We start from the raw sequence: 57,671 nt of genomic DNA, 5'->3' as shown, positions 1-57,671 counted from the left end.
TTGATGTCGGAAGGTTTGGAGTTGGTTGCCGGCTCTAAGATGCAATCCATCCTTAACCGACTCACTTCCAATAAGTTCATGGGCGTCCTGGTGGGCTTCTTAGTGACAGCGATCATCCAGTCTTCTTCAGCCACAACAGTTATGGTCGTCGGCTTTGTCAACGCCCAGATCATGAGCCTGGCTCAAGCCATCAACGTCATCATGGGTGCCAATATCGGAACTACGGTGACCGGGATTTTCATCGCCATGGACTTCACCCGGATCGCACCCTTTATCGCTTTTATGGGTTTCCTGATCTCCCTTCGCCACCATTCCAAATGGAATTATTGGTCCAAGGTGGTCTTGGGGCTTGGCCTTCTTTTTATGGGATTGGAAGCCATGTCGGCAGCCATGGTTCCCCTTCGTGAATCCGTCTTCTTTATCAATTTCCTGAAAACCCTGTCTTCACCCCTTTTGGCTATTGCCTTCGGTGCCATTTTTACGGCGATTATTCAGTCTTCTTCGGCATCCGTTGGTATCTTACAAACTCTGGCCAATCAGGGTCTGGTTCCCTTCCATATTTCTTATTATGTCGTTCTGGGGCAGAACATCGGGACTTGTATCACTTCTGTCCTGGCTTCTCTCAACGCCAATATCAACGCCAAACGAGCAGCCTTATCCCACGTTCTTTTTAACCTTTTGGGCACACTCATCTTCCTTCTCGTTTCCCTTCTCATGCCCATTCAGGAATGGATTATCGCTTTTGCTCCTTCAGCTCCGGCGGCAGAGATTGCCTTTCTCCACACTATCTTTAACATCTCTACGACCCTTATCCTCCTTCCTTTCTCTCGCTACTTTGCCCGGTTGGCTACCCTCCTGGTTCCCGGAGAAGCCAAGCGGTCCGAACCTCGACAGCTCCTCTACGTCAAGTCGGATACCTTTGGAGACAACCTGGTTTTGATTGCCAACATCCACCTGGAAATATCCCGGACCCTGAATATCTGTCGAGAAGCGGTTGGAGAGGCTATGGGTCTGGTTTTGGAGTATGACCAGGAGGGAGAAGAAGACTTGCGGAAGAAGGTGGAGACCATCCACTACCTGAACAGCAAGCTGAATGAGGTGACAGTCCGCCTGATCACCCGCCGGTTGAATAAACTCCAATCCCAGATGTTGACCAATGATTTGAAGATTTTGGCGGATATTGAGCGGATCGGGGACTATATTCTCAAGATCTGCAACCTGGCAGTGACCAATGAGGAGAGGCAAGTGGTCTTCTCGGAAAAGGCCCAAGATGAAATCAGAGTCATGGAAACCTATCTGGAACAGATTTATGAAGCCATTAAAGATTTTGATGAGAATGATGGAGACCTCACCAGTGCCATCCGCGTGGTTCAGGACTTTGATGGCATCCTTCAGGTTTTTGAAGATAACCATCTGGACCGGATCGGAGTGGGAGCCTGCGACGGCGAATCCGGCCTCCAATACAACTCCCTCATGACCTCAGTCTCTCGGATTGCCTTCCACTATGAAAGCATCGCCGAAGCCTTCCAGGATAACATCGACCTGGATGCATAAGAGGAGAACAGGCATAAAGAAAGACGGTATCGGTAATTCCTGATACCGTCTTTGTATTTTGGAAATTTTTCCTAAATGAGTTTGCCCGCCTTATTTTCCCGGGCATAGGCCTTGAGGCTTTCGAAATCGTCTCCGCCCTGGGCCATGATGGCAGTCTGAACGGCCCCTTCCACCAGGGGAAGGTCGGCCAGAAAGATCCGGTCTTGAATATCAGGATCGGCCATTTCCAGGGCCATCTGGGCATTCATCATGGAGGAGCCCATATCGAAGAGGACGAAGAGACCATCCGGCCCGGCTTGGCTGATGGCCTGGATGATCTTTTCACCGTCGGAGCCCAGATTTCCTTCGCTGTCTCCGCCAATGGCTTGGATGGGGACATCGGGGGCCATCTGTCCGGCCAGCTCTTTCACCCCCTGGGCCATGTTTTTGGAATGGGAGAGGATGAGGAATTCAACCATGGCTAGTCCTCATTTCCGCTCAGGCATTGGATGAGGAGGCAGGAGGAGCAGGCGCCGGGGTCGATGTGGCCGATGGACCGCTCGCCCAGGTAGTAGGCCCGGCCTTTCTTGGCCTGGTAGTCCTTGGTGGCTTCCATCTTTTCCTTGGCGAGTGCAGCTACTTCCTGGAGGGACTTGCCGTCCTGGAGGGCCTGGGAGACCGGCTCCAGGACGTCGACCATGGTCTTGTCGCCGACGCTGGCCCCGCCCCTTTGCTTGATTCCTTCCACTCCTTTTTGGAAGGCTTCATTGAAGTCCTCCCGGGTGATCTCTTCTTTTCCGCTAAAGACGGGGGCGAACCGCATGAAGAAGGTCCCATAGAGGGGGCCGGAGGCTCCACCGATAGTAGAGATGAAGTCCATGGCCACCTTGGAGAAGAGGGCCTTGAGGTCAGCGAAGTCCATATTCTGGACATCTTCGTTGGCTTTCTGCATCCCCCGGTTGAGGTTGAATCCGTGGTCTCCGTCACCAATGGCCGTATCCAGCTCCTGAAGGAGCTTTTTGTTTTCTTCGATGACCCGGGTCATTTTCCCGAAGGTCTTTTTCACTTCGACAATATTCACACTATACCTCCCGCCAGGCAATGGCATCCGCCGGAGCATCCAGGTATTTCTTGGAAGTCTCATCCAGCTTGATGACCGAAAGGGAGAAACCGGCCATATCAATGGAGGTCATGTAGTTGCCCACATAGGTCTTGTAGGTCGAAATCCCCTTGTCTTTGAGGTAGACGTGAGCATCATGGGCGATGACATAGAGTTCCTGGAGGGGGGTCCCACCCATGCCGTTGATCATGAGGGCGATTTCCGACTCGTCAGACAGGTCCAGCTCCGCCAGGATCTTGTCCATGAGTTCCTCCACAATACCCTTGACCGGCTTGAGGGCTTCCTTTCGAATTCCCGGCTCACCGTGGATCCCGATCCCGATTTCCATTTCATCGTCTTCCAGATGGAAGGATTCTTCTCCGGAAGAAGGAACCGTGCAGGCTTTAATGGCCATGCCCATGGACTTGATTTGGGGGATGAGCTTATCCGCATAGGCTTTGATTTCTTCCAAGGACTTGCCGTCTTCCGCCATGGCCCCTAAAATCTTTTCGACGAAAATCGTTCCGGCCACGCCCCGCCGTCCGGTGGTGAAGGAGGAGTTTTCCACCGCAACGTCATCGTTGACGACAACGGATTCCACCTTGATTTCTTCCATCCCTGCCATTTCTGCGGCCATATCGAAGTTCATGACATCGCCGGTGTAGTTCTTGACAATCATGAAGACACCCTTGCCGGAGTCCGTCGCCTTGATGCATTCCAGGACCTGGTCGGGTGTGGGGGAGGTGAACATCTGCCCGGGCACAGCTCCGTCCAGCATCCCTGAGCCGATGAAGCCGGCATGGGCAGGCTCATGGCCCGAGCCGCCACCGGAAATCACTGCCACCTTGTCCACCGGGGCATCCTTTCGAATCAGGACATTGGTGTCCTCAACCCGTTTGATCCGGTCCGGATGGGCCATGACCATACCTTCAATCATTTCTTCCACGACATTGTCCGCCACATTAATGAGCTTTTTCATCGGAACCTCCTTTTCATGGTTTCAGCATACATCCATCTATCTTGTATTATATCTTGCGGGTTCCTGTGGGGCAAGAAAAAGGAAATGGATTTCATATGGGGGCGTGGGGCCGGGCCCTGGCGGGAGATTATATTTGTCGCTAGCCAGGGCAAGCCGCCTGCGGCGGTGGCTCCCTCCTCCGGATCTGAACTCATGAGTTTGCTCGGCTCCCAAGCTCTGCGACCCTGACAATGTCCAGATCCGAGTATTTATCAGGGTTCCAGCCTCCTGATATTCTCAAGATTTTCTGAATTATCAGGGTTTTTCCCGCTGAAGGTTCCCAAGGAGGAGACAGTATCATGAGGTTCCCAGGGATTGGGCCGTTGAACACCACTTTCCCTGCTCCCGCCTATGTTAAAATAGGAAGGATGATAAGAGAGAAGGGCCATCTTCCTCCGGCGGCAGGGAGGTTCTTCTATTAATAAGGAGGGTGCCATGATTCAAGTTCACGAGGGGATTTTTCTTCAGGAAATCCCCTTGCCCGATAATCCATTAAAATTCATCAACAACTACTTGGTCCTCTCCAAGGGGGAGAGTCTGACGGTGGATACGGCCTTCAACCGGCCCATTTGCCGAGAAAGCATGGGGAAGATCCTTCAGGATAAGGCCATTGATCTCAGCCGTCATCGTCTTTTTCTTACCCACCTCCACTCGGACCATACGGGGCTGGCGGCCCTCTTTGCCGACAGGGGGACGGAGGTTCTTATGGGGAAGGCGGACGGGGACTATGTCAACCGATCGGTTGATCCACAAAGCGCCGTATGGAAGGCGGTAGTCGATGAGGCGATTTGCGAGGGTTTGGCCCGGGATCGGCTTGCCCTGGAGGATCACCCGGGCTATGCCTACCGGCCTGAACGGGGCTTTCCTTTCACGCCTGTAGAGCCGGGGGAGTTTATTTCGGTGGGTGACTACCATTTTGAGGTGGTGGGTCTGCCGGGCCATACACCCGGCCAACAAGGCTTATATGACCGGGGCCATAAAATCCTCTTTTGCGGGGACCATATTCTGGGGAAAATCACCCCCAACATCACCGGTTGGGGGCCGGGCTTTCCGGACCCCCTGGGGGTTTACTTTGACTCCCTCCGCCGGGTCTATCATATGGACATCGACCTCCTCCTCTCCAGCCACCGACATCTTGTCAAGGACCATAGGGAGAGGATCCGGACCCTCTTCCACCACCATGACATCCGTTTGAAAGAGGCCCTGGCTGCAGTTATCAAAGGGGGTCCCATCAGCTGTCGTGATGTTGTTCAGGCTATGCATTGGGACATCCGGTCCAAGTCCTGGGCGGATTTTCCCGCCTCCCAAAAGTGGTTTGCTGCGGGCGAGGCCCATGCCCATCTGGACCGTCTGGAGGCCATGGGGTTGGTTACCAAAGAAGAGGGGGAGGGTGGCATCTTCCTCTACCGGTCGAGTTTGGACCGGGTTCCCGGGGAGAGTTTAGCCCGGTTATGACCGTCCTATTCATGGTCAGCCTTATGTAGAATGAAAAAACTTATTTTCAGATAAAGGAGATTATCAATGGACGTTGAACTTGTACAGAAAATTCTGGTCCAGGCCATTACCCAGCTTGTCCTCTTCACCCTCATTCCTTTTCTTTGGTGGTTTTTTACCGAAAGAAAAGAAGGGAAAAGGAGCTTTTTTGATTGGATAGGATTGAAAAAGATCCGGCGTAAAGGAGCGGTCAAGCTTCTTATTTTGGGAACACTGGCATATAGTCTTGCTATGGTCCTGACCCTGTCCTTTGCCGGGGGCCAACTTCCCGGATGGCCCGACCTATATGGTTTGGGACTGGCAGGCTTGCCGGTTCTCCTGGTTTATGCTCTGGTGACCACAGGACTTACCGAAGAGCTTTTCTTTCGGGGCTTTTTGCTGAAGCGGTTTATTGACAAGGATGACTTTGATGTCGCCAATATTAGCCAAGCCATGCTTTTCGGTCTCTTCTCCGCTATCCTTTTCTTCGGGGCCATGAGCTTTTGGAAAGCCCTCCTTCTTTCTGTTCTTTATGCCGCCTTGGCCTATGGCCTGGGCTGGGTTAACGAAAAAAAAGGAGGGGGATCCCTCCTTCTGTCCTGGTTCATTCGTTCCCTGGCCGGCCTGATTGTCGGTTTAGGGATGATGAATGGAATGCTATCATAATGATATTCGACTCATTTGTTGGTGATCAGTTGGCCTTCCCTTCCAGGGAGGGCTTTCTTTTTTGTGCAGATTCCTTGTCGCCCCGGGTCGCTTTTTGATCGGGCTTCTTTTCTTCGTGGGGGATGGTTCCGGCCCGGTCGAGAGCAAGTTTAGCCAGGATGGGGCCGATGAGTTCGTAGACGATGGTGGCACCCAGGACAATGGTCCGAATCAGGCTCCCGGCTTGGGGGGTGAGGAAGAGGGATGCTCCGGCGACGGGAGTGACATTGGCATAGAGGGCCTGGGCCAGGGCGGAAAGGCCGATGGCCACGCCGGCCTGGGGAAGGAGGGTGAGACCCAGGTTCTCATAAACGCTGGGCGGGAAGCCGGTTGCCTTGCTGGACAGGGCGGCACCCAGGTATTTGCCGATGGCCCGGGCAACGATGTAGAAGACGCCCAAGAGGCCGACCGCAGGCAGGGCAGACAGGTCAAGGTCGGCACCCGAGAGAACAAAGAAGAGGAGGAAGATGGGGCCGGTAACCTGGTCGATGACGTTGGCAGGGCGGCGTTTTGCCCGGGTGAAGTTGGCCACGAAGAGGCCGCAGGACATGAGAAGGAGGAGGCTGGATAGGTGGAGATAGAGGGCCATGGCGGATCCGGCAAAAACCAGGGCCACGGTCAGGGTGAGGACTTCTCCCTTGTTCCGGGTCATCCGCTCCAATTGAGAGTAGACCAGGCCAATAAGGATGCCCAGGAGGATGGCCAGGAGGATCTGCCCAACAGGGAGGACAAACATGGTCAGGGGGCTGAGGGCCTGGCCGGAGAGGAGGGCGGCCGCCATGGAAGAGGAGATCCCGAAGGCGATGATGCAGACGGCATCATCCAAGGCAACGACAGGGATGAGGACATCCACCAGGTCTCCTTGGGCCTTGTATTGGCGGATGACCATGAGGGTGGCGGCGGGGGCGGTGGCACAGGAGATGGACCCCAGAAGGAGGGCAAAGCCCAGGCCGGTATGGAAGATGAAATAGGCACCCAGAGTAACCAAGAGAAAGGCACCCAGGGCCTGGATGATGGTGACAATGATGATCTTGGAACCCAGGTTCTTCAGTTTCCCCAGGTCCATCTCAAGGCCGATGGAAAAGGCGATGAAGGCCAGGGCAATATCGTTGATGATGGAGAGGCTCTGGACGCCTTCCTTGGGCAAAAGGCCCAGGACGGAGGGGCCGATCAGGAGGCCGGCAACCAGGTAGCCGGTCACGTCCGGGAATTTCAAGACCCCTAAAAAGCGTGCAAAAAATAGGCCGCACAGCCAAAGCAGGGCGACATAAAACAAAGTTTGCATCGAATCAATGCCTTCTTTCTAGTGTAGGACATAAAAATGACGGTTTAATAATAAGTAATGCCTTGTGAGCGAATGGGAGATCCGGTCCAAGATGAGGACAGGGCCTTATTTGGTCAGCCCCTCAAAGGAAGAAACAGGGAGGGTGAATAAGATACCGGTGTTTTCATGACTAATATCGCCGACGACCTCACGGACGCAGGCCTTGGCCACTTCCACCATTTCCTCTTTTAATACTAAGAGGATGGTTTTGTTATAGGGTCGGCCCTGGTTGAGCATGGACCGGAGGGATTTGAACCGGGACTCATCCGTTTCCTGAAGGAGGGTGGAGGCCAGACCTTCCGAATCAAGGATAGTTCCCCCGTGGATTCCTCTTTCCTGGAGTAAGGGAATCAGTGCATAAAAATGATCTTCATGGTTCAAGATAATAACTAATAATTCCATCTATTTCCCCTTTCAACGAGCGCACCTATTGTACTCCTATTTTTTTTACTTGTTAATAAGAAAAAAGGTAGGTTTTTACTAAACTCCAATAAATATGACAAAAAAGAAATAATTAAGCCGGCCGTCCTCTATGGCCCGGGATTTGGAGGAGGGTACTCTTCTTGGAATAAGCCTCGATCAAGCTGCCTTTCGTCCTCGGATCTTCCGGTAGCTGGTGATGACCTCCGCTCCGCCGACCAGAATAAAGGAGATGTAGAGGAGCCAGACCATGAGACCCAAGATTCCTGCCAGGGACCCGTAGTAGATGGGCAAGGAAGAAATGTTGTCCATGATGAAGGCATAGCCAATGGTGACGAGGAGGATGGCTACGCCGGTGAAGACTCCGCCCAGGGCAGATTCCTGCCAGCTGATGGCTCCTTTGGAGGCAAGGGGGGCGGTTTTATAGAAGAGGATGAGGATGATGATGAAGCCGGCCGGGGGGAGAAGGCGGGCCAGGAGGGACTCAAACACCCGGATGAAGGGGGTCAGGGCCTCTTCGACCATGAAGGTTTTCGCCAGGGATTCCAAGATTCCCCCGATATTCCGGGCATAGACCAGGAACAGGAGGAGGACGATCAGGGAGAAGATGAAGAGGACCGTATAGATGATGGCCAAAACCCGGCGAACGGGTCCATTGGACCGGAGGTCGAAGCCCAGGGACCGGTTGACGGAGAGGATGAGTTTGTTGATCCCATTGGATCCCAGCCAGAGGGCAGAAAAGATCCCCAGACCCAGGCTGGTGGTGGAGGTGGACTCGGCCAGGACTCGGATGACCTCCTGGAAGATTTGAGCCACCTGGTCAGGTAGTATTCTCCACACCCCATCCAAAGCCACCTGGGGGTTGTTGAGGAAAAGAGAAGCCAGTTGGAGAAAGATGAGGAGAAGGGGGATGAAGGCCATGAGGAGGGAATAAGCCAGGGAGCTTGCCCGGACGGAAATCCTCGACCGGCGGATGGTCTGCAAGAGATCCATATAGAAGGACTTGTCGGTAAGTATTTTGATCATGTTTCAACCTTTTCTTGATATCCGGAAGGTGGGGGGGGCGCCGGGGAAGCGGCCTTTTCTTATCCCCCTGATTGTATCAGATATGATAAGCCGATAAGATCCCATTTGTGGTTGACCGGTCGGGGTATAATAGAAATAAGTGATCGTTTTTATTAATAAAGTAAGGAGGGACCATGGGTAATCGTAATCATCGTATCATGGACCGGGATCCCCTATCGGGTGAAAAAGTGGACCGACGGATAGGGAGGAGTGACCGTCACTGGCAAACTCTCGAGGAGGAGTATCGCTTAGCGGCTGAGACTGAGAATCCCGGAGCTTGGTTGGAGGATCGAATTGCGGAAGCGGATCTCCTGGAGGAGTATCTCCGGATGTCTGCGGATCAGTTGATGAGGGAGGCTGACCGGGTACAGAGGGATTATTTGAATCCGGGCCATTCAGGCAGGATTTCCGATGCAGGGAGGTCTCGGAAGGGGGTACAGATTATGGCTCAGGCGGGCCATGCTGTCGAGGACTTCCTTTGGGAAGTTCACCGCCATCCTTCCTTCCGTGAACTGGTAGCGGACATTGAACCCCTGGAAAAAGAGGCTTTTGTATCTCCAACAGAGCGGTTTTCCCGGGTAGCCACCAACCTTCAGCTGGTCAAGCAGGCCGGAAAGCTCCAGGAGAAAAAGGCGGAGATCCGGGTCCTTCGTCGGCGGATGCGTTTGCATTCCATGGCCATCTTGGGGGCGGCCAGAACCGATGAACTGGCCAAGCAGATGGAAGGTCTGGTCACCAAGGCTGAAGATTTTACCCGTCCCTACCGGCAAGGGGAAGGACGGGTGAATAGGGCGAAAAATAGCCGGCGAAGGGGCATGACCGACCGCGAGAAGAGGATGCTGGCCCGGATGTTCCCTTCGCGTTACACTCTTGTCGCAAAACGGAAAATGGACCGGTCGAGGAGGGAGCGAAGAGAAGTGGAGGAGCTTTATGAGGGTTAGAAAGGCCGTGATCCCGGTTGCAGGTTTGGGTACCCGCTTCCTCCCCTTCACCAAGGCCACACCCAAGGAGATGCTCCCCATCGTTGACCGGCCGGCCCTCCAGCTCATCGTAGAGGAAGCTTCAGCAGCGGGGATTGAGGAAATTCTCTTTGTGACTAACCGGGGGAAGACGGCCATCGAAAACCACTTTGACCACAATGTGGAGCTGGAGATGGCCCTGGAAGCCAAGGGAAAGGCTGATGCCCTGGAAGAGGTCCGGTCCATCAACAAAATGGCCAACATCTTTTATGTCCGGCAGAACGAGACCAAGGGGCTGGGGCATGCTGTCCTCTGTGCCAAAGCCTTTGTCGGCAGGGAACCCTTCGCCGTCCTCCTTGGGGATGACGTGGTCTACAACCCCCAGGCCCCCTGCATCGGTCAGCTCATCCGGGCTTTTGAGAAGACGGGACATACCGTGGTAGGTTGCCAGAAAGTGGCCCATGAGGAAATCTCCAAGTACGGGTCTCTGGAAGGGAGCCCGGTCGAGGGAGATATGGTAGAGGGAAGTGCCATGGAAGGCCGGCTCTGGACTATGGACCGGGTGGTAGAAAAGCCTGCTCCGGAAGAGGCTCCTTCGGACATGGCGGTCTTGGGTCGCTATGTCCTGGAGGCGGAGATTTTCGACTACCTGGAAAAGACTTCGCCGGGCGTGGGTGGAGAAATCCAGCTCACGGATGCCATATGTGCTCTGGCCCAGGATGGACCGGCCTATGGCTATGACTTTGCCGGACGGCGGTATGATATTGGGGATAAGCAGGGTTTCCTGGAGGCCACCATCGAATACGCCCTCCGGGATGAGAAGCTGGCGGGACCTTTTGAAGCTTACCTTCGGGACAAGTTCGCTGATCCGACCGGTTTTATCGGAGAGAGGGGGAAGGATGACTAAAAAGCGACTCCTTCTCATTGCCACCGGGGGGACCATTGCCTCCGTTCAAACCGAGGAGGGCCTGACCCCCCAGATTCCGGCCCAGGATCTTCTTTCCTATGTGCCCAAAGTTCAGGATTTTGCAGAAGTGACCCCCCTCCAGCTCATCAACCTGGATTCCACCAATATCGAAACCAGGCATTGGTTGAAAATTGCTGCTTGCTTGGAGGACCATTATGAGGACTACGATGGCTTCGTCATCTGCCACGGAACCGACACCATGGCCTATACGGCGGCGGCCCTCTCCTACCTGGTCCAGAACTCCCCCAAGCCCATCGTCCTGACGGGGTCCCAGCAGCCCATCAACCTGGATTCCACAGATGCCCGGACCAACCTCTATGACAGCCTCCTCTTTGCTGCCCATCCCAAGGCCCACAATGTCAATTTGGTTTTTGACGGCAAGGTCATCTGCGGGACCCGGGCCCAGAAGGAGCGAACCAAGTCCTATGACGCCTTCGCTTCCATCAACTTCCCCTTCATCGCCTCCATCCAAAAGCCCCACATCCTTTTTTACATCGATGACAAGGACCGGGTGGACAAGGAGGTCGTCTTCCACCATGGTTTCCTGGAAGAGGTGGGTGTCCTCAAGCTCCTCCCCTCCATGAAGGCCCGGAGCCTGGTCCGCCTGGCCCAGGACTACCGGGCGGTCATCATCGAATCCTTCGGTGTAGGCGGTCTTCCGTCCTATGAGACCGGGGACTTCCGCCAGGCTGTGGCGGAGATCATCTCCCAGGGTAAGGTCGTGGTCATGACCACCCAGGTTCCTCTGGAAGGGTCCAACATGACCGTCTACGAAGTGGGGAAGGTGGCCAAGGAAACCTGGGGGCTCATGGAAGCCTACGACATGACCCTACCGGCTACCGCCTGCAAGCTCATGTGGATCCTGGCCAAGACCCAGGACCCCAAGGAGGTCCGACGGCTCTTTGAAGAAGAGATCAACCACGACCGGCTCTGGCCGGGTCAGGACATAGAATAAAAAACGGGAGGAAGATAGAGTGACCCCCTAAAGTTGGACCAAAAAATCCAACTTTAGGGGGTCAGTTCAGCTGCTTTCAAATATTAATCCTGTTCAACCATCTGATTAATGATATACTTCTTAATTTCTTTGAACATATCCTGTTCAACATCTCCCAAAACATCTAATTGATAAACATTCAACACCCTTCCAGGATAGGATTCTTGGTCAGGTCCCTCCGCCCTGAAATAAACGACATTTCCCTCCCTTACTTTACCAAGTCCTTGAAATCCTTCCTTGGATTCCAAATATAACAACATCCAACCCTCGTCAAGCTTTTGGGCAATGCTTATGTTGTCACGATCATTAGACTCAAAGACAACACCCGTACCGGAACATGAATTATGGACATTCAGATTAGGGATATCTTTTAGGTCATAGGTCTTTGAGGAAGGGTGGCTCAAAGTAGGGTCGCTCTGTGATGTCATAGAAAGGGTGATTGAAATGATGATCGAAGCGACTAAAATGGTTAGAATGATTTTATATTTCTTTCTCATGTTTAGCCCCCTTTAAAGCGATTACAATAAGAGGTCAGTACACTTCTATCAGATAAGCGAATGAAAAACAATATTTTCTTATCTAAAGAATATCACAGTGATTAAGTAGCAGCCAAGGGATATTGATCTTTTGAAAAGAAAAGTTTATAAAACATTCATTTTACTCTTTTGCCTGTTCTTTCCCCAATGATCAGTATAGGCATTGAAACCATGTAACATATTTCCTCCAGAATTTCCCCCTATGATAAGGAGGATTCAAGGCCGGGCCATGCGGGCCTGTGCCCGATTCAACCATGAATAAGTCATACTTTTGTCCCCTTACCGGGGTAGAAGGGAAAAATATGGAAGATTATACAACAAATGGGGATCAGCTGAACCAGGACCATCCCCGGTCTTTCGATGAGCGAGAAGCCCGGAAGCTCATCCGGGAGGAAATGCAGAGGAACTACCGGCCCAAAAACAATTGGTTCCGGGCCCTTCTCCTGGTCTTAGTGGGTGCCCTTTTTGGCGGAGGGGTCTCCACCGCACTCCTGGGCACCGGGGCTGTCACCTTGCCCTACATGGCCATGGAGGATAGCAAAGAAACAGAACACCAGGAAGTCAAGATTGAGCTCAACCAGGATTCCACCGTGGAAAATGTGGTGGCCAAGAAGGCCACCCCCTCCATCGTGGGCATCACCACCCTGAGCCAGGGGGCCAGCCAAAACCCCTTCTTTTATGGCTATCCCAAGTACACGGAATCGGTAGGCTCAGGTGTCATCGTATCCAAGGACGGCTACATTGTGACCAATTCCCACGTGGTGGACAATGGCAATGCCGAGAAGGTCAACGTCCTTTTTTCCAATGGAGAAGAAGCTCCGGCAAAGATTCTTTGGAATGATCCCACATTGGATTTAGCCGTCATCAAGGTGGAGAAGAAAGACCTCCAGCCCATCAGCTTCGGAAAGTCGGAAGAGATCAGTGTGGGGGATAAGGCCATAGCCATTGGCAACCCCTTAGGTCTGGACCTCCAATCCACCTTGACTTCGGGCTATATTTCCGGACTCAACCGGTCCATCACCCTCCAGGGAGGGAACACCATGGACGGCCTGATCCAAACGGATGCGGCCATCAACGCCGGAAACTCCGGAGGTGCCCTCCTGAATGCCAAGGGAGAGCTCATCGGTCTCAACACCGCCAAGCCCATGGCGGCCGACGGAATCGGCTTCGCCATCCCCATCTCCACCATCCGGACCATCGTGGACAAGATCGTCAAGGAAGGGTCCTATGAGCCCCTCTACCTGGGCATCACCGGGCTCAATGTGGAGATCGCCAAACAAATGGGAGCAGGCGAACTTCCTGTGGATAAGGGCGTCCTCATCCACGAAGTCATTGCCGGATCACCGGCGGGAAAGGCCGGCCTCCGCCCCGGAGACATCATCACCTCTATCGATGATCAGCCGGTGGAGTCCATGAACTCTCTCAAAACCCTCCTGCTCAATTACGAGGTGGGTAACCAGGCCAAGCTGGAGATTTACCGGGGAAAGAATTCACAAAAACTCGACCTTCGCTTTGAATCCTTTGTTCCTTCCAAGAGCAACTGATGAGGACGGGAAAATCAAATAGACAAAGAAAAGCCGGACCCTGGCAAAGGGGTCCGGCTTTTCTTACACCACATGGTAGCTAGAGGAGTGAAAATCCATATGTATGTAGGCTTTATGGCTAGTGTTAGCCGGGCTTGGATGTTAGCATCGACTAACTAAGTAAAGTATGGCAAAGTTTCAGGCCACTGTCAAGTTTTTTTTTGAAACTTTTTGACTTTTGTGTCTTTACAACTGAGATGGTTATTCGTATAGCAAACAAATCATTTTTTTACCATCATTTGATCAAGATCATAAATGTAATCAAATTTCTTGAGACTTTCATGCGTTATTGAGTGGGCTATATATACCAATGTCAGTTTTTCATTATTCAGCAAGGTTTTCTCAATCCTCAGTGAATTATCTTTGTCCAAGGAGCTTGTTCCTTCATCAACAAACAGAATTGATTTTCCATGGATCAAGGCCCTGGCAATAACAACTCGTTGTTTTTGTCCTTCAGAAATATTATTTCCATTTTCACCGACAATGGTATCTATCCCGTCCGGCATATGCTCTATATCCTCATTTAACGAACTCTCATATAACGAACTACTGATTTTCTCCTCATCATATTTATCATAGAGTGTAATATTATTCTTGATAGAATCATTAAAAAGAAATAAATTCTGATCAATATAGCTAATATCCTTATTTAGATGCGAACTGGGAATAGTTCTCAGATCGACTCCGTCGTATAGGATTTGCCCGTCATACTTATCAAACCAGCCTAACAATATTTTCAGTAGAGTGGATTTTCCGGATCCGGATCTTCCTAATATCAAGTGTTTTTTTCCTATATAAAATACAATATTTAAATTTCTAAAAATCACTTTTTCAGAGTAAGAAAAGGTCAGATTTTTAACCTCTATTCTCTCCCTTATGGCAAAGTCCTTAATTTCTTTCTTCTGATTTATAATTACATTCTCAGCATCTTCAAAATAGCTTTTACAGCTTGCTATTGAAAGTCGACTTCTATTTACTTCATTAAATCCATTCGAAACGCTTGAAATCAGATTGCTTCCCCCGACAAGTACAGCAAGGCTTAATCTTCCTTTTAGAACAAGCCATAGTATTAATAAGTCGGATAATAGTTGCATAAGTACATTCAAAAAAGCTAAAAACAGTGAAATCTTATCCTTTGTGATATTCAATTCATAATTTATCTGCTCTGTTGATTGTCCATAACGATTCCCAAGAGAGATAAAAAGGTTTTCTTTATTAAATGATTTGAACACGCCGAAAGCCAGTAAAATCTCCTTAAATTTAGATGTTGATTTTCCTAAGACGGTTGAGAAAGCCTCTCCCAAATGTTCAAGCTTATTTTGGAAGAATTTAGGAACAAAGAACATGATTACCAATGTTATCCCTGCTAGACTGATTAGGCTCCAATCCAGATATGCTAGAGCAATGAGCGACCACATAATTTGTCCCATTCGCCCAATTCCATTAAAAAAAGGTTCCCAGGCAAAAGTTTCAATTTGTTTGATATTCGTTGTTAAGCTTGAAAGGTAATTTCCTGTGTCGGTTGAATAAAATTCATAGAATCCTTTGTTGATTAAATTTGATAACATCTTATTTCTCACATGAGAATTTAGCTTAATAATTAATTTGCCCTGTGATTTACTTAGGATAAAATTTAAATAAAAATAAGAAGCCCAACATAAAATGGAAATGCAGGTATAGATGAAAAACATTTTTCCATCTAGTTTTATGGCATACTCGAAAGTTCTGATCATGAGGAGCTGCGTTATTGTTTGCATTCCCCAAACCAATAATTGAAGAAAACTTACTAGAAAGCTTTCTTTTTTATATTCACTTAGATATTGCAATATTATTTTCATTCTTAATTAATGATTATAACTATTGTTTACAAACACAAATATAATCATTTCCTCCGTCTATCACTATTTTTTTTCGCAAGACAAATTCATACACGCCAGCAAATCATCACATTGATAACATTCATCTTGGAGCATCGAGTTACACCATATTATAATATGATGATGGGAATTGAAAGTGAGATAAAAGGTAATGATTAATAATATCTGCTAGGCAAATGCCAATACTTGTAAAATACCTATGGTAAAATGACCCATGGAGGATACCATGAAAAAAGCCATATACCGCGCTTTCCGGCCCAAGACTTTCGACCAGGTTCTGGGCCAGGACCATATCACGCGCGTCCTGAAAAACCAAATCCGGTCCGGACAGCCGGGCCATGCCTACCTTTTTGCGGGAACCCGGGGAACCGGGAAAACTTCCTGTGCAAAAATCTTTGCCCGGGCGGTCAACTGTCTCCACCCCGTGGACGGGAACCCCTGCAACGAATGCGAAAATTGCAAGGCCATCTTGGAGGAAACCACCCTGGATGTGGTAGAGATGGATGCAGCATCCAACCGCCGGATCGATGACATCCGGGAGCTCAAGGAGCATGTGGTCTACCCGCCTTCCCAGCTCAAGTACAAGGTCTACATCATCGACGAAGCCCACATGATCACCCGGGAGGCTTTCAACGCCCTCCTGAAAATCATGGAAGAGCCCCCCGACCACCTCATCTTTATCCTGGCGACCACGGACCCGGACCAGGTCCCCGACACCATCCTTTCCCGCCTCCAACGCTATGAATTCAAGCGCCTGGACATCCCCTCCATTGAGAAGAACATCCGTCACATCGCCGGGGAACTGGACCTGACGGTCGAGGATTCCGCCCTCCACGCCATGGCTATTGCTGCTGACGGGGCCATGCGGGATGCCCTCTCCCTCATGGACCAGGTCCTGGCAGGTGGGGGGAAGACCATCGATGAAGAAACCGTCCAGGCCATCCTGGGGACCGTGGGCTACCAATCCATGTCCGAGATGGTTGGGGCCATCTTCCAAAACCGTCTTTCCCAAACCCTCTCCCTCTCCCAGGACCTCCTGGACCAGGGGAAGGACCCCCATACTTTTATCAAGGAACTGGTCGAATACTTCCGCCTCCTCCTCTTGGTCAAGGGCATGGACCAAAAGGATAAGCTCCCCTTGGATCCTGCCCAAGTCCGGGAGCTCCAGGACCTGGTGGATGAGGTGGAGATGGACCGGATCATCGATTCCCTCTCCCTCCTTTTAGAGACGGAAGAAGTCATCCGCCGGTCGGACTTTTCGGAAGCCGTCTTCCAGGCCGGCCTGGTCCGCCTGGTCAACTATGTGGACCGGAAGTCCCTGGCCTCCCGCCTGGCTGCCTTGGAGGAGAAGGCGGAGACCATCCAGCGTTGGGAGATCCCCCGGGCCCTGGTCCGGGAGGAGGTGGACAAGGCTATCCGGGCCATGAATTTGACGGCTTTAGCGGCAGGGGATAAGGACGGGACATCAAGTCCCAAGGATGAGCCTTCCGGGCCACCAATCCCGGCTCCCCAGGATCTTTCTGAGCCGGAGCCGACCAGCCCGGCTCCTCAGGAAGCTCCTGAGCCTGAGCCGGAGGAAGTTCGGACACCAGCCCCTCCCTCAAATTCCAAACCGGAGGCCGACCCCTCATCGGTTGAAGGAAACCCCCTGGCCTGGCTCAGGGACCATGAGGGCGAGATCTTGGACAATTTTTCCGCCCGGAATTCTGTCCCGGCCTACCTTTTTAAGAAATACGATGACCTGGTTGCCCTGGGCAAAGACCTCTACCTGGTCTACACCCATGAAACGCTGGGGCCCATCATGAAAAAAGAGTATGAGGGTCCAGTAGCCCAGGTTTTCCGAGAAATTCTGGGTCCCGACTATACCCTCCACATCAGCCTGGAAATGATGGAGGGGGTTCAGAAGGACCGTTCCGCCCGGGAGAAAAAAGGGTCCGCACCTAGCCCCCGGCCTCTTTCCCGGCCGGAGGAAAAAAAAGAGCCGGCAGACCCGGTTGGGCCGTCGACTCCCTTGGACAAGATCAAAGCGGTCTTTCCTGAAGACCTCCTTCGTATTGAATAGGTGGGTTATTTCTTAAAGAAAAGCTTCCGCAGGGGTCCTGCGGTATAGAAAGACCCAAAAGCCACGACCGGATGTCCGGTCGCCAAGGCTCGATCCAAGCCTTCTTCCATGGTGGAGAAAGCCTGGGCCGGGCCTCCTTTTTTTTGGATTTTCCGAGCCAGGTCCTCTCCGGACAAAGCCCGGGAGGGGTGGTTGGGTGTGATACAGGTGAAGGAAGCGCCCAAGGGGAGGACCAGGTCGATAACGTGGTCCACGTCCTTATCCTTGAGCATACCCATGAGGAAGTGGACTTTGGAAAGGGAGAGGTCCCGGAGGAGGTCAACCAGGCTGGCTACCCCCTGGGGATTGTGCCCTCCGTCAAGAAGGAAGAGGGGATCCTTGCTGAGGACCTCCATCCGGCAGGCCAGGCGGGCCATGGACAGCCCCCGGCGAATGGCTTCATCCGGAATGTCATAACCCATGGTTCGGAGGGTTTCGATGCCGGTTAGGACAAGGGCGGTATTGGTCAGCTGGTGGCGGCCCAGGAGAGGGAGGGTCAGGTCTTCTAAGCTTACCGTTTGCTCATTTTCGGTAGATTTCCAGTCAAAGACCTGGCCATCCAGGTTCATCTTCTGCAAAGCGACCCTCCCGGGATCCGCCACTCGGAAGGGGACTTGGACGGATCGGGCTCGTTCAGCCACGGCAGCCAACCCCTCTTCTTCAGAAGGATAGGCCAGGGCCGCCCCGGTTCCCTTTTTTATAATACCGGCTTTTTGGCCGGCAATTTCAGCCAGATTATTGCCCAGGACCCCCAGGTGGTCCAGGCCCAACCGGGTGATGAGGGCAAGTTGAGGGGGTGGGATGATGTTGGTGGAATCCTCCAATCCCCCCATGCCCACCTCGATGACAGCTAGGTCGCAGGCTTGTTCCGCAAAGTGGAGGAGGGCCAGGGCGGTCAGGGCTTCAAAGGAGGTCGGGGGATCTTCCATTTGGTCGGCAGCGGACTGAATTTTTTCCGTCTCCCGGGACAGGTCCCTGGAGGAGATGGGCTTCCCGTCCACCTGGATTTGGTCTTCGAAAGTGGTAACGGCGGGAGACCGGAAGAGGCCGGTCCGGTAGCCGGCCTGGGAGAGGATTTGGGCGGTCATGAGGGCGACCGACCCCTTACCGTTGGTTCCGGCTACATGGATGTAGGGGGTCCGGTCCTGGGGATTGCCCAAGCGGTCCATGAGGTCGCGGATCCGTTCCAAACCGGGCCGGATCCCCCGACTTTCAGCATTTTTATAGAAATTTATTGCCTGGTCAGTCTTCATGGTCCGCCTTCTTTTCCAGGACCTCCAGGCACTTGGCCATGGTTAGCTTATTGACCGGGTGGATGAAGTTGGGAGCAAGCTCTGCCAAAGGTTCCAAAACAAAAGCCCGGTTGACCAGGTCGGGGTGGGGGACAGCCAGGCGGTCCAGGCCCAGAATTTCCCGGTCATAAAAGAGGATGTCCACGTCCAGGGTTCGGGGACCCCAATGGACCTTTCGGACCCGTCCGGCCGCCTGCTCTAAAGACTGGCAAAGGTCCAGAAGGGGGTAGGGGGCCAGGGTGGTCTCGATTTCCACCACCGCATTGAGGAAGGGGTCCTGGTCGACCAGGCCATAGGGTGGGGTCTCTATATAGGAAGAAACCTGAATTAGGGAGACCTGGTCGGCTTCCTTGAGCCCCTGGATGGCCCCGTCCAGGTAGGCCTTCCGGTCGCCCATGTTAGATCCCAGGCCCAGGAAAACCCGGTGGCGGGCCCGGTGGATGGTGACGGAGAGGTCCTCCACCGGGAGGCCGACGGGGGCCCAGGGCTTGTGGATGGTCAGGTCCAGGGCCCGGACGCCGGGATAGGCATTCAGGATATGGGAGGCCAGGCCCTCAGCACAGGTTTCGATGAGGTCGAAGCGGTTTTCCCGCATGAACTGGTCTACGCTTAGGCAGACTTCCCCGTAGTTGGTGGTAGATCCGATGGCATCGTCCGTTCCGGCCGGACGGAGGTCCTGGAAGAGGTCCAGGGTCACCTGGAATTTCTGACCCAAGCGGGCTTCTTCATCATAGTAGCCATGGTGGGCGAAGACCGTGAGTTTTTCAATGTGGATCCTGTCCATTACCATTCCGCTTTCTCCCAAAAGGGGTCATTTTTATCCGGCCCGTTATAGGCACAAAGGGCCATGGCCATGTCCATAGCCCGCTTGTTCTCACGGACATCGTGGACGCGGAAGATGGAGGCACCTTCCAGGACCCCAATGACCGTGGTAGCGGCGGTGACCTCCACTCTTTGGTCGACGGGGAGTCCGGTGGCCCGGCCCAGTTCTCCCTTCCGGGAGGTGCCCAAAAGGAGGGGGTAGCCCAGCCCCTTAAGGTAGCCGAAGTGGCGGACCAGGGCCAGGTTCTGGTCGTAGGTTTTCTTGAAGCCGATCCCGGGGTCCAGGATGATCTTCTCCTTGGCGATGCCGGCCTTTTCGGCCAGGACCAGGGTTTCTTCCAGGTCCTTCCAGACCTTTTTGTAGTAGTCCCGGTAGGTCATGTCCTCGGAGATTTCCGGCTGGTTGTGCATGAGGCAGCAGGGGAGACCAGACTCAGCGATGACCGAGGCCAGTTCATCGTCATACTTGAGCCCCCATACGTCGTTGACCAGGTCAACCCCTTCCTTGACGGCTTCCCGGACCACGGGTCCTTTGTAGCTATCCAGGGAGATGGGAACATCGAAATTCTTTCGGATGGCCCGGATGACGGGGAGGACCCGATCGATCTCCTCCTGGTCGGAAATCTGGACGTGGCCGGGCCGGGTGGATTCCCCGCCCAGGTCCAGGATGTCCATCCCCTGGTCAATCATGTCTTCGATGTGAGCCATGGCCCGGTCCAAATCGTTCCACCTGCCCCCGTCGGAAAAAGAGTCGGGGGTGACGTTCAAGATGCCCATGATATAGGCTTTGTTTTCTAAATCAAATTCCCTATTTCCAATCTTCATCAAAGTCTCCTTTGTTTATATTTCTGCTCCCATGATTTCCAAGGGGCTAAAAATCAATGGTGGTGTTTTTCTTGTCCTCCGGCCACTTGCAGCTTTCTGCAGCAGGACAGGCAAAGCAGGCCCGGGATTTCTTATCCGCCTCGAAGAGGAGGCTGGCCAGGGGGCCTTCATCCTCCGGCCCCGGGCCATGGCCCCGGTGGCCCAGGATGGCCCTTTCCATGATCCGAATTTCCTCAGGTGTGTAGCCTGCTTGAGGAAGGATGGTCCGGGCGAGTTGGACAGATGCCCGGTCGTGGGAAACCCCCTGGTCGTATTCTCTTGCCCGGCCCAGGTCATGGAGGAGGGCCGTCCCGTAGACCAGGTCCTTGGCTAGACCTAGACCCTGCTCCAGGTTGAGGATCCAGGCGATCCGGGCCACATCCAGGAGGTGGGTCAAATTATGGCCACAGTAGATCCGGTCGTGCTCGGACTCCTCGATAGCAGCAAGCTCTCGAAGGAAGAGGGGGTGGTCCAGGATCCGGTGGACCCGGTCCATGGATCGATCAGGCCCTACCATGTTACCGGCCATGGATCATGGCCAGAACCCGGTCCACCAGAGGGCTACCCTCTTCGATGGCCCCCAGGCAGACATAGGTTTCGGTCACCGCTCCGGGCTTGGCTACGCCCCGCATAGTCATGCACATATGCTCAGCCTCCAAGACGACCAGGACTCCTTTTGCCTGAAGCCGGTCCATGATGGCTTCGGCAATTTCCTGGGTCAGCTTCTCCTGGATCTGGGGTCGGCGAGCATAGGCTTCCACGGTACGGGCCAGCTTAGATAGGCCGGCCACCTTCCCCTGGGGGAGGTAGGCAATGTGAGCCTTTCCATAGAAGGGAAGGAGGTGGTGTTCACACATGGAAAAGAAGGGAATGTCCTTTTCCACGACCAGACCTTCCGATTGGCTTTCAAATTGTACGGATAAAGCCTGGCGAACGGCTTCATCGCTTCCTCCAAAGATTTCCAGGCAGGCCCTTGCTACCCGGTCCGGCGTTCCCTGGAGACCCTCTCGGTCGGGGTCCTCTCCAATGCCTTCCAGGAAGAGACGGACAGCCGATTGAATTTTTTCTTGGTTCATCGTTTGTGCTCCTTTTTTTGCCAGCATGCGGCGAATTTTGGAGACCATCCCTAGTCTTCCGCAGGCAAGAACAATCAAAAAAAACGGGACCCGAGTCCCGCTTCCTCCAGCAACGGGATAATGGAAGGATACCGCAGGCTCAAAGCCCATTCGTTTCCCGAAACAAATCCCGATTCCGAGAACACTACGCATCCTGCCATTTTGCAAGATATTTACGTTTATTATACCCTTCCCGGGGGAAAGCACAAAAGAATTGAATAAAGAAAAGAACCGATCTATTGCTGAGGAATTGGGTCCGGTTGGTATTTTCAACGTATTTTCATATATAATGGGAAAGAAAATGTCGACTTTCAGACGGCCCCGGCGGGGGTCGGGAAGAGGACCTTGTCATTTCGGGCAAGGGACTGCTAATAAATGGAATAGAAGGAGATAGGAATGGCGAGAAGACGTGGAAATTTCGGTAGCCCCAACATGGGCAACGTGATGAAGAAGATGCAGCAGATCCAGAAGCAGATGGAAGAGACCCAGGAGAAGGTCAATGAGACGGTCATTGAGGCTTCTGCAGGCGGTGGCGTGGTGACCTGCTCCATGAACGGGAAGCGGGAGCTTCTTTCCCTCACCATTGACCCGGAAATTTTGGATCCCGAAGATGTAGACATGGTCCAGGACATGGTTCTGGTGGCGGTCAATGACTGCCTCAAGCAGGTGGAAGACCTTAACGAATCCGAAATGGGCCGGATCACCGGTGGCCTCAATATTCCGGGTCTATAATGGAAGTCTTTCCTGAATCCCTGGACCGGCTCATGGAGGAGTTCCGCAAGCTTCCCACCATTGGCAAGAAAACCGCCCAGCGTCTGGCCCTCCACCTGGTCAACCAGGATCCCCAGGTTCTGGAGGCCTTCGCCCGGGCCATCCTTGATGTCAAGGACAAGGTCCACCCCTGCAAAATTTGCGGAAATATTACCGAAGGGGAGATCTGCCCCATCTGTTCTTCCCCTAAGCGTCGGAGGGATCTGATCTGCGTGGTGGAGGATGTTCAAAACCTCATGGCCATCGAGCGGGGCGGAAACTACTTTGGTCTCTACCACGTCCTCCGTGCTCTTCTTTCTCCCATGGACGATCTAGGCCCGGGTCAGATCGGGGTCGAAGATCTCCTGGAAAGAATCCGCCAAGCCAAGGAAGATGGTCAGCCCATCAAGGAAGTGATCCTGGCCATTTCTCCCACCGTTGAAGGGGAGACCACCATGCTCTTCCTGGCCGACCTCCTCAAGCAGGAGGACATCCGGGTTACCCGGATCGCCTCTGGCATCCCGGTTGGCGGATCCCTGGAATACTACGATGAGCTCACCCTTTCCAAAGCCATGGAGGACCGGCGGGAGCTGGACTAGGGCTGTCGAAGGGCTGCCGGCAGCAGTTTCGGCGGCTGCCCGGCCCGGGCCGACCCAGGTGGCGGCTTGGAAGCTGGTCCGGTATGGCTCGGACAGATTTGGCGGTCGCCCCTTTTGTATAAAAAAAGACCGGAAGGACTTCCTTCCGGCCTGGTGAGTGGACCACACTGGAGTCGAACCAGCGACCTCCACGATGTCAACGTGGCGCTCTAACCAACTGAGCTAATGGTCCACAGAGATGAACTTCCAATAGTATACTAAACGGAAAAGGGATTTGCAAGTTTTTTGATGAGGAGGCGGTCTGTGGTGGTCAGTTGGATCTCAGACCCTGGTGCCATGAGCCCTGCGGCCCCCTAGTTCCCCGAAAATCCCAAACTAGGGGGAGTTAGTATTTCCCCTAGTCGTCCAAAAACCCTAAACTAGGGGGAGTCAGTATTCCCCCTAGTTGTCCAAAAACCCCAAACTAGGGGGAGTCAGTATTCCCCCTAGTCGTCCAAAAACCCCAAATTAGGGGGAGTCAGTATTCCCCCTAGTCATCCAAAAACCCCAAACTAGGGGAGTCAGCATTCCCCCTAGTCGTCCAAAAAATCCAAACTAGGGGGAGTTAGTATTCCGCCTAGTCGTCCAAAAACCCCAAACTAGGGGGAGTCGGCATTCCCCCTAGTTGCCCAAAAATCCCAAACTAGGGGGGCTGGCCACCACCAGTGGGCTACCACCAGTAGGACCGCCATCAGTGGGCCTCCGCCACCCCACAACACAAGTAACTCCAAAGGAGGATCGTTTGAATAAAAAAAGAAGATTTGCCCTTCTGATAGCGGGGCTCATGGCTCTGTCCGCTTGTCGGGGAAATGTGCCTGCCTTGCCCTCGTCGTCGGGGGAGGCACCGGCTCAGGCTGCCACCCAAGAATCCCGTGGATCTCAGGAAACTTCTTCAATCCGAGAGATCACGCCGGAGGAGATGGCGGCCAAGCCCCTCAGCCAGGGGGAATATGTCGAGGATGCGGAGGGAAAGAAGATTTACCAGGGTCAGGGAACCTTCTTCGATACTTTCGATACGGTGGTGACCCTGACTTATTTTGCACCGGATGAGGAGACCTTTCAGAAATATCTTACCTACACCCATGATGAATTTCTCCGCCTCCATAAGCTCTATGACAACTACCACGAATATGAGGGGCTGACTTCGGTCATGACGGTCAACCGCCTGGCCGGGAAGGGCCCGGTGGAGGTGGATCCCGATCTTTTTGATGTTTTGGCGTTTTCTTTGGATCACTATGAGGCTAGCCTGGGCAAGGTCAACATCGCTCTGGGTCCGGTCCTCTCCCTCTGGCATGAGGCCCGGGAGGCAGCCGGGGTCCATGAAGGAACAGGTTCTGCGAGCGGGGGTCAGGATCAGTCCGAGACCATTGAGAGCCATGGATCAGCTTCCGACAAAGAAGCCCGGCTTCCCGATCTGGCAGCCCTGGAGGAGGCCCACCGCCATACCGACCCGTCGAAACTTCGTCTGGATAAAAAAGCCCGGACCGTGGCCTTCGATGATCCCAAGATGGCCCTGGATTTAGGGGCCGTCGCTAAAGGCTATGCCACAGAAAAGGTGGCTAAGGGACTGGAAGCCATGGGGTTGAAGAATGGACTTCTCTCCGCCGGCGGAAATGTCCGCCTTTTCGGCAATCACCCTCAGGGAAGGCCGTGGAAAGTGGGCGTGGAAGATCCCAAGACGAACGATCGAGACCAGGCCCTGGCAGCGATGAAGATGGAGGCGGGCAGTTCCATGGTCACCTCCGGAGACTACCAGCGGTTTTTTATCGTGGATGGGAAACGCTATAACCATATCATCGACCCCAAGACCCTTTATCCGGGCACCCTCTACCCCTCTGTTTCCGTGGTGACCGGGGATAGTGGCTTGGCTGATTTTCTTTCCACGACTTTCTTCCTTTGCAACCGGGAAGAGGCGACTCAGGTTTTAGAGAATTATAAAAAAGAAGGAATCGACCTGGGTGTCATCTGGGTGGACTTCAACAACCGAGTAACTTCAACCGACAACCTGTCCGGTGCCTTGGAGGTCCGCAACTAGAATAGGTCTTCATCCGAATGCCCGGAGCCTGGTGACATTGCAACCGGCCCATTAGGGTAATCCCGAACTAACCATTCCGATCCCCCTGCCTGAAAAGGCAGGGGGATTTTTTCTTTTATAGGCAAAGGATTTTCCGCATTTCTTTACAGGGATTTAACAGAAAAGGTCACTTTGATTTAATGGGGAACCTCTATGCTAAACGTGTTATGAGCGAAAGATTGAAGTTAACATCTCAAAGATTGAGAGCAAACATTGCACATCAAGAAAGGAAATCATCCATGAAGAATGTAAAGAAAGTTCTAAGTCTCCTCCTTGCCCTCGCCATGGTCGTTACCCTGGCCGCCTGCGGCAACAAAGATGACGGGTCCAAAGAATCCTCTTCCCAAGCTCCGACAAGTTCGATGGAAAGCTCTGCTGCTGAATCTTCCTCCGAAACACCGAAAGAAGGTACGGCTTTAGAAGGAACCATCAACGTTGTCTCTCGTGAAGAAGGATCCGGTACTCGCGGTGCTTTCGTTGAAATCACCGGCGTAAAGACCGACAAAGGCGACATGACCAAACCCGATGCCGCCATCCAAAATGGAACCGACCAGGTCATCACCTACGTTGCTTCTGATGCAAAGTCTGTAGGTTACATCTCCCTGGGCTCTTTGAATGACACCGTTAAGGCTTTGAAGATCAATGATGTTGAAGCGACCGAAGAGAATGTCATCAACGACTCTTATGCTCTCAAGCGTCCCTTCAACATTGCCTACAAGGCTGAAGAAAAGGACAACGAAGTTGTTGCCGACTTCATGAAGTACATCATGTCCAAAGAGGGACAGGCTCTTGCCGGAGAATCCGGTGTAATTGCCGCTGATTCTTCAGCCGCTGCCTATGAAAAGGCCAAAGATCTCAAGGGTGAAATCCGGATCCAGGGCTCAACCTCTGTGACTCCTTACATGGAAAAGCTCATGGAAGCCTATAAGAAGGTTCAACCCGGTGTCACCTTCGACTTTACTTCTAACGGTTCCGGTGCCGGAATCCAGGCCGTCATCGACGGAAATGCCAATATCGGCATGGCCTCTCGTGAGATCAAGGACGAAGAAACCAAAGCCGGCGTTGAAGCCACCGTCATTGCCATCGATGGTATCGCCGTTATTGTCGCTCCTGACAATGCTTGCGAGAATTTGACCCTTGACCAGGTTCGCCAGATCTACACCGGCGAAATCACGGATTGGGCAAAATTAGGAAAATAAGACGCGATCTGAAAGGGAAGCTTGGGGTTGACCCGTAAGTTCGGGCCCTGAGCTTCTCTTTTTTTCGTATGAAATACAGACCGAAAGGAGGATTCATGACCAGCGAAAATGTCACCACAAAAGATAAAGTCATGAATGTGGTCTTTATTGCGGCCACGGCCGTATCAATCATTGCGGTTGGCCTGATTTGTTTCTTTGTTTTCTCCACAGCCATTCCGACGATCGCTAAAATCGGGATGTCGGACTTCGTCCTGGGTGACCTTTGGAAGCCGTCGGATGGCATTTTTGGAATTCTGCCCATGATCGCCGGATCGATCTATGTCACAATTGGGGCGACAATTCTGGGCGTTCCCATTGGAATTCTCGCCGCCATTTTTATGGTGTTTTACTGCCCCAAGGGGATCAAGCATTACTTCCAAGCAGGGATTAACCTCCTGGCCGGCATTCCTTCTGTTGTTTACGGTCTTTGGGCTTTAGAGGAAGTGGTTCCGCTCATCCGCAAGCTGGCGGGGGGCTACGGCCTCTCGATTGGTGCGGCCATGATTCTTTTGGGCATCATGATCCTTCCTACCGTCATTTCGTTATCTCAGTCGGCAATAGCTGCCGTACCTCATCATTTCTATGAAGGAGCCATCGGACTTGGGGCAACGAAGGAAAGAGCCATCTTTACGGTTGTCCTTCCTGCCGCCTCCTCCGGTGTCCTCTCCTCGGTCATTATGGGCATCGGTCGGGCCATCGGTGAAACCATGGCGGTGACGATGGTCATCGGCAATGCACCCATGTTTCCCAAGAATCTGTGGGGAATGGGCCGAACACTAACCACCAACATTACTACCGAGATGGCCTATGCCGGGGGGCTCCACCGTGAAGCTTTGATTGCTACCGGTGCCGTCCTTTTCGTCTTTATCCTTCTCATCAACCTTGCTTTCAACCTCACCAAAAGAAATGGGAAGGGAAAGGAGGATAAATAATGGAAGATCAGAAAGAACAAAAGACAAACTCTTTCGTCAATGCCGGCCAGAAGAAGGGGGGCCCTGCCTGGAATAAGATCGGGGCCAACATTACCAAGTTCCTGATTGGACTGGGCATCTTTATTTCCATCGGCATGCTTCTTTTAGTGATTATTCAAGTTTTGGTCAAAGGCATCCCCCACTTAAGGGGAGAGCTTTTCTCCTTAAACTGGACGACAGAAAACCAGTCCATGATGCCTTCCATTTGGAACACCCTTCTCCTGATTTTCATGACCTTAATCCTGACCATCCCTGTCGGTGTAGCAACGGCGATTTATACCGTGGAATACGCGAAACCGGGTTCCAAATTTGTCGCCATCTCCCGATTAATGACAGAGACCCTCCAGGGTATTCCCTCCATTATTTTCGGTCTCTTCGGTATGATTTTCTTCGTCAACTCTATCGGTTGGGGCAATGCCATTATCTCCGGATCCCTCACCATGTGGTTTATGACCCTTCCTCTGGTCATCCGGTCTACCGAAGAAGCCCTCATGGCCGTTCCCATGAGCCTGCGTGAGGCTTCTTACGGCCTTGGTGCAACCAAGCTGCGGACGACTTTTCAGGTTGTTCTTCCGGCAGCCGCCATGGGGATTTTCTCCGGGGTTATTTTGACCATCGGACGTATTGTCGGAGAAACAGCAGCCCTGATCTATACTGCCGGGTCCATGTCCCAGTACGCCAGTCCCATGATGAATGGACGAACCCTGGCCATCCATATGTACCTCCTCCAAACCGAGGGGATTCATAAAGACCAGGCCTATGCCACCGCCGTGATTCTTTTACTTGTGGTCCTGGCCATCAATGGTCTATCCACCTTTATTCAGAATTTTTACAGCAAGAAGGAGACGGGTAATGACGATTAAACTGAAACTAGAAGACTTCCATTGCTGGTACGGTGATTTTGAAGCCATCAAGGGAGTTTCCATGGACATTGAAGAGAAGGAAATCACCGCCTTCATCGGCCCTTCAGGCTGCGGGAAGTCCACCGTCCTCAAGTCCATCAACCGGATGAACGACCTGGTCCGGGGCTTCCGGATCGGAGGGACCATGACCCTGGACGGCAAGGACATCTACAAGGATGTGGATGTCTATGACCTCCGCCGGCGGGTGGGTATGGTTTTCCAGCAACCCAACCCTTTCCCCAAAACGATCTTCGATAACGTCGCCTATGGCCCTCGCACTCATGGAGTCCGGGATAAGGAAAAGCTGGAGGAAATTGTAGAAACTTCCCTGAAACAGGCAGCCATCTGGGATGAAGTCAAGGATAAACTCAATAAATCCGCAACGGCCCTGTCCGGAGGCCAGCAACAGCGTGTGTGTATCGCCCGCTGCCTGGCGGTTCAACCGGAGGTTATCCTCCTTGATGAGCCGACTTCCGCCTTGGATCCGATTTCTACGACCAAGATTGAGGACCTCCTCTTTGATCTCAAAAAACAATTTACCATTGTGATTGTCACCCACAATATGCAGCAAGCTGCACGGGTATCGGATAAGACCGCCTTCTTCTACCTGGGGGACCTCGTTGAGTGTCGGCCTACAGTAGACCTCTTCGAAAATCCTGAGCATGAACAGACAGAACGCTATGTTACCGGCCGGTTTGGTTGATATAAGGAGGCTATGATGAGAAACGAGTTTGAGCGACAGTTGAACCAACTCAACCAGGATTTGATGAACATGTCCAAGCTTTGTACAGAGGCTGTGGAGAAAGCCATTCATGCCCTGACGGATAGAGATTCCCAACCGGCAAAGCAAGTCATTGACAACGAAAAGCTCATCAATGACTATGAATCCAAGATCAACCAGGAGGCCATCCGTCTGGTCATGTGTCAGCAGCCGGTTGCCTCTGACCTCCGCTTCCTCTCCGCCGCCATCTATATGAATACGGATTTGGAACGAATCGGCGATCAGGCGGAAGACATTTCCCACCTGGTTCTCCAAATGCTGGACCAGGGCTATGAACAGCGGGAGCTGGGAACCTTAAATGAAATGGCCAAACAAGCCGTTATCATGATTGAGGATTCCGTAGCCGCCTTCATCAAGGGGGATTCGGCTTTAGCGAAAAAGACCTGCGAATCCGATGACATCATGGATGATCTCTTTATCCGGGTCCGAAAAGAAGTGATCGAAGAAATCAAGGAAGGATCCCTGGAAGCAGAGATTTTGACCGACATCATGATGGTGGCTAAGTATATGGAACGAATTGGAGACCATGCTACCAATATTGCGGAATCCATATACTTTTCTTTAACAGGAGAGAAAATTCACGCTGATTAGAGCCGGCTTCCTCTCCGATCCATCACACCTCCAAAATCAATCGATCGGAGGGGATAGTTTTTCCTGGAAACAGGACAGGCCTATCGGGTCTGTCCTGTTTTTCATAGGGAGAAGCTTCTTATGCGATCTTCCCGGACATCTGGATTTTTTATCAAAAAAGTATTCTCCGCCGGATAGGACGGAGGGAATGGGTATAATAAAATAAAGAAATGCTTTCAAACAGACCGGATCTTTGGTCGACTTGCTGATGGGAGGAGTTCCCGACAATGCCAATCATTTATCTTGTTGAGGATGACCAGAATATTCGTGATTTGATTTGTTATGCTTTGCGGGCCGATGGATTTCAGGCTAATGGATTTGAAGATGCGGAATCCCTATATCAGGCCATGGCCCAAAAACTTCCCGATCTTTTTATCCTGGATATTATGTTGGAGGAGGAATCGGGCTACGATATTCTTCAAAAGCTGAAAACCCATGCTTCCACCCGGAGACTTCCCGTCATGATGCTGACAGCAAAGACGGCGGAGTATGATAAGGTGAAGGGGCTGGATATGGGGGCGGATGACTATGTGACCAAGCCCTTCGGTGTTATGGAATTGCTTAGCCGGATCAAGGCTATACTCCGCCGCTACGGAGTTAGCGAGAAACACCAGGTCCTCCAATTGGGATCCTTGTGCCTGGATCCTGATAAGCGTACCGTTGAAGTTGACGGAAAAGCGGTTGAGTTGACCTTCAAGGAGTTCGAACTCCTTTATTACTTAATGGATAACCTGGAACTGGTTCTTTCCCGGGACCAGATCATGGAAGAAGTTTGGGGTTACGAGTATGCGGGGGAGACCAGGACGGTAGATGTCCACATCCGTTCCCTTCGCCATAAGTTAGGCGATGGAGCCCGTTATATTCACACTGTCCGCAATGTCGGTTATAAGATGGAAGCAGAATTATGAAAAAGAGACTTCGTATTCGGTTTTTGCTGGCCTCCCTGGCCCTGATTTTGATTTCTTTGCCCTTTGTATTTAATGCAGCCCTTCAGTCAGCCGCAACGCTGGAAAATGATATGGCAAAGTCTATTGCCAGCAGTTTTGAAGGAATGCCGAAGGATGCCTTAAATCAAGTGATTTCCCGATCGAAAGAGAAGGAAGAAGGTTCTCGGGTTGACATCCAACTCATTAACGAAGAAAGCCGGACGCAAAACCCCAGCTTTCATGACCACCAGGGCAATCGTTATGAAGTGAAATCTCATCCGATCAGTTACCGGGAGATTTTCTTTTCACTGGGGAAGTCCATCCTCGCCTTCCTTCTTTTTATGGCCCTTTTCTCTGTCCTCCTTGCACGTCGTCTTTATCGGGCTGCACTTCGCCCCTTCCGGTCCATGGCTTCCTACCTGGCCTCGCTGACTCGGGGAGACTATTCGGTGGAAGCTCCGCCGATTGAGGAGGAGGAGGCTCTGGCTGATCTTTTGGGAACACCTGAAGACCGTAGGGTATTTGCTGACCAGCTTCGGGAAATTCGTGAAAACGAAAATATGCGTCGGCAGTTTACAGCCAACATTTCCCATGAACTCAAGAGCCCTCTGACCTCTATCATCGGTTATGCCGAAATGATGGAGTCGGGAAAGGTTGATAAAGAGGATAGCCTGCGTTTCGCTTCGATCATCCGCAAGGAGGGTGACCGCCTCCTCACCATTATCGATCAGGTTATCCAGCTTTCTAAGTTTGATACGGGCATGGCCTATATGAACCATCTGGAAGAATTTAACCTGACGGAAATCATCGGTTATGAGTTGGCCAATCGAACCGATTATGCCTTGGAACATGGCGTTGACCTCAGTGCCCGAGTGCTTTCCATCGAGAATCCAGAGGATTCCCCGGTCGAGAATCTTGAAGAGCCTCCGGCAGTAGATGGCTTTAGGGATTCCCTTTGGACCAGCCTGGAGCCGGGAGCTGACCAACCGGCCATTTATATGACGGGGAACCGGAGGATGATCGAAGAAATTGTGGATAACCTCATTTCCAACGCCATTAAATATGCCGGAAAGGATCATGCCCAGGCGGAGGTGAAGCTTTCCGAGGACGAGAATTGGATCCACTTGACGGTGAAAGACAATGGGATCGGGATTTCCGAGGAGGATCAGGGGCACATTTTTGAGCGATTCTTTGTGGTCAATGCCGCTCGAACCAAGACCGACAAGGATGGAACGGGATTGGGTCTTTCCTTGGTCAAGCATTCCGTCGCCATTCACAAGGGCTGGATTAAATTGGAATCCACCCTGGGCAAGGGGTCTAGGTTTACCATTGGCCTGCCTAAGGATCCCAAAAACGGACGGACTAACTACACCAGGGATGAATTCTTTATAGAAACCGGAGCAAGGAATAAGAAAGGAGAAAACAATGAGAATGCGGGCACTTGAAACCATTCAAAAAGAGCGAATGATTATGGCGGTGAAGTCCGATAAGGAGCTGGACATCGCCCTTCGGTCAAAGCCCACGATCATCTTTCTTCTTTATGGGGACATCATGACCCTTCCTCAGGTTGTTCAACGCATCCAAGGTCGACGGAAGATGGCCATCGTCCACCTTGACCTCATCATGGGCCTGTCCAGTCATGAGATGACTGTGGACTACCTCCAACGGGTTATCCAGGCTGACGGGATTATCACCACCCACCCCAACCTGGCCGCTAAAGCCCATGAAAACCACTTTTTCTCCATTCTTCGCTATTTCCTCCTGGACTCCCTTTCCTTGAAGAATCTCCAGAGCCAGGTGGATAAGCACCGCCCCACGGTTCTCGAGGTCCTGCCCGGTATCATTCCCACGGTTATCCCTGAGATACAGGAAAAAGTGGATATTCCCATTATTGCCGGCGGCTTTATTCGAACCCAGGAACAAGGCTTGGCCGTTCTTGAGCATGGAGGGTTAGCCCTATCCTCTTCTTCTTCAGATCTTTGGGCCCAGGCTGACCGTTTCGTTCTTCCCCATGATCCTGCGAGCAAATAAGTCCCGGAGGGTATACATACATAGGAATCGCCGGTAGAAAAGAAAGTGAAAAAAGGAAAACCGAAAGAAAGACCCTTTTTTAGGGCCTTTTTCTTCATAAGGAGGAAGTATGGAAAAAGTTTATGACAATATTATCCTGGGAGCAGGACCGGCCGGACTTTCAGCGGCCATATACAGTGGACGGGCGAGGGTAGATACCCTGCTGATCCAGGAGGCCCAAGTCGGGGGCCAGGTCGCCGACACCAACGACATCCAAAACTATCCCGGACAGATGGTGGAAGGGGAGTCGGGCCCCGACCTGGTTGATCGGATGAGCCGGCAGGTGGACCGCTTTGGTGCCGACCGGGTGACCGATACGATTCAGTCCGTCGATTTGCAAGGGGAGATCAAAGTTCTTCATGGCCTTGAAGGGGATTACCGGGGAAAGAATGTCATCCTGGCAACCGGTTCCCACCCCCGGAGAATCGGCTGCAAAAATGAGGACAAGTTCATCGGCAAGGGTATTTCTTTTTGTGCCACCTGTGATGCCAACTTCTTTGAGGACTATGAGATCTATGTCGTGGGCGGAGGGGATGCTGCCGTTGAAGAGGCCATCTACCTGACTAAGTTCGCTAAAAAGGTGACCATCATCCACCGGCGAGACAAGCTCCGTGCAACGGAATCCATTCAAGAACGGGCCTTTTCCAACGACAAGCTGGATTTCATCTGGGATAGCGTCGTAGAAGAGGTGGAAGGGGATCCTATCTTGAATAAAATGGTTGTCCGAAATGTAAAAACGGATGAAAAAAAGGTCATTGAGGCCGATCCTGATGACGGACTCTTCGGACTTTTTGTTTTTATCGGCCACCTTCCCAACACGGACCTTTTCAAGGATCAGGTGAACCTGAGCGAGCAGGGGTATGTGGTTACGGATGAGAATATGCAGACCAATGTTCCCGGGGTCTATGCGGCCGGGGATGTTCGGGAAAAAGCCTTCCGTCAGGTGGTCACCGCCTGTGCGGATGGGGCCATCGCCGCCCTTATGGTCGAGAAATCCTTAACGGAATATTAAAAGGAATGGTCGTGAACCTTTGCATCAGGCCATTTGATCGGGGTCCGGGTAAAACCGGACTCTTTTTTTAGGAAAACATTTGACAAGCGTTTTTTCTACGAGTATACTAAACGTATAGTAACTACTATTTGAGAAGAGTGAGCGGTAGTGCTTGATAGGTTTTCGCTTGCTCGAATAGATTGTCATTGGGCAGGCTTGGCCGGCCCATTTTTTTATGAAGGCAAATGAGGACCGGCTTGGGCTTTCGGTTTTTTGCCAAAAATTCGCCGATCGCTGAAAACGTATCCAACCCGGACAAAAACCATGGAGGTATCAAATGAAAAAAGAAATCTATGACGTCATCCTCATTGGCGCCGGTGTCACGGGATCTTCCATTGCCTACCAACTCTCTAAGAAGAAAGGAAACTTTCTGGTCCTAGAGGAAAAGGGTGATGTATGCGAAGGGGCATCCAAAGCCAATTCCGGCATTGCTCATGGGGGCTATGATGCGGAACCCGGCTCGATGAAGGCAAAAATGAACATGGAAGGAATTGCCATGATGGAGGAGATGGCCAAGACCCTGGCCTTTCCCTACCACAAAATCGGAACCTTTGTCCTTTGCCACAGTGAAGAAGATCGGCCGGCACTTGAGGCACTCTATCAACGAGGCTTGGAGAACAAGACTCCGGGCATGCGAATTGTTGAGCGGGAGGAGCTCCTGGAGATGGAGCCAAATATTACCGATGAGATTGTAGCCGGTCTCTATTGCTCGGAGGCCGGAGTCATCGATCCCTTTGCGACCACCATCGCCTTTGCTGAACAGGCTAATGTGAATGGAGTTGACTTTAAGTTCTACCAAAGGGTCATCGGCATCGAAGAGGGCGAGGACGGAACTTGGTTGGTCCGGACCCAAAATGAAGTCTATGAGACCAGGGCAGTGGTCAATGCAGCCGGTCTCTATTCCGACCGGATCCACAATATGGCGTCCAAGGAAGATGACTATCAAATCCTTCCACGAAAGGGCGAATATATGCTCCTGGACCGGGATGCGGATGGGATCGTCAACCACGTCATCTTCAACCTGCCTACGGATAAGGGGAAAGGAATTCTCGTTTCGCCAACAATTGATGGCAATGTTTTGTTAGGACCAACATCTGAATTCGTTCCTTCAAAAGACCAGACTCAGACCACGCAGGAGCGTTTGGATTATGTGAAGGAGTCAGCGGAACACATGATCAAGGGCGTTCCTTATTCCCTGGTCATTACGTCATTTACGGGTGTTCGAGCCCATGAAAAAGGCGGGGATTTCATTCTTGAGGAGTTCAAGCCGGGCTTCTTCGACTGCGTGGGCGTGGAATCTCCGGGATTAACCTCATCTCCTGCCATAGGCGTGTATATGGCAAACTTAGTCCAGGAACGGCTACAGCTGCCGGAAAATGAAGACTTTATCGCAGAGCGAAAGGGTTTCACCAAAACCCGGGAAATGTCCCTCGAAGAACGCCAGGAATTGATCAAAAAAGATCCGGCTTATGGACGGATTATTTGTCGATGTGAATCCGTATCGGAAGGTGAAATCCTGGAAGCAATCCGTCATCCTCTGGGAGCCAAGTCCCTGGATGGGATTAAGCGTCGGGTACGGGCAACGGCAGGTCGCTGCCAGGCCGGTTTCTGCACCCCTCGCCTCATCGAGCTTCTTGCCCAGGAGTGGGGTGTCGGTTGGGATGAAATCAACAAAAAAGACCTGGATGCTTATCTATTAACCGGGCATGTGAAGTAAGGAGGACGACATGAAAGACTATGATTTAGTCGTGATCGGCGGAGGGCCGGCGGGACTGGCCGCAGCCTGCCAAGCCTATGATAGTGGAGTGACGTCCATCTTAATTGTAGAAAGAGACCAGGTTTTGGGCGGCATCCTTAACCAGTGCATACATAACGGTTTCGGCCTTCATATGTTCAAAGAGGAGCTGACCGGACCGGAATATGCCGAGCGTTATATTGAAATGGTCCGGGAAAGAGGGATTGACTATCTTTTGGATACCATGGTCATCGACCTGTCCATGGATAAGACTGTCACTCTCATGAGCCGGAAGGATGGCCTGACCCAGATCCATCCCAAGGCGGTCATCCTGGCCATGGGCTGCCGGGAACGTCCTCGGGGTGCCCTTAACACACCGGGTTCCCGTCCTTCCGGAGTGTTCACTGCCGGAACAGCCCAGCGTCTGATGAACATCGACAACTATATGCCCGGCCACAGGGTAGTCATCCTGGGTTCCGGTGATATTGGGCTCATCATGGCCCGCCGGATGATCCTGGAAGGGGCTGAAGTCGTCTGTGTTGCTGAGGTTATGCCTTTCTCCGGCGGACTTAAGCGAAACATTGTCCAGTGTTTGGATGACTACGATATTCCCCTCTATTTCAACACCACTATTACCAAGATCGTGGGCCAGGAACGGGTAACCGGGGTCTGGCTGGCAGAGGTGGATGACCATATGAAGGCGATTGAAGGAACCGAACGCTTCATTGAATGTGATACCGTCCTTCTCTCCGTTGGTCTGATTCCTGAAAATGAGCTGACCTGGAAGGCGGGGATCCGTCGTGATCCTCTGACCAAGGGTGCAGCGGTTAACGACCGGTGGATGTCTTCTGTTCCGGGTATTTTTGCTTGTGGCAACGTCCTCCATGTTCATGACCTGGTGGATAACGTTTCAGAAGAAGCCATGATCGCGGGTCGCAATGCGGCTTTATATATCAAAGATGAATTTACGGATCCGTCTGATGAGCCGGTTCCCGTAACCCCCGGTGATGGCGTGACTTATACTTTGCCCCAGCACATTAACCTATCGACCATGGCCGATGAGGTCAAGCTTTCTTTCCGGGTGCGGAAGACTTCCCACCTCTCTTCGGTTGTGGTGACTATGGATGGGGAAGAGGTCTCTCGCCAGAAGAAGCATGCCCTGGCTCCCGGACAGATGGAGCAGGTCACCATAAAGAAAGAGGACGCCTTCCGGATCAAGCCCTCTCAGATTAAGATTAGAGTGGAGGATTGACATGACTATTCATGAATTAACCTGCATCTCTTGCCCTCTCGGTTGCCAGATGAAAGTGGAAGTCGATGACCAGGGTCAAGTGGTCTCGGTTACGGGCAACACCTGTAAAAGAGGGGAAATTTATGCGAAAAAAGAAGTGACCAACCCCCAGCGTATGGTCTGCTCCACCGTCCACCTCATGGGAGGGACCATGCCCCTTGTCGCTGTAAAAACAAAAGAGCCTGTGAGCAAGGCGAAAATATTTGATGTCATGGACGAGGTTCGGCACCTCACGGTCGATGCCCCTGTCCATGTGGGAGATATCATCAAAGAGGACATTGGAGGGACCGGTGTAGCCCTGGTGGCTACTCAAGAGCGGCCAGCACGCCGGTGAAGAAGGAATGAGAACATCCAAGTGTTGAAAGCCGGTCTTTCAACCAACCACGCCTAGTGCAACAGAAAGGAAGATTTATGCCAAAGTATGTAATGGCCTTAGATGCCGGAACCACTTCGAATCGTTGTATCTTATTTGACCACGAAGGAAACATCAAATCCGTTGCTCAGAAGGAGTTTACTCAGTACTTCCCCCATCCCGGTTGGGTAGAACACGACCCCAAGGAAATTTGGTCCACCCAAATCGGTGTTGTCATGGAGGCTATGGCTAAAGTTAATGCCACCGCCAAAGACATCGCCGCCATCGGTATCACCAACCAACGTGAAACCACCATCGTGTGGGATAAAGAAACCGGTGAGCCCGTCTACAATGCTATCGTTTGGCAGTGCCGTCGTACTGCTGACTATGCCGCTGAACTCGTGGACAAAGGCTATACAGACACCTTTAAGCAGAAGACCGGTCTGGTCCTCGACCCCTACTTCTCCGGAACCAAGATCCACTGGATTCTTGAGAACGTCCCCGGTGCACGGGAGAGAGCAGAAAAGGGTGAGCTCCTCTTCGGCACCGTTGATACCTGGCTGATCTGGAAACTGAGTCAGGGGAAGGTCCATGTCACGGACTACTCCAACGCTTCCCGTACCCTGCTCTATAACATCCAGGACCTCTGCTGGGATGATGAAATCCTTGAAATCCTCGACATCCCCAAGTGCATGCTGCCTGAGGTCAAACCTTCCTCTTATGTTTATGGACAAGCCATCATTAATGGCGAAGAAATCCCCATTGCCGGTGCTGCCGGTGACCAGCAGGCCGCTCTCTTCGGCCAGACCTGCTTCGAACAAGGTGAAGCAAAGAATACTTATGGAACCGGTGCCTTCCTTCTCATGAATACCGGTGAGAAGCCTGTCTTTTCCAAGAACGGTCTGGTGACCACCATCGCCTGGGGCCTGGAAGAAGGAAAAGTCTCCTATGCCCTTGAAGGTTCTATCTTCGTCGCCGGCTCCTCCGTCCAGTGGCTCCGTGACGAACTCCGCATCGTCGATTCCGCCATCGACACGGAATACTATGCCACCCGCGTCAAGGACACCGATGGCGTCTATGTTGTTCCCGCCTTCACCGGCCTGGGTGCTCCCTATTGGGATCCCTATGCACGTGGTGCCATCGTCGGTATCACCCGTGGAACCAACCGCTACCACATCGTTCGTGCCACCCTGGAATCACAGGCCTTCCTGTCGAACGACGTTCTCCAGGCCATGTCCCAGGATTTGGGTGCCCCCCTCAAAACCCTCAAGGTTGACGGTGGTGCCTGTGCCAACAACTTCCTCATGCAGTTCCAGTCCGACATGAGCCAAGTTGAAGTTCAGCGTCCGAAAGTTCTTGAAACCACCGCACTCGGCGCTTCCTACCTGGCCGGTCTTGCCGTCGGTTTCTGGAAATCTAAAGAAGACATCATGAAGAACTGGACCATTGACCGGACCTTCGAACCCTCCATCTCCATTGAAGAACGCGATCAGCTCGATGCCAACTGGCAACAAGCCGTTAAACGCTCCCTCAACTGGGCAAAAGACGTAAAGTAATCTAAAAAGGGGCCCGCTCTTGCTTAGGCAAATCCTTCGGATTTGCCTAAGCAAGAGCGGGCCCCTTTTTATCTTGTGGGGTGGGATTTGACGAAACCCAGGACAAAAGAAACCCAGGCTCACTTTCGCTTAGGCAAATCCTTCGGATTTGCAATGCGCTCAAGCTGAGCCTGGGTTTCTTTTGCTTGTGTGGGGTCGGGGTGGGCGGCGGCTCTGGGACAGGGGGGTTCCTGGCCAGCAGTGAAATCAAGCCCCGCCCAGGGCATGGCTTCCCTGGCTAGTAGCGAAATCGGGCTCCAGCCAGGGCGTGGTTTCCCTGAGTCATAGCGGAATCGAGTGATGAGCCCTGATTATTTTGAGAATATTAAGAATATCAGGGTCCGGAGCCCTGTCAACTCGTAGGTTCTCAAAAATGTCAGGGTCGAAAAAAGCCCTGACAAAAAAGCTGATGGGCAAGAATATCAGGGTTTCAAACCCTGTCAAATTGGAGAACCTTGAGAATAGCAGGGTGAAAAAGGGCCCTGTTAATTTGGCAAATGGTAATATTATCAGGGTCTGAAACCCTGACAAATTGTTTAATCTCAAGAATATCAGGGCTCGGAGCAGCCCGGAGCCCTGACAATTCGCCAAATTGCAAGATAATCAGGGTTGAAGAGATTCTAGGCATTGAATCTTTGTGAACGATATAATGCCGGTGCATAGTTTCTTACCTAGTCAAAGCCCCCGGAAAGTAGACCTCATGGTCTGAATTTCGGGGGTTTTTGCCTGCCGGGGCCACACAGAAATTTATCCACAATCACACCTTGAAGGAAAACCTTTGGCTTGTTATAATAAACCTATGGCTATTCTGAGAATTGCTCTACCGATTTTCCGATGGGAAAAGTCGTGGGGAAACGGGGGAGACTATTTTATACCAGGAGGAAATAATGAAAAAATATGACAGCAAGAATATCCGCAACTTAGCCCTGGTTGGGCATAGTGGTTCCGGGAAGACAACCCTTTCGGAATCCTTGCTCTACTTATCCAAGGCCCTAGCCCGGCCGGGGAAGGTGGAAGACGGAAACACCGTCTCTGACTGGGATAAGGAAGAGATCGCTCGACAGATTTCCATTTCCCTGAGTGTTCTTCCGGTGGAATGGAAAGAGACGAAGATCAACCTCCTGGACGCTCCCGGATATTTTGACTTTGCCGGCCAGGTCCTGACCGCTCTCCGGGCTTCGGAATCGGCTCTTATGGTCATCGATGCGTCAGCCGGTATAGAAGTCGGTTCTGAAATCTACTGGAATTATATGGAGAAAATTGACCTTCCCCGGATCATCTTCCTGAATAAGATGGATAAACCCAATGTGGATTTCAACACACGGATTCATGAACTTCACCAGGAATTTGGAAAAAAGGTTTTACCCCTGACATTAACCTTAGGCATGGGTGAAGATTTTGAGGGCATCATCGACATTATGGAGATGAAAGCCTATAAATATGATAACTTCAAAGTTAAGGAAGTGGAGGTTCCTGAGATTCGGGTGGAAGAGGCAAAAGCGGCCTTCAATGAAATCGTTGAAGTGATTGCCATGACCGACGATGACCTCATGGAGAAGTATTTCGCCGGTGAGGAATTTACCGATGATGAGGTCCGTCGAGGCCTGTCAGCGGCAATCCTCAATGGATCAGCCGTCCCCCTGATTGCCGGTTCTGCAACCATGGGTGCCGGATTGGACCTCCTCCTGGATGCTGTCAAGAAGTATATGCCGGCCCCCAACTCCCCGGGCGTCAACCTGGGCTTCCGTCCTGAAGAAGGAGAACTTCCGGAAGTGGACAAGAACGGGCCTCTTAGTGCAGTCATCTTCAAGACGACGGTTGACCCCTACGTGGGAAAGATTTCCTACGTCAAAGTCGTATCCGGCAGCCTGAAAAAGGGCGATATTTATAACGCCTCCAAGGACAGCTCTGAACGGCCCTCCGGCCTCTTCTTCATGAGAGGAAAGACCCAGGAAGATACAGATGAGATTGTGGCCGGAGATATTGGTGCTTTCGCTAAGCTGGATAAAACTGAAACAGGGGATACCATCTCTGATAAGGATCATGTTGTTCGCTACAAGGGTCTGAAACTGCCTGCCTCAAACCTCACCTTCGCCATCCAGGCCGACTCCAAGAACGACGAGGATAAACTGACACCGTCCTTAAACAAGTTATCTGAGGAAGATGGCACCTTCCAGTTGGACCGCAATGCCGATACCAAGCAGCTCCTGATTCGGGGACTGGGTAATGTCCAGTTGGAGGCCATGATGAACAAGCTCAAGACCAACTATGGGGTCAATGTCCACCGGGTACCCCTGGTTATTCCTTATAAAGAAACCATTCGGAAGACGTCCGAAGTTCAAGGTCGCCATAAAAAACAATCCGGTGGTGCCGGACAGTTCGGAGATGTGTGGATCCGTTTTGAGCCCATTGATGAGGGCTTCGAGTTCGATGAGGAAGTCTTTGGCGGAGCCGTTCCCAAAAACTTCTTCCCCGCTGTCGAAAAAGGCCTGGAAGAATCCCTGGGATCCGGTCCCCTGGCCGGCTACCCCGTAACGGGAATCAAGGCCGTCCTCTATGACGGGTCCTACCACCCCGTCGACTCCAATGAAATGGCTTTTAAGACCGCCGCTCACATTGCCTTCAAAAAAGGCGTGACAGAGGCTAACCCTGTTCTTCTCGAACCGGTGATGACCCTCCAGGTCACTATCCCTGATGCCTACTTAGGGGATATTATGGGCGATATGAATAAGAGACGGGGGCGGATTCTCGGTATGGAACAGGATGAGGACGGCAACCAGATTGTCAACGCAGAAGCCCCCTTTGCTGAGTTAACCGAATATGCCATCGACCTCCGGTCTATGACCCAGGGTCGGGGATCCTTCACTATGGACTTCAACAGCTATGAAGAGGTTCCCCACGAGATAGCTGAAAAGATCATTGAGGAAGCGAATATCGAAGAATAATTGGAATCGAATCCCTGGAAGTGGTCAGGCCCCGGCCCGGGGCCCGGCTCGAAAGGGATTTTTCCCTGTCAAGAAAGGATGGAGGAAAAGATGAAAGAAAAGAACCACCGGATTGAGGAAGACTCCCTGGGGAAAATGGAGGTGGATGCAGACGCTTATTATGGGGTGAATGCCCTTCGTGCCCGGGAGAATTTTAGTATTACCGGTCTCTGCCCGGATCGAAATTTCACCCGATCCCTGGTGGAAGTGAAGAAGGCCTGTGCTCTGACTAACCACGAAGTGGGGCTCTTATCCAAGAAAAAGACTCAGGCCATCGTTAAAGCCTGTGACCGGATTTTAGATGGCGAGTTTTTGGACCAGTTCATTACCGATGCCATCCAAGGTGGTGCGGGAACTTCCTTCAATATGAATGCCAATGAGGTCATCGCCAACATTGCCATTGAAGAGTTGGGTGGGGAAAAGGGAGACTATTCCATACTCCATCCCAACGACCACGTCAATATGGGCCAGTCGACCAACGATGTCATCCCCACGGCCGGAAAGATGACCATGATTCGGTATTTTGTAGACCTGGGCGAGGAAGTGGAGGCTCTGGTGGACTCCCTGGACCAGAAGGCCCATGAGTTCGACAAATACGTCAAGATCGGTCGGACCCAGCTGGAAGATGCCGTTCCCATCCGCCTGGGCCAGGAATTCTCCGCCTACGCCTCCGTCATGCGGAGGGACGTCAAGCGGATTCAGCAAGGGATTGTCAAGCTTTCCTCCGTCAACCTGGGAGGGACAGCCACCGGAACCGGCCTCAACGCCGACCAGCGCTATGTCAAGATGGTGGTCCCCTGCCTGTCCAGGGTGTCCGGCCTTGACCTGGTCCAGGCTGAGGACCTCATCGACGGGACCCAGAACCTGGACGCCTTCCTCTATGCTTCCTCCATCCTGAAAATCTTAGCTACCTCGCTCTCCAAGATCTCCAACGACTTCCGCCTCATGGGGTCAGGCCCCATCACGGGCCTTGGAGAAATCCAGCTCCCACCCCGCCAGGCCGGGTCCTCCATCATGCCGGGCAAGGTCAACCCCGTCATCCCCGAGGTGGTCAACCAGGTCTGCTTCAACGTGGTTGGCAACGACATGACCGTGACCATGGCCGTCGAAGCCGGCCAGTTGGAGCTCAATGCCTTCGAGCCCGTCATCTTCCACAACCTCTTTGAAAATTTCCGGTCCCTGATCGGGGGCGTCCACACCCTCCGAATCAACTGCGTGGACGGAATCAGCTCGGATAAGAAGCGGTTGGACAAGATCGTTGAGGCCTCCATCGCCTCCGTCACCGCCATCGCCCCCCACATCGGCTACGTCAAGGCCTCCCAGATTGCCAAAAAGGCCCTCCAATCCCACAAGACCGTCCGGGACCTTGTCCTGGAAGACAAGCTCATGGACCCCGACGTTTTGGATGCCATCCTGGACCCCTACCGGATGACCATGCCCGGCGTCATCGAAGAGGACCGGATCAAGAAGGAGGAAGACCTTGACTGAATTCCGCCGAGAACATGATTCCATGGGGGAGGTCATGGTCCCCGCCGACAAGTATTGGGGAGCCCAAACCGAGCGGTCCCTGGAAAACTTCCCCCAAAATACCGACCGGATGCCCATGGACCAGATCCGGGCCATCGCCCTGGTGAAGAAGGCCGCTGCCATAGTCAACGACCGGGCGGGCCGGCTCCCCCAAGGGGCCATGGAGGCCATCTGCCGAGCGGCCGATGAGGTCATGGAAGGGAAGCTGGACGACCACTTCCCCTTGACCGTCTGGCAGACCGGGTCCGGGACCCAGACCAACATGAACGTCAATGAAGTCCTGGCCCACCGGGGGAATGAGATCCTGGGACAGGACCTCCTCCATCCCAACGACCACATCAACAAGTCCCAGTCCTCCAACGACGTCTTTCCCACCGCCATCCACATCGCCCTCTACCGAAAGGGGAGGGAGGTCCTCCTCCCGGCCCTGGACCGGCTCATCAACGCCCTGGACCAAAAGGCCCGGGCCTATGAGGACCTGGTTAAGTGCGGCCGGACCCACCTCCAGGATGCCACCCCGGTCACCCTGGGTCAGGAACTATCGGCCTATGTGGCCTCCCTCCGGGGCAACCGGGAGGCTTTGGATGGGGCCCTGGACGGCCTCCTTCCCCTTCCCATCGGAGGAACCGCTGTCGGGACCGGGCTCAATGCTTTTGAGGGCTTTGATCGGGCAATGGTTGAGGTCATCAAGGACCTGACCGGCCTGGACTTCACCGTCATGGACAACAAGTTCCACGGGCTCTCTTCCAAAACCGAAGTCACCCGCCTCTCTTCGGCCATGAAAAACCTGGCCATGGACCTCTACAAGATGGCCAATGACCTCCGCTTCCTTTCATCGGGACCCCGTTGCGGGATCGGAGAGTTGAGGATCCCGGCCAATGAGCCCGGGTCCTCCATCATGCCGGGCAAGGTCAACCCCACCCAGGTGGAATCTCTGACCATGATCGCCATCCAGGTTCTGGCCGGTGATTTGGCCATTTCCTTCGGCCAGAGTCAGGGACAATGCCAGCTCAACGCCTATATGCCCCTCATCATCTACAACGGCCTCCATTCCATTGACCTCCTGGCTAAGGGGATGACGGGCTTCCGGACCAAGCTGGTGGAGGGGCTGGAGGCCAATACCGATAAGATCCGGGATAACATGGAGGCCTCTCTGATGTTGGTGACCGCCCTCTCGCCCTCCCTGGGCTATGAAAAAGCGGCGGAAATCGCCCACCATGCCTATGCCAGGAACCTGACCCTAAAAGCAGCGGCCAGGGAAGTAGGCGGCCTCAGCGAGGAAGAATTTGACCGGGCCGTGGACCCCAAGAAGATGGTTTGATTGCCGGATACCATTCTCCCGGAATGATAGGGGCTGACCGGCCCCGGATAGAAAGGAAATCTCATGAACGATGTCTTTGAACAAGCCCTTGCCCTCCATAAGGAGCTCAAGGGGAAATTGAACGTGGAACTCAAGGCTCCCCTGGAAAGCAAGGAGGACCTCTCCCTGGTCTACTCTCCCGGTGTTGCCGAACCCTGTCGGGCCATCGCGGATGACAAGGAAGCTGTCTATGACTACACCTGGAAGGGGAATTCCGTTGCTGTTATCTCCGATGGATCCGCCGTTCTGGGTCTGGGCAACATCGGTCCCGAGGCCGCCCTCCCGGTCATGGAAGGCAAGTGCTGCCTCTTCAAACGTTTCGGCGATGTCAACGCTATCCCCCTGGTCCTGGACACCCAGGACACCGAGGAAATCATCAAAACCGTCAAACTCCTGGCCCCCGGCCTTGGCGGGATCAACCTGGAGGACATCTCCTCCCCTCGCTGCATCGAAATTGAGACTCGACTGAAAAAGGAACTGGATATCCCCGTCTTCCATGACGACCAGCATGGGACCACCATCGTGGTTATCGCCGGCCTCATCAACGCCCTCACCCTGGTGGGGAAGAAGTGGGAGGACCTGACCGTGGTCATGTCCGGCCTGGGTGCTGCCGGCTCCTCCATTCTCCGCATGCTTAACAAGCTGGGCGTGGCCAACATCTACGGCTTCCGGTCCACCGGTATCCTCAACCGCAAGGACAAGGATTCCTACACCAACCCCTTATATAAGGAGCTGGCCGAAGAAACCAACAAGGATGCCGAAGACCTGACCCTGGAAGAGGCCATGGCCAAGGCCGATGTCTTCATCGGCGTCTCCGTCCCCAATAAGATTACGGCCGACATGGTCCGGTCCATGAAGAAGGACCCCATCATCTTCGCCCTGGCCAACCCCGATCCCGAAATCGACTACGATGTCGCCAAGGAAGCCGGAGCCCGGGTCATGGGAACCGGCCGGTCGGACTACCCCAACCAGGTCAACAACGTCCTGGCCTTCCCCGGCCTCTTCAAGGGTGCCCTCTCCGTCCACTCCTCCGCTATTTCCGAAGAAATGAAGCTGGCTGCTGCCCAGGCCATCGCCGACATCATTCCGGATGAGGAAATCAGGGAAGATTACGTCATCCCCTCACCCTTCGACCCCAAGGTCCCCGATGCCGTCGCCAAGGCCGTCGCCCAAGTCGCCATCGATCAGGGCCTGGCCCGGAAGACCAACTAGGATCACCTCCACTGTTTGAAAAAAGGGAGAAGTGCAAATTCTTGCACTTCTCCCTTTTTTTGTGCCGGGGCGGGGTCATGAGGTTTTCCAGAGTAGCACCGCCCTGACCGATAGTGGGATCCGGGGCTTCCCAGGGAAGGGCAAGCCGCTTGCAGCGGTGGTTCATGGTGCAGGCTCTGGACCCTGATATTCGCTGGCCTGTAAAATTGTCAGGGTACCGGGCCCTGATATTCCTAAAATTTTATGGATTATCAGGGTTTCCGCCCCTGATATTTTCACAATCTGACAAAAAAGCAGGGCCTTTTTTCACCCTGTTTTTCTTATAATTCAGCAAATTGACAGGGTTTTATGCCCTGATTTTCTTGCCATTTGGCCAATTATCAGGTTTTTTTCGCCCCTGATTCTCTTTTGATTTAGCAAATTGTCAGGGCTCCGGACCCTGATATTCCTGAAATTCTCCGGATTATCAGGGCTTTCGACTCCGGCTGGATCCCAATTCCGCACTCAGCCATTTCCCGGGGCGGTGCCCCCGGCCTCCGCTGCCCACCATCCCTACAACTGTTTGACGGGGATGTGGTTCCGCTCAAAGAGGGTCAGGGCATAGTCATCGATCCGGTAGCCCTCATGATAGTAGACCGCCACGATCCCGGCCTGGATGAGGGCCTTGGTGCAGTTGAGGCAGGGGAAGTGGGTGACATAGCAGGTGGTTCCCTTGACGGTGATGCCTTCTTTAGCACAGTAAAGGAGGGCGTTCATCTCGGCGTGGATGGTGGCGATGCAGTGGCCATCTCGCATGGTATGGCCCACCTGGTCACAGTGGGGGTTGCCCGATAGGGCTCCGTTATAGCCGGTGGACACGATACGGTGGTCCGGATTGACCAGGACGCAGCCCACATAGGCCCGGTCGCAGGTCCCTCTCTGAGCCACCCCCTGGGCCAGCTCCATAAAATATTCATCCCAAGATTTTCTTGCCATCTCATTACCTCCCTTTTTCTCCCATATTGTCTCAATGGATCCCGAATGGTTCCAAATTGACCCATTTCTTCCCACAGGATGCCTCCGATCCACTAGAATAGAAGAAGGATCTGCTTTATTTTACCAGAAAGAGGGAGGGGAGGACCGCCATGTTTCCCTACAACGACCAACAATGGGAAGCCATCCGGACGACGGAGGGGCCTGTATTAATCATCGCCGGGCCGGGTACGGGAAAGACCCGGACGATGGTGGGACGGGTCCGGTACATTTTGGAACAAGGCCTGGCCCGGCCGGAAGAAATCATGGTGACCACCTTCACCCGAAAGGCCAAGGCGGAAGTCCTGACCCGGCTGGGCCGGGAGGAAGGGGATCCGGGCGAACAAGCCGGTTCTGCCGGGAGTCTGGCCTCCCTGGCCGGCCAGGTCAATGTAGGCAACTTCCACCAGATCGGCCAGTCCATCATCGAAGAAAACATCGACAAGACGGCCTACCTCCCCGGCTTCCGGCGGGTGGGTGAGGTCGCTATCGCCTACCTGGTCGACCGGTCCTGGCCCGCCCTGACGGGCCTAAGTCCGGAAAGAGAGATGGTCCGGGAGGACCTGGCCGCTGCCATGGCCCTCCTCTTTCCCCGCCACAACCCCCGGGACCCCCGAACCCTGACCTACCGGAAGAAGGATTACCTCCGGCTTATGGACCGGGTTCGTGAGGGCTTCGCCGACCTGACCGTCGACTGTCCCGAGACCCGGGCCGCCCGCCTCCTCCTGGACCGCTTCCGGGCCATGCTCCGCCACTACAATATCATGGACCACTCCGAAGTCCTCTACCAGACCATGGAGCTTTTGGAAGACCCCGAGGTCCTGGCTCATGTCCAGACCCGGGCCAAATACCTCATGGTGGATGAGTACCAGGATACCAACCCCGTCCAGGAGGCCATCCTCTCCCGGCTGGCCCGGGAGACCGGCAAGCTCTGCGTGGTGGGGGATGACGACCAGTCCCTCTACCGCTTCCGGGGGGCGACCGTAAAAACCCTTCTGGCCTCCCCCCGCCGCTATCCCGGGAGCCGGACCCTCTATCTGACCACCAACTACCGGTCCGGCCGGCGGATTATGGCCACCGCCGGAGCCTTCATTGACCGGCCCTTTGGGACCGACCGGGACCGGGCTATCCGGGATAACCGCTTCCCCAAGGCCATTACCGTCCCCCCGGAAAGGCCGGAGGGAGGCGTCTACAAATGGATCGAGGAGGATCCCGACAGATGGGCCCAAAAGCTGGTCCACCTGGTCAAGGAAGCCCACGGCAAGGGCCTGGCCTATCGGGATATGGCCATCCTCTCCCACTCCGTTAACCCCGGCTACAACCCCTCCATCCGCCGGATCCTCCGGGCCATGGAGGCGGAGGGGATCCCCTGCCAATCCTCCAAGACGGAGAGCCTGGCCGGGGTAAGCCTCGTCCGCCATCTGGCCGCCTGCCTCCTGGTTACCCTCCTGACCGAAGGGGGAAAGTCAGCCGGGGGACGGGCCGCCGACCTCATGGCCCAAAATCCCGCCAGGACCCTTGTCGAAAGTCTTCCCCGGAAAGGAAGGGAGGAGAGGGAAGAGATCTTCCGGGCTTGGGACAGCTTTTGGAAAGAAGGGAAGAAGGTCCGGTTGGGGGAGGTCGCCCTGTCTTTCCTGGGCCTTCCGCCTTTCGAAGGGGCTCTGGCTAAAGCCCTGGATGGCCGAGATGAGGACCGGGACCCCGCCCTGGCCCTGGCCGCTTTTATGGCCTACCTGGATGAGATGTCCGGCTTGGTCCAAAGGCCGGAGATCAGCCAGGGGACCCGAGGCAAGGCCACCCTCCTTTTCCTGGACCACTGGATCAAGCTCCAGCAAGGCCACCTGGACTATATCGACCCCGACCAAAGGGAGGTGGAGGATGCCGTCCGGGTCATGACCATCCACCAGTCCAAGGGCCTGGAATTTTCCCTGGTCATCCTGGAGGAAGGGCGAGAGAAGTACACTTTCCGGAGACCTTCCCAGGGGGAGGACCTCCTTCCGGCCAATCCCCTCCTGGGCCACCAGCCGGCCCCTGACCTGGCCCAGGACTTGGATACCGTCCGCCAATACTATACCGCCATGACCCGGGCCAAGGACCTCCTGGTCCTAACGGCCGGCCCGGACGAAAGTCAGGGACCCCGAGGCCCCAGGGCCCTTTGGCCCCCCTTCCTCCGCCTCAACATGAGCCTGGCCACCCTGGAGATGGAGGAGGCCCTGGCCCACATCACCCCCTCCGAAGATAGAGGCGAGGGGGTCCAGGAAAGCTATGCCTACACCTCCGACCTGGCCCTCTACCGGACCTGCCCCCGGTCCTACTTCTTCTTCCGGATCCTGGGCTTTCCGCCCCGGAAGAGCCGGGCTATGGCGGAGGGGACCTTCCTCCACCGGGCCCTGGAGGCCGTCAACCGGAAAGGAGGCCGGGTTTCAGATGAGGACCTGGACAAGATTCTGGCTTCTGTGGCCGGGGGTCTGGCTGCCGGGGGAGAAGGCATCAACCCGGAAAGCCTCGACCAAGCCAGGGACCGGATCCTGGCTTACATGAGCCGAGAAAAGGACCGGGTATTGCCCCGGCTTCTTTGGGCCGAAAAAGACCTGGCCCTCTCCATGGGAAACTACCGCCTCTTCGGGAGCCTGGACTTGGTTCTGGACGATGGGACCCTGATCGACTTCAAGGCCCACATTCCTGAAAAATCCGACCTTCTCGAGACCTATATCCACCAGCTGGCCGTCTACCGGATCCTCCTGGATGCCCATTGGCCGGGTCCGGCTGCTAAGGGAAAGGGGCAGAACTTCCTCTATGACCTGTCGGCGGCCCGGGAAAAAGAAAGCCTCCGGGCCTTCCCCTTGGATGAGGAAGACCTGGAGGCTTGGAAAGGGACCATGGACCGGCTGGTGGCGGAAATTCAGGCGGGTGACTTCGGGGCTATGGCCCGGGATAGGGAAGCCTGCCGGACCTGCTCCATGGCCCCCTTCTGCTACAAGATGAGGACCATAGGGGAGTGGACACCTACTTGTCCGGAGTAACCCGCTTGTACTTCTGGTAGGTGAAAGTATATTCCCCGTCGGACATGGGTTCGGACTCATCCGTCAGGACCCATTCGGGATCCTCGCGGAGGTTGGGGATCCAGACATCCGCCTTGTCAAAGGCATGGTGGATCATGGAAATATCCGCCTCATCGGCCAGGTCCCAAAGGGCCTCGACCAGCTGGCCTCCGCCGGCCAAAAAGACTTTTTTTGTCCCGTTGGGGTTGAGTTCCTGGATGGCCTTCATGAGCCCCTCCCGGTCGTGGACCAAGGTCATCCCCTTCTGGGGCGGGAGGTCCTGGCGGGACATGACGATATTGTCCCGGTTGGGGAGGGGGCGGCCTCCCGGGAAGGTTTCCAGGGTCTTCCGGCCACAGACGATGATGTTCCCGGTCGTGACCTCCTTAAAACGCTTTTGGTCCCGGCTGATGTGATGGACCATGTCATTTTGGTAGCCGATGGCGAAGTTCTCATCCACGATAAAGATCAAGATCATAATTCCTCCTCCCCCTTTCTTCATGGGGCAATCATGGTAAAATGGTGGAAACAAAAATCATACACGGTGGTATACCCATTTTACGCATCCGGTCGCTTTTGAACAAGTTGGGAGGGTGTTTTCATGACAAAGACCAAGGCGGTGTTTGAAACCGTTCAAGACCAAATCCTGGGGGACCTTCTTTCGGGAGTCTACCAAGCCGGGGACCCGGTCCCCGACCGGGAGAGCCTGCGGATGGCCTTCCGGACCAATACCGAAACCATCGACCGGGCCATCCAGGGCCTGGAGGCCCGTGGATTGATCCGCCGGGAGGGAGAGGGCCTGGCCTTCACCCGGGACCGGGACCGCATTGCCCTGGCCCGTGAGGACCTGGTCCAAGGCCACTTCCAAGACTTCCTCGACCGGGCCCGAAAGCTGGGCATGGACGATGGGGAGATCCGGCGGTTTGTTCTGAATAAAGGAGGATTCCATGACCAAGCTAGAGGATAGGATCCGGGAGGAACTGGAGAAGACGGAGAAAAAAGAGAAGTCTTCCCCAAAAAAGAGGAAAAAGAAAAAAGACAAGGCCAAGGCGGTGGAAATGCAGGTGATTCCCGAAGTGGAGATTCCGGAGACGCCGGGCGAGATCGATGAGGAGCCGGAAGAGGTCGTGGAGACGCCTGATGAGCCGATGGAGAATGCCACGCCGGAAGAAACGCCTGCTCCTTTTGTCTATAAGCCCCGCCTGGTGGTCAAGAACCTGACCAAGTCCCTGGCCAACCAGGTCATTCTGGATGATCTCTCTTTCGACCTGGCAGAAGGCCGGGTCCTGGGCCTCATGGGCCCCAACGGGGCGGGAAAATCTACCCTCCTCCGGATCCTGGCGGGTCTCTTCCACCCGACCAAGGGGACAGTGACGGTCAATGGGGAGCCGGTGGGCCTGAAAACCAAGGGGATGGTCTCCTACTTCCCCGAAGGAGGCCTGGTCGGCTTTGGGGAGTCGGTATCCTCGGCCCGGTCCTTCTTTGTCAAGTTCTTCCCGGACTTCGACAAGGACCGGTTCGACTACTTAGTTGACCGCTTCAAGATTCCCGAAAAGCGGGTGGGCCACCTCTCCATCGGCTACCGGGTCCGCTTGTCCATGGCCCTCTGTTTGAGCCGGGAGGCCGACCTCTACCTCCTGGATGAGCCCTTGGGCAACCTGGACCCCCTGGTCCGGGACGACATCATCGACCTCCTGGTGGAGTCCGTGGGCGGCCAGGCCTCGTTTATTATCACCAGCCAGAGGGTCCGGGACATCGAATCCATTTTCGATGAGGTCATTTTCTTGGACAAGGGGAAGATCGTCAAGCAGGGACCGGCGGAGGTCCTCCGGATGGAGGAGGGCTTGTCCATGGACGACCTGTATAAAAAGATCTACCGCTAGGAGGACCTATGTGGCGTGTATTTACCCAACAGAGACGGCATAAATGGGGAAGACGGTGGGGCCTTTTTGCCATGGCTCTGGCTCTTTTTTGGACAATCGACCGGGTCCAATTCGCCTTCCTTCCCTTGGGCCTGGTCCTTCTCCTGGAGGCTTGGGAGGCTTTGGGGGAATACTTTGGGCCGGAAGCCGGACCGGCCCTCCACCTTGTCCCCCTTTCCCGGGCAAAGGAATTTGGAGGCCGATTCCTCTCCGTTCTTTTTACCGCTTTTCTCGCCTTGACCCTGGTAGCAGGGGGAGGGAAGATGGCCCGGGCCTTAGGCAGGGGAGAAACAGCCGCTTCCCTCTTTTCTGATGAGGTCTTGTCTTTCTCCCTGGTTATAGCCATCCTCGTTCAAGTTGCTTTTGTTCTCGCCCTCCTCTTTTTCCTCCAAACCCTGGGTCGTCTGGCCATGGGACCATGGAAGAAGAGGAACCCTTCCCTGCAACTCTTGCTTGACTATGTGATCCTTGTCCCCTTGATTGGCGGGTTGGCTCTGGGTGCGGATATTCTGGTTCCCCGTCTGCCGGTAGTATTCTCTCCGGCTTCCTTTTCCCTTCAGATGTGGGAGCCGGAAGCCTGGACTTCCGTCAGCCGCTTTCTATGGACCTATGCCTGTCGGGGATCCGATACAGTGGGTCTTTTTGAAGGAGAAGAGGGACTTTGGGCTCTTCCTTTAGCCCTGGTCATCTTAGCTACGGTTTTGCTCTTCACTGCCAGTGCTGTCTTGGCGGAAGATCGGATTGACGATTAGGAGGTTATTATGATGAAACGCATACGACATGAAATTCGGGATTTTTTTCCGGTCATGGCTGTCTTCTATTTCATTTTTCTCCTTTCCCATCTGGCCGGTCTTGCCTTTATTTCTCTGAAAGGAAGGTCTGTGGAAACGAGTGAGCTCTACCTCCTCCTTTCCTACCTCATCCAGGTCGCTCTCCTGGTTGCCCTGGGCATCCTGATTTCCTATAACTTTTCCAAAGAGCTGACCAGCCGGGAGGGGATTAAAACTTTCCTGACCCCCATGCCCGGTTGGAAGATTATTTTGTCTAAATACCTGGCCCTCCTCTTCCTTTGTCTGGTTTTTTATCTATTAACCCGGGCATCCTCAATATTTATCCAGGATATGTCTTTCAGGCCCCTTTATGAAAAAATTCGGACGGCTATGTTGGATCGGGGACTGTTCTTGGGCCTGGTTTGGGGCTGGTTTGAGATGGATGGCCTTGCCCTTCTTTATTTTGTCCTTTGGTGGACTATGGTTTATTTTTTCGGGGCCTTCACCTGGACGAGGCTCTACTACGGTTATCGAAGGAAGGCCTGGGCCCTGTCTCTCTCTTTCTCTCAACCCCTGGTCTTTTTTCTGGGAATCTTCTGTCTGGACTGGGCCATCTATGGGGCCAACCGCCTCCTCCCCCTCTATATCGATAAGAGGAGTATGGACCTTCATCTGGCAGAGAAAACGTCTGATAAAATCCTGGCTGTCGAGCGAATCTACCACAACGGAGTGGGTTTTTTGAAAGAATCCGGAGGGAAAATCGGTGAGAAGGCCGGTTACTCTCTTTCTTCATATGTTTTCGTTCTGGTCCTTGCCCTGGTTTTTTTCACCCTTGCCCAACGCTATTGGGAAAAACTGGACCGGTAGATCAGCAAGAAAAAGGCTGTACCGAACGATGGACTCGTTCGGTACAGCCTTTTTTTATTTACCGACCCCGAAATTTCATCCGAAGCTCAGGCCATTAATATTCGTTAAGCTTTTGAACCAGGACATCCGGGTCGATCCCGTGGGTCATGGCCCCTTGTTCGATGGATTCCATCATGGAGGCCGGGCAACCGATACAACCTAAACCCACCATCATGAGGAGCTCGATGGTCCGGGGCTTCCGTTGGATGACTTCGGAAATCAGCATATCCTTGGTGATGACAAGTTCATCTTTTTTGCCCTCATCCCTTCCATGGTCTGTATTGACATCCTGGCCTTGCAGGTTTTCTTTATTAAACATACTACCTCCTTGCTTTCCATCTCTGGATTTTATCACCAATGTGGTCTATATAATACCCAAAAGGGCTACCTTTATCTTTGATTTGAGTCAATAAAAGAAGACAGGTCTTTCAGTAAAATCCTATAGAGGTGTATACTAGGTGAGAATGTAAACCAATCAAGTGAAGGAGGCAATATGACATTCAAGAAACAAAAAGTGTATGAAGTGATCTCCGACCGGGAGAGGGAGTTACTGGAAGACTATTCCCGGGACTATATGGACTTTCTTTCCACGGCCAAGACTGAGCGGATGGCTGTGGACATCATCGTTGAGGAGGCGGAGAAAGCCGGTTTCCGTGACCTCTCCATGGCCATGGAGGAGGGGATCAAGCCGGGTGACAAGGTCTACCGGGTCAACAAGAATAAGATGGTCGTCCTCTTTGTTGTGGGTCAGGACCTGACCCTGGGCATGGACATCGTGGGCTCTCACATCGATGTGCCTCGTCTGGACCTCAAGCCCCTTCCCCTGGCGGAAGATGATAAAGTCAACATGGCCTACCTGAAAACCCACTATTACGGCGGGGTCAAGAAATACCACTGGACCAACCTTCCCCTTGCCCTTCATGGGGTTGTTTTCACCAAGGAGGGAGAAAAGGTGGACATCCACATCGGTGAGAAAGAGGATGATCCGGTCTTCTATATCAACGACCTCCTCATCCACCTCTCCCGTAAGCAGCTGGAAAAGAAGGCTGATACCGTGATTGAAGGCGAGCAGCTCCAAGTCGTCATCGGGACGGACTCCTCCGGTCAGGACGACAAGGTAAAGGAACCCATCAAGGCCAACATTTTAGCCTATCTGAAGAAGGAATACGGGATCGAAGAAGACGACTTCCAGTGTGCGGAAATTGAAGTTGTTCCTGCCGGTCCAGCCAGAGAAGTGGGCTTCGACCGGTCCCTCATCGCGGGCCATGGCCACGATGACCGGATCTGCTCCTTCGCCAACCTTCGCGGCCTCCTGGATCGGAAAGAAGGGGTACCTGACCGGACCAAGGTTGCCCTCTTCGTAGACAAAGAAGAGATCGGTTCTGTCGGCTCCACCGGGATGACCTCCAACTTCTTCGAATACGCTGTCGCCGACATCCTTTCCACCATGAAGGAGGCCTACTCGGAGCTTGATCTTAAGCGGGCCATGGGCCGGTCACGAGTTCTTTCCGCTGACGTTACCGCTGCCTATGATCCCCAATTCCCCGAGGTCTTCGACTACTCAAATTCCTCTCTCCTGGGGTGTGGAATTACCGTCTCCAAGTACACCGGATCCGGTGGAAAAGGCGGGTCCAACGATGCCAATGCGGAATACCTGGCCGAGATTCGCAAGATTTTTGACAGAGAAGGAGTCATCTGGCAGACCGGTGAACTTGGAAAGGTGGATGCCGGCGGCGGCGGGACCATCGCCTACATCCTGGCCAAATACAACATGGACGTGGTCGATTGCGGAACCGGTATGCTCTCCATGCACGCCCCCATCGAACTCGCCTCCAAAGCCGATGCCTACGAAACCTATCGGGCCTACCGGGCCTTCTTCAACGCCTAGCCGTAAGAAGTGGGTCCATGGATGAAGCCGACATGGTAAAATCCGATAGGAAATACCATCTGAAGTGATTCAAAGAGCCTGTTCGGGAGAGATTTTCCCGGGCAGGCTTTTATCTTCAGGCCTGTCTTACTGTCTTATGGCGGTTTCTCAGCCTACCGCCCATTGACGACATCCCTCTAATGTGCTAGAATGATTTATCAAGTTCCTTTATATTGGGAACATTCCAGTCTTTTTTATTTCGAAGCCATCTCGTTAAGCGAAATGCGGAAAGTTGGTGTGCCTTGATAGAAAATAAAACGATGAATTCCATCAAAAAAGAAGTGGAAGAGGCCTTGGGGAGAAACGTTGTCGTCAAGGCGGATAAGGGTCGCAAGCGGATTGTGACCAAAGAGGGAGTCCTGGAAGGGGCTTTTGAAGATGTATTTACGGTTCGGGTGACGAATAACTTTGACGTGGAGTCCACGGTATCTTATACCTACACCGACGTCTTGACCGGAACCGTGAAAATGACGATCTACTAGATCAGACGTCCAGGGAAGGTGACCGCCTTCCCTATTTTTATGCAGGAAAATGGATGGGAGTTGGACATGGAAGTGGAAATGCGGGCAAATGCAAAGATTAATTTAGCTCTTGATGTCCTGGGTGAGAGGGAGGATGGATTTCACGAGGTGGACATGATCCTTCAGGAAATTGACCTGGCGGATACCCTGTCGATTGAGGAAGGCAGGGGGGGATTTGCCCTTACCTGTGATGACCCGAGTTTGGCCCTGGACCGGAATAATCTGATTTTTAAGGCCTGGGAAGCCATGAAAGACCGGGTGGAAGATAATGCGGTGGTTATTGAGCTGGAAAAGAGGATTCCTATCCAGGCGGGTCTTGGAGGGGGGTCATCGGATGCAGCGGCGACCTTAAAAGGGCTGAATAAGCTTTGGGACCTGGACCTTAGCGATGACGTACTGGAAGAAATCGGGGCCGGGCTCGGCTCTGATGTTCCCTTTTTTATTCGGGGAGGGACCCAGAGAGGAAGGGGAAGAGGAGAGATCTTAACCCCCTTGAGGAATTGGTATGGCCACCATGTCCTTCTGGTCAATCCCGGAGAGGGCCTATCCACGGCCTATGTCTATGGCCAAGTGGAGAATTATGGAAAGATTCCTCTTGAAGAATTGGCCCACGCCATCGACAGCAATGCCGGCCATGTATCCGACCTTATGCAGAACCAGTTGGAAACGGTTACCCTGACCCTCCAACCCAAGCTTCGGCAAATCAAAAAAGAGCTCAAGGATTTGGGGGCGGACATGGCCATGGTGTCCGGCTCCGGACCAACGGTATTTGGCCTTTTTGAGGATGAAGGAATGCTGAAAAAAGCCCGGCGGATGATGGAGTCGGCCTACCCCTTCGTTTACCTTGCCTCGACCCTATAATTTTTGTGGATAAAATGGTGGAAAAAAGGCAATATATTGGGGATAAAAGCGATTACTGACCTTGAAACCACAAGGTTCCTCATGTATAATCAATCTATAGATGGGGAGCATTTTCTCCTCTAAAAATGATTTTTTTCATCCGACTTTTCGGATTTACTATATTAAGGACCCCAGCATGGCCAAAAATCCCATTTCCAACAACTCATTAGACCGTCGGGCAAAGAGATACGAGCGGAGGAGACTCCGCCGCAAGCGCAGCCAACGCCGGAGCATTCTTGCTCTTGCTTTAGCAGCAACTGTCGTCTTCTTTTCCGGACGGTTTATTATTTCTCGCCTATCCAACAACTCTTCGGCCCAGTCCTCTTTACCGGAGTCTCAAATCACCATTGTTCAGGGGACAGATGATCCGGCTAAGGAAGAGAAGGCAATCGGCAAGGACCGGGAAATCAAGTACATGACTTCCAGGGAAGCCCAATCCAAACGCCTTCTTCCCCGGACAGAGAAGAAACAGGCAGACACCTATCAAAACCGGCTAGATACCTTCCTGGTCACCAACCAGGATGTGATTTTGTATAACCGGGATTCCATCAAATCCACGGAAGTTGCGGCTCTCCCCAAGGATACTGTGGTGGAGACCTATGGCCACCAGGATGGCTGGACCAAGGTCACCTCTGTGGGGCGGGAAGGCTACATCCGAGATGAATATCTGGATGTGATCACCGATGCCTCCCAGTTTGTGGTCGTGGATGGCCACCTGATTGTCAACGCCTCCTACGGGGTAGCTACCAATTACGAAACCGTCTTTCATGAGGATGCCGCGGCAGCCCTTCGGGTCATGACCGAGGCCATGGAAAGAGATGGGGTCAAGGTGGAAGTCG

General features: G+C 53.3%; 53 protein-coding genes, 1 tRNA gene and 1 riboswitch (2 of these 55 cut by a window edge). Of the genes, 37 read left to right on the top strand and 17 right to left on the bottom strand.

Going from position 1 to position 57,671, the window contains the following annotated elements:
* Positions 1–1,554 carry the 3' portion of a Na/Pi cotransporter family protein gene (locus BN2373_RS02220; protein ID WP_053942558.1) on the top strand. The gene continues 63 nt to the left of window position 1, outside the view, so the window shows 1,554 of its 1,617 coding nt (coding positions 64–1,617); its start codon lies off the left edge, out of view; the stop codon is at positions 1,552–1,554.
* 71 nt (positions 1,555–1,625) lie between these two features.
* Here BN2373_RS02220 and dhaM read toward each other — a convergent pair whose 3' ends face one another.
* The 3 genes from dhaM to dhaK are packed head-to-tail and all read right to left on the bottom strand — an operon-like array spanning position 1,626 to position 3,611.
* Entirely contained in the window at positions 1,626–2,012 is a 387-nt protein-coding gene (gene dhaM / locus BN2373_RS02215) for a dihydroxyacetone kinase phosphoryl donor subunit DhaM (protein ID WP_053942557.1), read from the bottom strand.
* 2 nt (positions 2,013–2,014) lie between these two features.
* Entirely contained in the window at positions 2,015–2,614 is a 600-nt protein-coding gene (gene dhaL / locus BN2373_RS02210; RefSeq protein ID WP_053942556.1) for a dihydroxyacetone kinase subunit DhaL, read from the bottom strand.
* Between the two features lies 1 nt (position 2,615).
* Complete coding sequence (dhaK, locus tag BN2373_RS02205) at positions 2,616–3,611, bottom strand: dihydroxyacetone kinase subunit DhaK (RefSeq protein WP_053942555.1); 996 nt, start codon at positions 3,609–3,611, stop codon at positions 2,616–2,618.
* Positions 3,612–4,085: 474 nt separating this feature from the next.
* Here dhaK and BN2373_RS02200 point away from each other — a divergent pair, with 474 nt between their 5' ends.
* A complete protein-coding gene (locus BN2373_RS02200) occupies positions 4,086–5,105 on the top strand; it encodes an MBL fold metallo-hydrolase (RefSeq protein ID WP_053942554.1) in 1,020 nt (339 codons plus the stop codon).
* Between the two features lie 66 nt (positions 5,106–5,171).
* On the top strand, positions 5,172–5,789 hold the full coding sequence (locus tag BN2373_RS02195; RefSeq protein WP_053942553.1) for a CPBP family intramembrane glutamic endopeptidase: 618 nt from the start codon (positions 5,172–5,174) through the stop codon (positions 5,787–5,789).
* Between the two features lie 25 nt (positions 5,790–5,814).
* Here the strand turns inward: BN2373_RS02195 and BN2373_RS02190 are convergent, their stop codons facing one another.
* From BN2373_RS02190 to BN2373_RS02180, 3 genes are all read right to left on the bottom strand, one after another.
* Positions 5,815–7,113, bottom strand: coding sequence for a cation:proton antiporter (locus tag BN2373_RS02190; protein ID WP_074017942.1), 1,299 nt, complete (start codon positions 7,111–7,113; stop codon positions 5,815–5,817).
* Between the two features lie 105 nt (positions 7,114–7,218).
* Positions 7,219–7,554: a hypothetical protein gene (locus BN2373_RS02185; protein ID WP_053942552.1), complete on the bottom strand. Its 336-nt coding sequence runs from the start codon at positions 7,552–7,554 to the stop codon at positions 7,219–7,221.
* Between the two features lie 177 nt (positions 7,555–7,731).
* On the bottom strand, positions 7,732–8,598 hold the full coding sequence (locus BN2373_RS02180; RefSeq protein WP_053942551.1) for a YihY/virulence factor BrkB family protein: 867 nt from the start codon (positions 8,596–8,598) through the stop codon (positions 7,732–7,734).
* A gap of 173 nt (positions 8,599–8,771) precedes the next feature.
* Here BN2373_RS02180 and BN2373_RS02175 point away from each other — a divergent pair, with 173 nt between their 5' ends.
* From BN2373_RS02175 to BN2373_RS02165, 3 genes are read left to right on the top strand one after another with little or no spacing between them, the layout of a single operon-like run.
* Entirely contained in the window at positions 8,772–9,578 is an 807-nt protein-coding gene (locus BN2373_RS02175; RefSeq protein WP_053942550.1) for a hypothetical protein, read from the top strand.
* On the top strand, positions 9,568–10,503 hold the full coding sequence (galU, locus tag BN2373_RS02170; protein WP_053942549.1) for a UTP--glucose-1-phosphate uridylyltransferase GalU: 936 nt from the start codon (positions 9,568–9,570) through the stop codon (positions 10,501–10,503). The genes BN2373_RS02175 and galU overlap by 11 nt, the downstream gene beginning before the upstream one ends.
* Positions 10,496–11,518, top strand: a complete 1,023-nt coding sequence (locus BN2373_RS02165; RefSeq protein ID WP_053942548.1) for an asparaginase — start codon at positions 10,496–10,498, stop codon at positions 11,516–11,518. Before galU ends, BN2373_RS02165 begins: the two co-directional genes overlap by 8 nt.
* Before the next feature lie 83 nt (positions 11,519–11,601).
* On the opposite strand, the gene BN2373_RS02160 is transcribed toward BN2373_RS02165, so the two are convergent.
* Positions 11,602–12,054 carry a hypothetical protein gene (locus BN2373_RS02160; RefSeq protein WP_053942547.1) on the bottom strand — a complete coding sequence of 151 codons (453 nt, stop codon included), beginning with the start codon at positions 12,052–12,054 and terminating at the stop codon, positions 11,602–11,604.
* 341 nt (positions 12,055–12,395) lie between these two features.
* Here BN2373_RS02160 and BN2373_RS02155 point away from each other — a divergent pair, with 341 nt between their 5' ends.
* Entirely contained in the window at positions 12,396–13,637 is a 1,242-nt protein-coding gene (locus BN2373_RS02155; RefSeq protein WP_074017997.1) for a S1C family serine protease, read from the top strand.
* Between the two features lie 260 nt (positions 13,638–13,897).
* Here the strand turns inward: BN2373_RS02155 and BN2373_RS02150 are convergent, their stop codons facing one another.
* Positions 13,898–15,367 (bottom strand): ATP-binding cassette domain-containing protein, encoded by a 1,470-nt coding sequence (locus BN2373_RS02150; protein ID WP_162200043.1) that lies wholly within the window; start codon positions 15,365–15,367, stop codon positions 13,898–13,900.
* Positions 15,368–15,779: 412 nt separating this feature from the next.
* Between BN2373_RS02150 and dnaX the strand changes: the two genes are divergently transcribed.
* Positions 15,780–17,615 carry a DNA polymerase III subunit gamma/tau gene (dnaX, locus tag BN2373_RS02145; RefSeq protein WP_053942544.1) on the top strand — a complete coding sequence of 612 codons (1,836 nt, stop codon included), beginning with the start codon at positions 15,780–15,782 and terminating at the stop codon, positions 17,613–17,615.
* Positions 17,616–17,620: 5 nt separating this feature from the next.
* On the opposite strand, the gene BN2373_RS02140 is transcribed toward dnaX, so the two are convergent.
* The 5 genes from BN2373_RS02140 to folE are packed head-to-tail and all read right to left on the bottom strand — an operon-like array spanning position 17,621 to position 21,708.
* A complete protein-coding gene (locus tag BN2373_RS02140; protein ID WP_053942543.1) occupies positions 17,621–18,907 on the bottom strand; it encodes a bifunctional folylpolyglutamate synthase/dihydrofolate synthase in 1,287 nt (428 codons plus the stop codon).
* A complete protein-coding gene (gene folK, locus BN2373_RS02135) occupies positions 18,897–19,736 on the bottom strand; it encodes a 2-amino-4-hydroxy-6-hydroxymethyldihydropteridine diphosphokinase (RefSeq protein WP_053942542.1) in 840 nt (279 codons plus the stop codon). The genes BN2373_RS02140 and folK overlap by 11 nt, the downstream gene beginning before the upstream one ends.
* The gene (gene folP, locus BN2373_RS02130; protein ID WP_053942541.1) at positions 19,730–20,593 is read right to left on the bottom strand and encodes a dihydropteroate synthase; all 864 of its coding nucleotides are present in this window, start codon (positions 20,591–20,593) and stop codon (positions 19,730–19,732) included. Before folP ends, folK begins: the two co-directional genes overlap by 7 nt.
* Before the next feature lie 46 nt (positions 20,594–20,639).
* Positions 20,640–21,149, bottom strand: a complete 510-nt coding sequence (locus BN2373_RS02125; protein WP_238379612.1) for an HD domain-containing protein — start codon at positions 21,147–21,149, stop codon at positions 20,640–20,642.
* 1 nt (position 21,150) lies between these two features.
* Complete coding sequence (gene folE / locus BN2373_RS02120) at positions 21,151–21,708, bottom strand: GTP cyclohydrolase I FolE (protein ID WP_053943469.1); 558 nt, start codon at positions 21,706–21,708, stop codon at positions 21,151–21,153.
* A 108-nt stretch (positions 21,709–21,816) separates the two neighbouring features.
* Positions 21,817–21,914, bottom strand: a riboswitch (THF riboswitch).
* 229 nt (positions 21,915–22,143) lie between these two features.
* Between folE and BN2373_RS02115 the strand changes: the two genes are divergently transcribed.
* A complete protein-coding gene (locus BN2373_RS02115; RefSeq protein ID WP_053942539.1) occupies positions 22,144–22,479 on the top strand; it encodes a YbaB/EbfC family nucleoid-associated protein in 336 nt (111 codons plus the stop codon).
* Positions 22,479–23,096, top strand: a complete 618-nt coding sequence (recR, locus tag BN2373_RS02110; RefSeq protein ID WP_053942538.1) for a recombination mediator RecR — start codon at positions 22,479–22,481, stop codon at positions 23,094–23,096. Before BN2373_RS02115 ends, recR begins: the two co-directional genes overlap by 1 nt.
* A 158-nt stretch (positions 23,097–23,254) precedes the next feature.
* On the opposite strand, the gene BN2373_RS02105 is transcribed toward recR, so the two are convergent.
* Positions 23,255–23,328: transfer RNA gene (locus tag BN2373_RS02105), tRNA-Val, on the bottom strand.
* A 549-nt stretch (positions 23,329–23,877) separates the two neighbouring features.
* Here BN2373_RS02105 and BN2373_RS02100 point away from each other — a divergent pair.
* The 18 genes from BN2373_RS02100 (at position 23,878) to BN2373_RS02010 (ending at position 45,834) form a co-directional block, all read left to right on the top strand.
* Complete coding sequence (locus tag BN2373_RS02100) at positions 23,878–25,170, top strand: FAD:protein FMN transferase (RefSeq protein ID WP_053942537.1); 1,293 nt, start codon at positions 23,878–23,880, stop codon at positions 25,168–25,170.
* Positions 25,171–25,448: 278 nt separating this feature from the next.
* Entirely contained in the window at positions 25,449–26,408 is a 960-nt protein-coding gene (locus BN2373_RS02095; protein WP_053942536.1) for a substrate-binding domain-containing protein, read from the top strand.
* A 95-nt stretch (positions 26,409–26,503) separates the two neighbouring features.
* Complete coding sequence (gene pstC, locus BN2373_RS02090) at positions 26,504–27,379, top strand: phosphate ABC transporter permease subunit PstC (protein ID WP_053942535.1); 876 nt, start codon at positions 26,504–26,506, stop codon at positions 27,377–27,379.
* Positions 27,379–28,281, top strand: coding sequence for a phosphate ABC transporter permease PstA (gene pstA, locus BN2373_RS02085; protein ID WP_082337969.1), 903 nt, complete (start codon positions 27,379–27,381; stop codon positions 28,279–28,281). Before pstC ends, pstA begins: the two co-directional genes overlap by 1 nt.
* Positions 28,271–29,023, top strand: coding sequence for a phosphate ABC transporter ATP-binding protein PstB (pstB, locus tag BN2373_RS02080; protein WP_053942534.1), 753 nt, complete (start codon positions 28,271–28,273; stop codon positions 29,021–29,023). Before pstA ends, pstB begins: the two co-directional genes overlap by 11 nt.
* 15 nt (positions 29,024–29,038) lie before the next feature.
* On the top strand, positions 29,039–29,692 hold the full coding sequence (phoU, locus tag BN2373_RS02075) for a phosphate signaling complex protein PhoU (protein WP_053942533.1): 654 nt from the start codon (positions 29,039–29,041) through the stop codon (positions 29,690–29,692).
* 266 nt (positions 29,693–29,958) lie between these two features.
* Positions 29,959–30,639, top strand: coding sequence for a response regulator transcription factor (locus tag BN2373_RS02070; protein ID WP_053942532.1), 681 nt, complete (start codon positions 29,959–29,961; stop codon positions 30,637–30,639).
* Entirely contained in the window at positions 30,636–32,102 is a 1,467-nt protein-coding gene (locus tag BN2373_RS02065) for a sensor histidine kinase (protein ID WP_053942531.1), read from the top strand. The genes BN2373_RS02070 and BN2373_RS02065 overlap by 4 nt, the downstream gene beginning before the upstream one ends.
* Complete coding sequence (locus BN2373_RS02060; protein WP_053942530.1) at positions 32,083–32,688, top strand: glycerol-3-phosphate responsive antiterminator; 606 nt, start codon at positions 32,083–32,085, stop codon at positions 32,686–32,688. Before BN2373_RS02065 ends, BN2373_RS02060 begins: the two co-directional genes overlap by 20 nt.
* Positions 32,689–32,797: 109 nt before the next feature.
* On the top strand, positions 32,798–33,739 hold the full coding sequence (trxB, locus tag BN2373_RS02055) for a thioredoxin-disulfide reductase (RefSeq protein ID WP_053942529.1): 942 nt from the start codon (positions 32,798–32,800) through the stop codon (positions 33,737–33,739).
* Positions 33,740–34,067: 328 nt separating this feature from the next.
* Positions 34,068–35,495: an NAD(P)/FAD-dependent oxidoreductase gene (locus BN2373_RS02050; RefSeq protein ID WP_053943467.1), complete on the top strand. Its 1,428-nt coding sequence runs from the start codon at positions 34,068–34,070 to the stop codon at positions 35,493–35,495.
* A gap of 10 nt (positions 35,496–35,505) precedes the next feature.
* On the top strand, positions 35,506–36,765 hold the full coding sequence (locus BN2373_RS02045; protein ID WP_053942528.1) for an NAD(P)/FAD-dependent oxidoreductase: 1,260 nt from the start codon (positions 35,506–35,508) through the stop codon (positions 36,763–36,765).
* A 1-nt stretch (position 36,766) separates the two neighbouring features.
* Positions 36,767–37,138, top strand: coding sequence for a DUF1667 domain-containing protein (locus BN2373_RS02040; protein ID WP_053942527.1), 372 nt, complete (start codon positions 36,767–36,769; stop codon positions 37,136–37,138).
* Between the two features lie 77 nt (positions 37,139–37,215).
* On the top strand, positions 37,216–38,712 hold the full coding sequence (gene glpK / locus BN2373_RS02035; RefSeq protein ID WP_053942526.1) for a glycerol kinase GlpK: 1,497 nt from the start codon (positions 37,216–37,218) through the stop codon (positions 38,710–38,712).
* A gap of 926 nt (positions 38,713–39,638) precedes the next feature.
* The gene (gene fusA, locus BN2373_RS02025; protein ID WP_053942524.1) at positions 39,639–41,696 is read left to right on the top strand and encodes an elongation factor G; all 2,058 of its coding nucleotides are present in this window, start codon (positions 39,639–39,641) and stop codon (positions 41,694–41,696) included.
* A 90-nt stretch (positions 41,697–41,786) separates the two neighbouring features.
* Positions 41,787–43,223: an aspartate ammonia-lyase gene (locus tag BN2373_RS02020; RefSeq protein WP_238379610.1), complete on the top strand. Its 1,437-nt coding sequence runs from the start codon at positions 41,787–41,789 to the stop codon at positions 43,221–43,223.
* Positions 43,224–43,245: 22 nt separating this feature from the next.
* Positions 43,246–44,583 carry a class II fumarate hydratase gene (locus BN2373_RS02015; RefSeq protein ID WP_053943465.1) on the top strand — a complete coding sequence of 446 codons (1,338 nt, stop codon included), beginning with the start codon at positions 43,246–43,248 and terminating at the stop codon, positions 44,581–44,583.
* Positions 44,584–44,646: 63 nt separating this feature from the next.
* Positions 44,647–45,834, top strand: coding sequence for an NAD(P)-dependent malic enzyme (locus BN2373_RS02010; RefSeq protein ID WP_053942523.1), 1,188 nt, complete (start codon positions 44,647–44,649; stop codon positions 45,832–45,834).
* A gap of 552 nt (positions 45,835–46,386) precedes the next feature.
* On the opposite strand, the gene BN2373_RS02005 is transcribed toward BN2373_RS02010, so the two are convergent.
* Complete coding sequence (locus BN2373_RS02005) at positions 46,387–46,809, bottom strand: deoxycytidylate deaminase (RefSeq protein ID WP_053943464.1); 423 nt, start codon at positions 46,807–46,809, stop codon at positions 46,387–46,389.
* A gap of 149 nt (positions 46,810–46,958) precedes the next feature.
* Between BN2373_RS02005 and BN2373_RS02000 the strand changes: the two genes are divergently transcribed.
* On the top strand, positions 46,959–49,868 hold the full coding sequence (locus tag BN2373_RS02000; RefSeq protein ID WP_053942522.1) for an ATP-dependent DNA helicase: 2,910 nt from the start codon (positions 46,959–46,961) through the stop codon (positions 49,866–49,868).
* Here the strand turns inward: BN2373_RS02000 and BN2373_RS01995 are convergent.
* Entirely contained in the window at positions 49,852–50,364 is a 513-nt protein-coding gene (locus BN2373_RS01995; protein WP_053942521.1) for a dihydrofolate reductase, read from the bottom strand. The two genes, BN2373_RS02000 and BN2373_RS01995, sit on opposite strands and share 17 nt — an antisense overlap.
* Positions 50,365–50,487: 123 nt before the next feature.
* Between BN2373_RS01995 and BN2373_RS01990 the strand changes: the two genes are divergently transcribed.
* Genes BN2373_RS01990 through BN2373_RS01975 form a run of 4 tightly spaced genes read left to right on the top strand, consistent with a single transcriptional unit; the run spans position 50,488 to position 53,445 of the window.
* Positions 50,488–50,853 carry a GntR family transcriptional regulator gene (locus BN2373_RS01990; RefSeq protein ID WP_053942520.1) on the top strand — a complete coding sequence of 122 codons (366 nt, stop codon included), beginning with the start codon at positions 50,488–50,490 and terminating at the stop codon, positions 50,851–50,853.
* A complete protein-coding gene (locus BN2373_RS01985) occupies positions 50,834–51,769 on the top strand; it encodes an ABC transporter ATP-binding protein (RefSeq protein WP_053942519.1) in 936 nt (311 codons plus the stop codon). The genes BN2373_RS01990 and BN2373_RS01985 overlap by 20 nt, the downstream gene beginning before the upstream one ends.
* Positions 51,770–51,777: 8 nt before the next feature.
* Positions 51,778–52,560 carry a hypothetical protein gene (locus tag BN2373_RS01980; RefSeq protein ID WP_053942518.1) on the top strand — a complete coding sequence of 261 codons (783 nt, stop codon included), beginning with the start codon at positions 51,778–51,780 and terminating at the stop codon, positions 52,558–52,560.
* 9 nt (positions 52,561–52,569) lie between these two features.
* Positions 52,570–53,445, top strand: coding sequence for a hypothetical protein (locus BN2373_RS01975; RefSeq protein ID WP_053942517.1), 876 nt, complete (start codon positions 52,570–52,572; stop codon positions 53,443–53,445).
* A 94-nt stretch (positions 53,446–53,539) separates the two neighbouring features.
* Here BN2373_RS01975 and BN2373_RS08075 read toward each other — a convergent pair whose 3' ends face one another.
* Positions 53,540–53,803 (bottom strand): DUF1858 domain-containing protein, encoded by a 264-nt coding sequence (locus BN2373_RS08075; RefSeq protein WP_082337966.1) that lies wholly within the window; start codon positions 53,801–53,803, stop codon positions 53,540–53,542.
* A gap of 174 nt (positions 53,804–53,977) precedes the next feature.
* Here BN2373_RS08075 and BN2373_RS01965 point away from each other — a divergent pair, with 174 nt between their 5' ends.
* The 4 genes from BN2373_RS01965 to BN2373_RS01950 form a co-directional block, all read left to right on the top strand.
* A complete protein-coding gene (locus tag BN2373_RS01965; RefSeq protein ID WP_053942516.1) occupies positions 53,978–55,372 on the top strand; it encodes an aminopeptidase in 1,395 nt (464 codons plus the stop codon).
* A gap of 299 nt (positions 55,373–55,671) precedes the next feature.
* Positions 55,672–55,893 (top strand): Veg family protein, encoded by a 222-nt coding sequence (locus BN2373_RS01960; RefSeq protein WP_019133345.1) that lies wholly within the window; start codon positions 55,672–55,674, stop codon positions 55,891–55,893.
* A 66-nt stretch (positions 55,894–55,959) separates the two neighbouring features.
* A complete protein-coding gene (gene ispE / locus BN2373_RS01955; RefSeq protein ID WP_162200042.1) occupies positions 55,960–56,793 on the top strand; it encodes a 4-(cytidine 5'-diphospho)-2-C-methyl-D-erythritol kinase in 834 nt (277 codons plus the stop codon).
* 175 nt (positions 56,794–56,968) lie between these two features.
* Positions 56,969–57,671, top strand: partial view of a M15 family metallopeptidase gene (locus BN2373_RS01950; RefSeq protein WP_162200041.1) — the 5' portion only. Its footprint extends 350 nt past the window's final position; only the first 703 of its 1,053 coding nucleotides appear in the window; the start codon lies at positions 56,969–56,971; its stop codon lies beyond the right edge, outside the window.

It is taken from the genome of Kallipyga gabonensis, from assembly GCF_001286805.1.
In the GTDB taxonomy this organism is placed as follows: domain Bacteria; phylum Bacillota; class Clostridia; order Tissierellales; family Peptoniphilaceae; genus Kallipyga; species Kallipyga gabonensis.
The sequence above is the reverse complement of the archived record's forward strand: the minus strand, read 5'-3'. Positions and strand labels throughout refer to the sequence as shown.

Bases quoted from the DNA above. Each gene is read 5' to 3' on its own strand.
- dhaM (WP_053942557.1), bottom strand. From the start codon at position 2,012: ATGGTTGAATTCCTCATCCTCTCCCATTCCAAAAACATGGCCCAGGGG.
- dhaK (WP_053942555.1), bottom strand. From the start codon at position 3,611: ATGAAAAAGCTCATTAATGTGGCGGACAATGTCGTGGAAGAAATGATT.
- BN2373_RS02200 (WP_053942554.1), top strand. From the start codon at position 4,086: ATGATTCAAGTTCACGAGGGGATTTTTCTTCAGGAAATCCCCTTGCCC.
- BN2373_RS02195 (WP_053942553.1), top strand. From the start codon at position 5,172: ATGGACGTTGAACTTGTACAGAAAATTCTGGTCCAGGCCATTACCCAG.
- BN2373_RS02190 (WP_074017942.1), bottom strand. From the start codon at position 7,113: ATGCAAACTTTGTTTTATGTCGCCCTGCTTTGGCTGTGCGGCCTATTT.
- BN2373_RS02185 (WP_053942552.1), bottom strand. From the start codon at position 7,554: ATGGAATTATTAGTTATTATCTTGAACCATGAAGATCATTTTTATGCA.
- BN2373_RS02180 (WP_053942551.1), bottom strand. From the start codon at position 8,598: ATGATCAAAATACTTACCGACAAGTCCTTCTATATGGATCTCTTGCAG.
- BN2373_RS02175 (WP_053942550.1), top strand. From the start codon at position 8,772: ATGGGTAATCGTAATCATCGTATCATGGACCGGGATCCCCTATCGGGT.
- galU (WP_053942549.1), top strand. From the start codon at position 9,568: ATGAGGGTTAGAAAGGCCGTGATCCCGGTTGCAGGTTTGGGTACCCGC.
- BN2373_RS02165 (WP_053942548.1), top strand. From the start codon at position 10,496: ATGACTAAAAAGCGACTCCTTCTCATTGCCACCGGGGGGACCATTGCC.
- BN2373_RS02160 (WP_053942547.1), bottom strand. From the start codon at position 12,054: ATGAGAAAGAAATATAAAATCATTCTAACCATTTTAGTCGCTTCGATC.
- BN2373_RS02155 (WP_074017997.1), top strand. From the start codon at position 12,396: ATGGAAGATTATACAACAAATGGGGATCAGCTGAACCAGGACCATCCC.
- BN2373_RS02150 (WP_162200043.1), bottom strand. From the start codon at position 15,367: ATGTTTTTCATCTATACCTGCATTTCCATTTTATGTTGGGCTTCTTAT.
- dnaX (WP_053942544.1), top strand. From the start codon at position 15,780: ATGAAAAAAGCCATATACCGCGCTTTCCGGCCCAAGACTTTCGACCAG.
- BN2373_RS02140 (WP_053942543.1), bottom strand. From the start codon at position 18,907: ATGAAGACTGACCAGGCAATAAATTTCTATAAAAATGCTGAAAGTCGG.
- folK (WP_053942542.1), bottom strand. From the start codon at position 19,736: ATGGTAATGGACAGGATCCACATTGAAAAACTCACGGTCTTCGCCCAC.
- folP (WP_053942541.1), bottom strand. From the start codon at position 20,593: ATGAAGATTGGAAATAGGGAATTTGATTTAGAAAACAAAGCCTATATC.
- BN2373_RS02125 (WP_238379612.1), bottom strand. From the start codon at position 21,149: ATGGTAGGGCCTGATCGATCCATGGACCGGGTCCACCGGATCCTGGAC.
- folE (WP_053943469.1), bottom strand. From the start codon at position 21,708: ATGAACCAAGAAAAAATTCAATCGGCTGTCCGTCTCTTCCTGGAAGGC.
- BN2373_RS02115 (WP_053942539.1), top strand. From the start codon at position 22,144: ATGGCGAGAAGACGTGGAAATTTCGGTAGCCCCAACATGGGCAACGTG.
- recR (WP_053942538.1), top strand. From the start codon at position 22,479: ATGGAAGTCTTTCCTGAATCCCTGGACCGGCTCATGGAGGAGTTCCGC.
- BN2373_RS02095 (WP_053942536.1), top strand. From the start codon at position 25,449: ATGAAGAATGTAAAGAAAGTTCTAAGTCTCCTCCTTGCCCTCGCCATG.
- pstC (WP_053942535.1), top strand. From the start codon at position 26,504: ATGACCAGCGAAAATGTCACCACAAAAGATAAAGTCATGAATGTGGTC.
- pstA (WP_082337969.1), top strand. From the start codon at position 27,379: ATGGAAGATCAGAAAGAACAAAAGACAAACTCTTTCGTCAATGCCGGC.
- pstB (WP_053942534.1), top strand. From the start codon at position 28,271: ATGACGATTAAACTGAAACTAGAAGACTTCCATTGCTGGTACGGTGAT.
- phoU (WP_053942533.1), top strand. From the start codon at position 29,039: ATGAGAAACGAGTTTGAGCGACAGTTGAACCAACTCAACCAGGATTTG.
- BN2373_RS02070 (WP_053942532.1), top strand. From the start codon at position 29,959: ATGCCAATCATTTATCTTGTTGAGGATGACCAGAATATTCGTGATTTG.
- BN2373_RS02065 (WP_053942531.1), top strand. From the start codon at position 30,636: ATGAAAAAGAGACTTCGTATTCGGTTTTTGCTGGCCTCCCTGGCCCTG.
- BN2373_RS02060 (WP_053942530.1), top strand. From the start codon at position 32,083: ATGAGAATGCGGGCACTTGAAACCATTCAAAAAGAGCGAATGATTATG.
- trxB (WP_053942529.1), top strand. From the start codon at position 32,798: ATGGAAAAAGTTTATGACAATATTATCCTGGGAGCAGGACCGGCCGGA.
- BN2373_RS02045 (WP_053942528.1), top strand. From the start codon at position 35,506: ATGAAAGACTATGATTTAGTCGTGATCGGCGGAGGGCCGGCGGGACTG.
- BN2373_RS02040 (WP_053942527.1), top strand. From the start codon at position 36,767: ATGACTATTCATGAATTAACCTGCATCTCTTGCCCTCTCGGTTGCCAG.
- glpK (WP_053942526.1), top strand. From the start codon at position 37,216: ATGCCAAAGTATGTAATGGCCTTAGATGCCGGAACCACTTCGAATCGT.
- fusA (WP_053942524.1), top strand. From the start codon at position 39,639: ATGAAAAAATATGACAGCAAGAATATCCGCAACTTAGCCCTGGTTGGG.
- BN2373_RS02020 (WP_238379610.1), top strand. From the start codon at position 41,787: ATGAAAGAAAAGAACCACCGGATTGAGGAAGACTCCCTGGGGAAAATG.
- BN2373_RS02015 (WP_053943465.1), top strand. From the start codon at position 43,246: ATGGGGGAGGTCATGGTCCCCGCCGACAAGTATTGGGGAGCCCAAACC.
- BN2373_RS02010 (WP_053942523.1), top strand. From the start codon at position 44,647: ATGAACGATGTCTTTGAACAAGCCCTTGCCCTCCATAAGGAGCTCAAG.
- BN2373_RS02005 (WP_053943464.1), bottom strand. From the start codon at position 46,809: ATGGCAAGAAAATCTTGGGATGAATATTTTATGGAGCTGGCCCAGGGG.
- BN2373_RS02000 (WP_053942522.1), top strand. From the start codon at position 46,959: ATGTTTCCCTACAACGACCAACAATGGGAAGCCATCCGGACGACGGAG.
- BN2373_RS01995 (WP_053942521.1), bottom strand. From the start codon at position 50,364: ATGATCTTGATCTTTATCGTGGATGAGAACTTCGCCATCGGCTACCAA.
- BN2373_RS01990 (WP_053942520.1), top strand. From the start codon at position 50,488: ATGACAAAGACCAAGGCGGTGTTTGAAACCGTTCAAGACCAAATCCTG.
- BN2373_RS01985 (WP_053942519.1), top strand. From the start codon at position 50,834: ATGACCAAGCTAGAGGATAGGATCCGGGAGGAACTGGAGAAGACGGAG.
- BN2373_RS01980 (WP_053942518.1), top strand. From the start codon at position 51,778: ATGTGGCGTGTATTTACCCAACAGAGACGGCATAAATGGGGAAGACGG.
- BN2373_RS01975 (WP_053942517.1), top strand. From the start codon at position 52,570: ATGATGAAACGCATACGACATGAAATTCGGGATTTTTTTCCGGTCATG.
- BN2373_RS08075 (WP_082337966.1), bottom strand. From the start codon at position 53,803: ATGTTTAATAAAGAAAACCTGCAAGGCCAGGATGTCAATACAGACCAT.
- BN2373_RS01965 (WP_053942516.1), top strand. From the start codon at position 53,978: ATGACATTCAAGAAACAAAAAGTGTATGAAGTGATCTCCGACCGGGAG.
- BN2373_RS01960 (WP_019133345.1), top strand. From the start codon at position 55,672: ATGAATTCCATCAAAAAAGAAGTGGAAGAGGCCTTGGGGAGAAACGTT.
- ispE (WP_162200042.1), top strand. From the start codon at position 55,960: ATGGAAGTGGAAATGCGGGCAAATGCAAAGATTAATTTAGCTCTTGAT.